This is a genomic window from Streptomyces sp. APSN-46.1 (assembly GCF_022815725.1).
Lineage (GTDB): Bacteria > Actinomycetota > Actinomycetes > Streptomycetales > Streptomycetaceae > Streptomyces.
On sequence record NZ_JALGRF010000005.1, the window covers coordinates 239,944 to 293,300 of the forward strand.

At 70.9% G+C, this 53,357-nt stretch carries 53 protein-coding genes and 1 tRNA gene (1 of these 54 running past the window's edge); 37 read left to right on the top strand and 17 right to left on the bottom strand.

What is annotated here, in order from left to right:
- Positions 1–1,018 carry the 5' portion of a DUF3344 domain-containing protein gene (locus tag MTF65_RS17335; RefSeq protein ID WP_243629603.1) on the bottom strand. Its footprint begins 101 nt before the window's first position, so the window shows 1,018 of its 1,119 coding nt (coding positions 1–1,018); the start codon lies at positions 1,016–1,018; its stop codon lies off the left edge, out of view.
- 176 nt (positions 1,019–1,194) lie between these two features.
- Between MTF65_RS17335 and MTF65_RS17340 the strand changes: the two genes are divergently transcribed.
- The 5 genes from MTF65_RS17340 (at position 1,195) to MTF65_RS17360 (ending at position 4,342) form a co-directional block, all read left to right on the top strand.
- The gene (locus MTF65_RS17340) at positions 1,195–1,449 is read left to right on the top strand and encodes a chaplin (protein ID WP_243629604.1); all 255 of its coding nucleotides are present in this window, start codon (positions 1,195–1,197) and stop codon (positions 1,447–1,449) included.
- Between the two features lie 130 nt (positions 1,450–1,579).
- Positions 1,580–1,990, top strand: coding sequence for a rodlin (locus MTF65_RS17345; protein ID WP_243629605.1), 411 nt, complete (start codon positions 1,580–1,582; stop codon positions 1,988–1,990).
- Positions 1,991–2,233: 243 nt separating this feature from the next.
- Complete coding sequence (locus MTF65_RS17350) at positions 2,234–2,467, top strand: chaplin (protein WP_243629606.1); 234 nt, start codon at positions 2,234–2,236, stop codon at positions 2,465–2,467.
- 131 nt (positions 2,468–2,598) lie between these two features.
- Entirely contained in the window at positions 2,599–3,789 is a 1,191-nt protein-coding gene (locus MTF65_RS17355; RefSeq protein ID WP_243629607.1) for a chaplin, read from the top strand.
- A gap of 205 nt (positions 3,790–3,994) precedes the next feature.
- Positions 3,995–4,342, top strand: coding sequence for a hypothetical protein (locus MTF65_RS17360; protein ID WP_243629608.1), 348 nt, complete (start codon positions 3,995–3,997; stop codon positions 4,340–4,342).
- Positions 4,343–4,420: 78 nt separating this feature from the next.
- Here MTF65_RS17360 and MTF65_RS17365 read toward each other — a convergent pair whose 3' ends face one another.
- Both MTF65_RS17365 and MTF65_RS17370 read right to left on the bottom strand, forming a co-directional pair.
- Positions 4,421–4,660, bottom strand: a complete 240-nt coding sequence (locus MTF65_RS17365) for a chaplin (protein WP_243629609.1) — start codon at positions 4,658–4,660, stop codon at positions 4,421–4,423.
- Between the two features lie 137 nt (positions 4,661–4,797).
- A complete protein-coding gene (locus MTF65_RS17370) occupies positions 4,798–5,235 on the bottom strand; it encodes a hypothetical protein (protein WP_243629610.1) in 438 nt (145 codons plus the stop codon).
- A 290-nt stretch (positions 5,236–5,525) separates the two neighbouring features.
- On the opposite strand from MTF65_RS17370, the gene MTF65_RS17375 reads away from it, so the two are divergent.
- Complete coding sequence (locus MTF65_RS17375) at positions 5,526–5,936, top strand: rodlin (RefSeq protein WP_243629611.1); 411 nt, start codon at positions 5,526–5,528, stop codon at positions 5,934–5,936.
- A gap of 109 nt (positions 5,937–6,045) precedes the next feature.
- Here MTF65_RS17375 and MTF65_RS17380 read toward each other — a convergent pair whose 3' ends face one another.
- Positions 6,046–6,687, bottom strand: coding sequence for a vitamin K epoxide reductase family protein (locus MTF65_RS17380; RefSeq protein WP_243629612.1), 642 nt, complete (start codon positions 6,685–6,687; stop codon positions 6,046–6,048).
- 192 nt (positions 6,688–6,879) lie between these two features.
- On the opposite strand from MTF65_RS17380, the gene MTF65_RS17385 reads away from it, so the two are divergent.
- Positions 6,880–7,662, top strand: coding sequence for a DUF6227 family protein (locus MTF65_RS17385; RefSeq protein ID WP_243629613.1), 783 nt, complete (start codon positions 6,880–6,882; stop codon positions 7,660–7,662).
- Between the two features lie 78 nt (positions 7,663–7,740).
- Here MTF65_RS17385 and MTF65_RS17390 read toward each other — a convergent pair whose 3' ends face one another.
- Entirely contained in the window at positions 7,741–9,282 is a 1,542-nt protein-coding gene (locus MTF65_RS17390; protein WP_243629614.1) for an MFS transporter, read from the bottom strand.
- Positions 9,283–9,344: 62 nt separating this feature from the next.
- Here MTF65_RS17390 and MTF65_RS17395 point away from each other — a divergent pair, with 62 nt between their 5' ends.
- On the top strand, positions 9,345–10,304 hold the full coding sequence (locus MTF65_RS17395; RefSeq protein WP_243629615.1) for a YafY family protein: 960 nt from the start codon (positions 9,345–9,347) through the stop codon (positions 10,302–10,304).
- 139 nt (positions 10,305–10,443) lie between these two features.
- Here the strand turns inward: MTF65_RS17395 and MTF65_RS17400 are convergent, their stop codons facing one another.
- Entirely contained in the window at positions 10,444–11,421 is a 978-nt protein-coding gene (locus MTF65_RS17400; protein WP_243629616.1) for an RNA polymerase sigma factor RpoD/SigA, read from the bottom strand.
- 503 nt (positions 11,422–11,924) lie between these two features.
- Between MTF65_RS17400 and MTF65_RS17405 the strand changes: the two genes are divergently transcribed.
- A complete protein-coding gene (locus tag MTF65_RS17405; protein ID WP_243629617.1) occupies positions 11,925–12,563 on the top strand; it encodes a Uma2 family endonuclease in 639 nt (212 codons plus the stop codon).
- Positions 12,564–12,733: 170 nt separating this feature from the next.
- Here MTF65_RS17405 and MTF65_RS17410 read toward each other — a convergent pair whose 3' ends face one another.
- On the bottom strand, positions 12,734–14,272 hold the full coding sequence (locus tag MTF65_RS17410) for an MFS transporter (protein WP_243629618.1): 1,539 nt from the start codon (positions 14,270–14,272) through the stop codon (positions 12,734–12,736).
- Positions 14,273–14,383: 111 nt separating this feature from the next.
- Entirely contained in the window at positions 14,384–15,124 is a 741-nt protein-coding gene (locus MTF65_RS17415; RefSeq protein WP_243629619.1) for a TetR/AcrR family transcriptional regulator, read from the bottom strand.
- A 272-nt stretch (positions 15,125–15,396) separates the two neighbouring features.
- On the opposite strand from MTF65_RS17415, the gene MTF65_RS17420 reads away from it, so the two are divergent.
- Positions 15,397–16,674: a M6 family metalloprotease domain-containing protein gene (locus MTF65_RS17420; RefSeq protein WP_243629620.1), complete on the top strand. Its 1,278-nt coding sequence runs from the start codon at positions 15,397–15,399 to the stop codon at positions 16,672–16,674.
- Positions 16,675–16,730: 56 nt separating this feature from the next.
- On the opposite strand, the gene MTF65_RS17425 is transcribed toward MTF65_RS17420, so the two are convergent.
- The gene (locus MTF65_RS17425; protein ID WP_243629621.1) at positions 16,731–17,669 is read right to left on the bottom strand and encodes an endonuclease/exonuclease/phosphatase family protein; all 939 of its coding nucleotides are present in this window, start codon (positions 17,667–17,669) and stop codon (positions 16,731–16,733) included.
- A 243-nt stretch (positions 17,670–17,912) separates the two neighbouring features.
- On the opposite strand from MTF65_RS17425, the gene MTF65_RS30285 reads away from it, so the two are divergent.
- From MTF65_RS30285 to MTF65_RS17455, 7 genes are all read left to right on the top strand, one after another.
- Positions 17,913–18,038 carry a hypothetical protein gene (locus tag MTF65_RS30285; protein ID WP_279399186.1) on the top strand — a complete coding sequence of 42 codons (126 nt, stop codon included), beginning with the start codon at positions 17,913–17,915 and terminating at the stop codon, positions 18,036–18,038.
- An 84-nt stretch (positions 18,039–18,122) separates the two neighbouring features.
- On the top strand, positions 18,123–21,443 hold the full coding sequence (locus MTF65_RS17430; protein WP_243629622.1) for a lantibiotic dehydratase: 3,321 nt from the start codon (positions 18,123–18,125) through the stop codon (positions 21,441–21,443).
- Positions 21,440–21,625 carry a hypothetical protein gene (locus MTF65_RS17435; RefSeq protein WP_243629623.1) on the top strand — a complete coding sequence of 62 codons (186 nt, stop codon included), beginning with the start codon at positions 21,440–21,442 and terminating at the stop codon, positions 21,623–21,625. The genes MTF65_RS17430 and MTF65_RS17435 overlap by 4 nt, the downstream gene beginning before the upstream one ends.
- On the top strand, positions 21,622–22,980 hold the full coding sequence (locus MTF65_RS17440; RefSeq protein ID WP_243629624.1) for a lanthionine synthetase C family protein: 1,359 nt from the start codon (positions 21,622–21,624) through the stop codon (positions 22,978–22,980). Before MTF65_RS17435 ends, MTF65_RS17440 begins: the two co-directional genes overlap by 4 nt.
- 296 nt (positions 22,981–23,276) lie before the next feature.
- Positions 23,277–24,233 carry a JmjC domain-containing protein gene (locus MTF65_RS17445; RefSeq protein ID WP_279399187.1) on the top strand — a complete coding sequence of 319 codons (957 nt, stop codon included), beginning with the start codon at positions 23,277–23,279 and terminating at the stop codon, positions 24,231–24,233.
- Between the two features lie 437 nt (positions 24,234–24,670).
- A complete protein-coding gene (locus tag MTF65_RS17450) occupies positions 24,671–26,368 on the top strand; it encodes an ABC transporter ATP-binding protein (RefSeq protein WP_279399228.1) in 1,698 nt (565 codons plus the stop codon).
- Between the two features lie 96 nt (positions 26,369–26,464).
- A complete protein-coding gene (locus tag MTF65_RS17455) occupies positions 26,465–26,668 on the top strand; it encodes a hypothetical protein (protein WP_243629626.1) in 204 nt (67 codons plus the stop codon).
- A 19-nt stretch (positions 26,669–26,687) separates the two neighbouring features.
- Here the strand turns inward: MTF65_RS17455 and MTF65_RS17460 are convergent, their stop codons facing one another.
- Positions 26,688–30,056 carry a BTAD domain-containing putative transcriptional regulator gene (locus MTF65_RS17460; protein ID WP_243629627.1) on the bottom strand — a complete coding sequence of 1,123 codons (3,369 nt, stop codon included), beginning with the start codon at positions 30,054–30,056 and terminating at the stop codon, positions 26,688–26,690.
- Between the two features lie 230 nt (positions 30,057–30,286).
- Here MTF65_RS17460 and MTF65_RS17465 point away from each other — a divergent pair, with 230 nt between their 5' ends.
- The 6 genes from MTF65_RS17465 to MTF65_RS17490 all read left to right on the top strand — a co-directional run bounded on the left by MTF65_RS17465 (position 30,287) and on the right by MTF65_RS17490 (position 33,818).
- The gene (locus tag MTF65_RS17465) at positions 30,287–30,697 is read left to right on the top strand and encodes a VOC family protein (RefSeq protein WP_243629628.1); all 411 of its coding nucleotides are present in this window, start codon (positions 30,287–30,289) and stop codon (positions 30,695–30,697) included.
- Positions 30,698–30,720: 23 nt separating this feature from the next.
- A complete protein-coding gene (locus tag MTF65_RS17470; protein ID WP_243629629.1) occupies positions 30,721–31,101 on the top strand; it encodes a helix-turn-helix transcriptional regulator in 381 nt (126 codons plus the stop codon).
- Positions 31,102–31,374: 273 nt separating this feature from the next.
- The gene (locus MTF65_RS17475; protein WP_243629630.1) at positions 31,375–31,785 is read left to right on the top strand and encodes a DUF6153 family protein; all 411 of its coding nucleotides are present in this window, start codon (positions 31,375–31,377) and stop codon (positions 31,783–31,785) included.
- 136 nt (positions 31,786–31,921) lie between these two features.
- On the top strand, positions 31,922–32,581 hold the full coding sequence (locus MTF65_RS17480) for a DUF305 domain-containing protein (RefSeq protein WP_243629631.1): 660 nt from the start codon (positions 31,922–31,924) through the stop codon (positions 32,579–32,581).
- Positions 32,582–32,741: 160 nt separating this feature from the next.
- Positions 32,742–33,266 (top strand): DUF4396 domain-containing protein, encoded by a 525-nt coding sequence (locus MTF65_RS17485; protein ID WP_243629632.1) that lies wholly within the window; start codon positions 32,742–32,744, stop codon positions 33,264–33,266.
- A gap of 141 nt (positions 33,267–33,407) precedes the next feature.
- Positions 33,408–33,818, top strand: coding sequence for a four-helix bundle copper-binding protein (locus MTF65_RS17490; RefSeq protein WP_243629633.1), 411 nt, complete (start codon positions 33,408–33,410; stop codon positions 33,816–33,818).
- 78 nt (positions 33,819–33,896) lie between these two features.
- On the opposite strand, the gene MTF65_RS17495 is transcribed toward MTF65_RS17490, so the two are convergent.
- A complete protein-coding gene (locus MTF65_RS17495; RefSeq protein WP_243629634.1) occupies positions 33,897–34,313 on the bottom strand; it encodes an arsenate reductase ArsC in 417 nt (138 codons plus the stop codon).
- A 137-nt stretch (positions 34,314–34,450) separates the two neighbouring features.
- Positions 34,451–34,798 (bottom strand): three-helix bundle dimerization domain-containing protein, encoded by a 348-nt coding sequence (locus tag MTF65_RS17500; protein ID WP_243629635.1) that lies wholly within the window; start codon positions 34,796–34,798, stop codon positions 34,451–34,453.
- Positions 34,799–34,879: 81 nt separating this feature from the next.
- Between MTF65_RS17500 and MTF65_RS17505 the strand changes: the two genes are divergently transcribed.
- The 3 genes from MTF65_RS17505 to MTF65_RS17515 all read left to right on the top strand — a co-directional run bounded on the left by MTF65_RS17505 (position 34,880) and on the right by MTF65_RS17515 (position 36,554).
- Entirely contained in the window at positions 34,880–35,194 is a 315-nt protein-coding gene (locus tag MTF65_RS17505; protein ID WP_243629636.1) for a helix-turn-helix transcriptional regulator, read from the top strand.
- A gap of 48 nt (positions 35,195–35,242) precedes the next feature.
- A complete protein-coding gene (locus tag MTF65_RS17510) occupies positions 35,243–36,088 on the top strand; it encodes an aquaporin (protein ID WP_243629637.1) in 846 nt (281 codons plus the stop codon).
- Between the two features lie 187 nt (positions 36,089–36,275).
- Positions 36,276–36,554, top strand: a complete 279-nt coding sequence (locus MTF65_RS17515; RefSeq protein ID WP_243629638.1) for a hypothetical protein — start codon at positions 36,276–36,278, stop codon at positions 36,552–36,554.
- 37 nt (positions 36,555–36,591) lie between these two features.
- Here the strand turns inward: MTF65_RS17515 and MTF65_RS17520 are convergent, their stop codons facing one another.
- Positions 36,592–37,086, bottom strand: a complete 495-nt coding sequence (locus MTF65_RS17520; RefSeq protein WP_243629639.1) for a GNAT family N-acetyltransferase — start codon at positions 37,084–37,086, stop codon at positions 36,592–36,594.
- Positions 37,083–37,445 (bottom strand): helix-turn-helix transcriptional regulator, encoded by a 363-nt coding sequence (locus MTF65_RS17525; protein ID WP_243629640.1) that lies wholly within the window; start codon positions 37,443–37,445, stop codon positions 37,083–37,085. The genes MTF65_RS17520 and MTF65_RS17525 overlap by 4 nt, the downstream gene beginning before the upstream one ends.
- Positions 37,446–37,599: 154 nt before the next feature.
- On the opposite strand from MTF65_RS17525, the gene MTF65_RS17530 reads away from it, so the two are divergent.
- The 11 genes from MTF65_RS17530 to MTF65_RS17580 all read left to right on the top strand — a co-directional run bounded on the left by MTF65_RS17530 (position 37,600) and on the right by MTF65_RS17580 (position 48,983).
- On the top strand, positions 37,600–39,066 hold the full coding sequence (locus tag MTF65_RS17530) for an NAD(P)-binding domain-containing protein (RefSeq protein WP_243629641.1): 1,467 nt from the start codon (positions 37,600–37,602) through the stop codon (positions 39,064–39,066).
- A gap of 26 nt (positions 39,067–39,092) precedes the next feature.
- Positions 39,093–40,334 carry an MFS transporter gene (locus MTF65_RS17535; protein WP_243629642.1) on the top strand — a complete coding sequence of 414 codons (1,242 nt, stop codon included), beginning with the start codon at positions 39,093–39,095 and terminating at the stop codon, positions 40,332–40,334.
- Between the two features lie 1,296 nt (positions 40,335–41,630).
- On the top strand, positions 41,631–41,993 hold the full coding sequence (locus tag MTF65_RS17540; protein WP_243629643.1) for a hypothetical protein: 363 nt from the start codon (positions 41,631–41,633) through the stop codon (positions 41,991–41,993).
- 87 nt (positions 41,994–42,080) lie between these two features.
- Positions 42,081–42,983 (top strand): hypothetical protein, encoded by a 903-nt coding sequence (locus MTF65_RS17545; RefSeq protein ID WP_243629644.1) that lies wholly within the window; start codon positions 42,081–42,083, stop codon positions 42,981–42,983.
- Between the two features lie 14 nt (positions 42,984–42,997).
- Positions 42,998–43,894, top strand: a complete 897-nt coding sequence (locus MTF65_RS17550) for an ABC transporter ATP-binding protein (protein ID WP_243629645.1) — start codon at positions 42,998–43,000, stop codon at positions 43,892–43,894.
- 77 nt (positions 43,895–43,971) lie between these two features.
- Positions 43,972–44,781: a hypothetical protein gene (locus tag MTF65_RS17555; RefSeq protein WP_243629646.1), complete on the top strand. Its 810-nt coding sequence runs from the start codon at positions 43,972–43,974 to the stop codon at positions 44,779–44,781.
- Between the two features lie 107 nt (positions 44,782–44,888).
- Positions 44,889–46,499 (top strand): peptidoglycan-binding protein, encoded by a 1,611-nt coding sequence (locus tag MTF65_RS17560; protein ID WP_243629647.1) that lies wholly within the window; start codon positions 44,889–44,891, stop codon positions 46,497–46,499.
- Positions 46,500–46,576: 77 nt separating this feature from the next.
- The gene (locus MTF65_RS17565; RefSeq protein WP_243629648.1) at positions 46,577–47,242 is read left to right on the top strand and encodes an ABC transporter ATP-binding protein; all 666 of its coding nucleotides are present in this window, start codon (positions 46,577–46,579) and stop codon (positions 47,240–47,242) included.
- Positions 47,239–48,495 carry an ABC transporter permease gene (locus MTF65_RS17570; RefSeq protein ID WP_243629649.1) on the top strand — a complete coding sequence of 419 codons (1,257 nt, stop codon included), beginning with the start codon at positions 47,239–47,241 and terminating at the stop codon, positions 48,493–48,495. Before MTF65_RS17565 ends, MTF65_RS17570 begins: the two co-directional genes overlap by 4 nt.
- 136 nt (positions 48,496–48,631) lie before the next feature.
- On the top strand, positions 48,632–48,787 hold the full coding sequence (locus MTF65_RS17575; protein ID WP_243629650.1) for a hypothetical protein: 156 nt from the start codon (positions 48,632–48,634) through the stop codon (positions 48,785–48,787).
- A gap of 123 nt (positions 48,788–48,910) precedes the next feature.
- Positions 48,911–48,983: transfer RNA gene (locus MTF65_RS17580), tRNA-Arg, on the top strand.
- Between the two features lie 332 nt (positions 48,984–49,315).
- Here MTF65_RS17580 and MTF65_RS17585 read toward each other — a convergent pair.
- The 3 genes from MTF65_RS17585 to MTF65_RS30290 form a co-directional block, all read right to left on the bottom strand.
- Complete coding sequence (locus MTF65_RS17585; RefSeq protein WP_243629651.1) at positions 49,316–49,522, bottom strand: hypothetical protein; 207 nt, start codon at positions 49,520–49,522, stop codon at positions 49,316–49,318.
- Between the two features lie 99 nt (positions 49,523–49,621).
- Complete coding sequence (locus MTF65_RS17590) at positions 49,622–51,445, bottom strand: MFS transporter (protein WP_243629744.1); 1,824 nt, start codon at positions 51,443–51,445, stop codon at positions 49,622–49,624.
- Positions 51,446–51,668: 223 nt separating this feature from the next.
- On the bottom strand, positions 51,669–53,357 hold a 1,689-nt coding region (locus MTF65_RS30290; protein WP_374207247.1), incomplete at its 5' end, for a D-alanyl-D-alanine carboxypeptidase family protein.

Sequence of the window (53,357 nt, forward strand, 5' to 3'; positions counted from 1 at the left end):
CGGGACTCAGGTCGAACACGTCCGCGTCATATCCGAGATTATTCACATGATCGGGCTGGCGCACGAAGGAGCCACGCCCGAACTCCGTGATGGTGGAATTCATAACATCATTGAAAGGATTTTCTCCGTCGCTGAGGCTCACCCGGCGACCGCTGTCGGCGGTCACCGTGAGTGAGTCCCCGAGGGTCCCCCGGTCCCCGTCGTACGCGACCACGCCGGCCTTCCCCGAGGACCCGGCCGGGGCGTCCAGGCCGGCGATCTCCACCGTCTCGCCCGCCGCCTCACCGGCGCCGGAGGCCAGCCCCTCGAAGCCGTCCCACAGCGAGACCCGGCGCAGCGGCTCCTTGGGGTGCTCGTACGCCACGACCAGCGTCCAGCCGCCCCAGGCGCCCACGTCGGAGTGGCCCATCGCGATGTTCAGCTGGGCCACCGTCCACATCCCGGTGCCGCCCTTGCGGACCAGCGGGGTCACGTCGGCCGAGGCCTGGTAGGCATCGCTGCCCGCGTCGGTCCTGTGGCCGATCACCGTGTCGGCCAGCACTTCCTTGTACGCGCCGCCCGGTTCGGCGACCAGCACCCGGCCGTTGTCCTGCGGCGGCTTCTGCTCGCCCACCCGCAGGTTCCCGCCCCAGTACAGCCGGGCGTACGAGACCTTCGCGCCCTGCGGGACCTTGAGCTCGGCCCGGGTGGAGTTGTAGGTGTCCGGGTCCTTGTCCACCTCGCTGTAGAACATCTCGAAGTCGCTGTTGACCCCGGCCGCGCCCTTCTTGACCTCGGCGCACGGCTCGGCCTGCGGGGACTCCTCCCGGCGGCAGCTGATGCCGGAGTTGGAGGCCCGTACCAGCCCGCCGTGCTGCACGGCCTGATAACGCTGGGTGAACTGGACACGCTCCGCTTCCCTCGGCGCGGGGGCGCTGACCCCGGCGGGGACCGCCGCCCCCGCCACGGGGACGTTCGCGGAAAGTGTGAGGCAGGACAGCAGACCGAGAGTGCCGAGGATTCTGCGGGAGGAACCCATGACCCTGTCTCCATTTCCGATCAAGGGGACAAAACAGGATGTGAACTTTGTCAGAAACCAGGGTGGAAATCACGTCGGACTCGCTCGTACGGCCTTTTGGGCGATAACACGCACCCTCAGAGTGGGCGGGTCGTTATGCCGTTGCACCATTGTTCGAACCGAAAGGAAAAACGGAGATGAAGAAGAGGCTGGTACGCGGCACCACCCTGGCGCTCGCGAGCGCCGCGATGCTGATGGGCGGCGCGGGCCTCGCCTCCGCGCACGGCGGCGACGGCGCGACGGCGGAGGGTGTCGCGGCCGAGTCCCCCGGTGTGGTGAGCGGCAACCTGGTCCAGGTCCCCATCCACATCCCGGTGAACGTGTGCGGCAACACGGTCAACGTGATCGCCCTGCTGAACCCGGCGTTCGGCAACACCTGCGTCAACGCCTGACCGTCAGCGCGAGCGTCAACCGCGCTGCCCGAAACGTCGGCATCCGAGTGAAAACACGCAACCCCAGCCGGGGGCGCGGCGTTGATCCGGGTGCTCCACTACCGGGCAATCCAGCTAAAAAGGGACGACAATGATCAAGAAGATGATGGCCTCGGCCGCGGTTGCCGCCTCGGTCGTGGGCATCGGCGCCGCCATGGCTCCGCAGGCGATGGCCATCGGCAACGACAACGGCATCAACACCGTGAACGGCAACGGCGCCTCGCAGATCTACGGCAACCAGGCCACCTACGGGAACATGAGCCCGCAGATGGCCCTGATCCAGGGCTCGTTCAACAAGCCCTGCATCGCCCTGCCCGCGAAGCTCAACGCGCAGTCGATCCTGGCGATCGTCAACGTCGGCGTTCAGGACATCCCGGTCCTGTCCAGCCCGCAGAACCAGCAGTGCACCGAGAACTCCACCCAGGCCAAGGGCGACGAGGCTCTCTCGCACATCCTCAGCAACATCCCGATCCTCTCCGGCAACGTCTCCGCCGGCAGCTGATCGCACCCCGCGCCAGCGAGGCCGCCGCACCCTTCGGTCGCGGCGGCCTCGCCGCGTGCAGAACGCGAACCCCCGAGCCCGTAATAGGACTCGAATAGCGACGTGAATTCGCTCCGAATTTCCGGCCCCACGGGTAGCGGAGTGAATTACGGAGCAGCCGCCGAAAATCATCGGTTTCTTTTACCCGAGCCACTCGTTGTCATTTCTGCAGTGGATACGCCTCTGCGGGAAGGATCGAAAGTAATGAAGCACAAGAAGGCAGTGGTGCTGGCCGCCGGCATTCTGATGGCCGCCGGTGCCGCCTCGCCCGCCATGGCCGACGCCGACGCCGCGGGCAAGGCCGTAGCCTCCCCCGGTGTCCTGTCCGGCAACCTCGTCCAGGTTCCGGTGCACGTCCCGGTCAACGTCTGCGGCAACACCGTCAACATCATCGCGCTGCTGAACCCCGCGTTCGGCAACACCTGCGTCAACAACTGACGCAGCGCCCGCGCCCGCGAGGGCAGGCCTCCGGACCCAGACCGGGGCAGGCCTCGGAGTGCACGGCGGTGCACTCCGAGGCCACCTTCGATTCCACACCGGCGGGAGTGCCGGTAGACAGGGAAGGACCCATGCGACAGGTACTGAGCCGACAGGTACTGGGCAAGGGGATGCTGACGGCGGCGGCCGCGTCGAGCCTGCTGTCGATCGCGACGGGCGCGGCGTACGCGCACGGCGGGGCGATGGCCGAGGCCTCGCATTCACCGGGCGTACTGTCCGGCAACAGCGTCTCGGTACCCATCACCTTCACGCCCAACGTCTGCGGCAACAGCGTGGACGGCGGCGCCGCCCTGAACCCCTCGATGGGGAACACCTGCGCCACCACCAGCGGCTCCGAGATCAGCCACCACGAGTACGAGCGCCATCTCAGCCCCGAGCACGCCGAGGCCTTCGAGCGCTACCTCGACGAACGCGCGGGACGGCACGCGATGCCGCGCCAGCGCGACGAGGAGCAGGGCGGGTACGGCGAGCGGGAGGGCGAGGAGGAGCAGCGCCACCAGGCACCGCGCCACGCGGCCCCGAAGCACGCGGCACCGAAGCACGCGGCGCCCCGGCACGAGGAGCGGCACGGCGAAGGCGGCTACGGAGAGCGGGGTGAGGAGGGCAACGGCGGCGAGGAGGAGTGCGACGATCACCCGCAGCCGCTGCCCGAGGCGGAGTACCCGGCCCCGGCTCCGGCGCCCCCCGCGCCCCCGCGGCCGAAGCCCGAGCCCGCCGCGGAGCACCCGGCCCCGCAGCCGCTTCCCGCACCGGCTCCGGCTCCCGCTCCCGCTCCCGAGACGCCGGCACCCGCGCCCGCCCCCGTACAGGAGGCGCCGCAGCCGCGGCCCGAGGCGCAGCCGGTCCCGCTCCCCGCACCGGAGCCCGTCCCGGCCCCGGTCCAGGAGGCGCCCCCGGTGACGCTCCCCGCGCCGATGCCGCCCGTGATGGAGGAGGAGCCCGAGCCCCGGCCGCCGCACGGCAGCCAGCCCGTACGGCCGGCCCCCGCCCCCGCCCCCGCCCCGGAGGTCGGCCGTCCCGCCGACCAGCCGCCGGCCGCCCCCGCCGGTGACACCCCGGTTCACCTGCCCCCGGCGGCGGCCCCGGCACCCGCGCCCGTCCCGGCGCCCGTCCCCGCTCCCGCGCAGGCCACGGCTGTCCCCGCCGCCGTCCCGCAACTGGCCGCGACCGGCACCGGTCAGCCCGCCGCCGCGGCGGTTCTCGCCTCGGCTCTGATCCTGGGCGGCGCCATTCTGTACCGGAGGTCCCGTATCGCCGCATGACGATTGCGGCAATACCGGTAATCGGAAGAAATATCGGCCGGAGAATCCTTTGTCGGATTCTCCGGCCGTCGCCGTGTCCGCCGCGGATCAGCCGCGCGGATCGCCCGGCGCGTTTCCGCAGCGGCGGGGAATCGTTACCCAGGTCGAAAGCGGCGCGACGGTCGCCGCGGACGCCCCCGCCGATGAAAAGAAGAGGATTTCGATAATGAAGCTCACGAAGGTCGCCGCTGTCGTCGCCGGCTCGGTCGCCGCCCTCGGCGCCTCCGCCCCCGCCTTCGCCGCCGACGCCCCGGCGCAGATGCCCCCGATGAGCCTGACGAGCGGGGCGACGGAGGTGGTGAACGCCGTCAACCCCGTCTCGGAGTCCCTCCCCGAGATCCTGGGGGACGCGCTGGCCGAGCAGGGTGAGGGCGTCAACAAGGTCGTGGGCACCGTGCAGAACGTCAACAAGGTCCGCAACAACGTGCCGGGCGAGGTGCTCAAGGTGGCGAACGGTGCCACCCAGGCGTCCCCGCTGCTCGGCGGTGTGAAGCTCAACGGCGGCGCCCACTGAACCGCCCCACCACCCCGCACATGACTGTGGGCGCCACCGGCGAGGCCGGGGCGCCCACAGTCATGTGTGCGACGTACGTCAGTCGTTGACGCAGACGTTGCCGAACGCGGGGTTCAGCGCGCCGATGATGCTGACGGAGTTGCCGCAGACGTTGATCGGGATGTGAAGCGGAACCTGGACCAGGTTGCCCGAGAGGACACCGGGGGATCCCACGGCCGCGCCCTCGGCCGACGAGTCGGCGATGGCGGAGCCGGCGGCAGCGCCCGCGGCGAGACCAGCGGTGGCCAGGACCAGGGCGGCCTTCTTGGCAGAGTTCATGGGAAGTGCACCTTCTGTTCGATGTTCTGCCCCGATCCCGGGGCTCACACCGAGCGAAACGCTCCACCCTGCCAGACCGACACGGCTTTGGACACGATCAGACCTGTTCAGCCCAATAGTCGTAACCATGCCTCCGGTTACGTCAGGGCGGGGATGTCCGGGATCTCCGGGACGTCCCCGATCTCGGGGATCTCGGGGATCTCCGGCACCAGCTCCGCCGGGGGCTGCAGCGTCGGCGGTTCGAGCCCCGGGATCTCGGGGATCTCCACCCCCGGAATCTCCGGGAGTTCCACGCCCGGGATCTCCGGCAGCTTGATCTCGGGGAGTTTGACCTCCGGGATCTTGATGTCCGGGATCTTGATGTCCGGAAGACTGATGCCCGGCGGCAGGAGGGCCGCGATGGAGTCGAGGATGCCCTTCACGAGGTCGTCGATGGGGCCGGCAGCGGCCCGTGGAGCCACCGCGCGGTCGCCGGAGTCGAGGGCGCTCGCCGGGGCGGCCGCGCCGGACAGTATGACGACCGCGAGGGCCGAAGGGACAAGGACGCGGACGCGGAACGGCTTCGTGCGCTGCATGGATGTTTCCTTTGGTGGTCGCGGGGACGCGCGGGCAGCGGACCGAGTGATCCGCTTCCTCACTCACCGTGCGAACACCTTCGACGGAGCGCAACAGGATCTTGAAGGGCTCCGGCCCGGCTGAGGGCTGCGTACGGGCTTCGCGCAGGCGTCCGGGGCGGCCTCACCCGCGCCGGGGAAAACCGCCGCCCGAACGGGCCGTTTGAGTGAAGCAGCGGAACCAACCCTCTGAAAGGGCAGTTGACCAGGGCGCTCCACTAGCGGGCACTCGTGCGACAAAAGGACCAATGATGCTCAAGAAGATCATGACTGCTGCCGCGGTCACCGCCGCCGTCGTCGGCGCGGGCGCTGCTGTCGCGGCCCCGGCCATGGCCATCGGCAACGACAACGGGATCAACACCGTCAACGGGAACGGTGCTCAGCAGATCTACGGCAACCAGAAGACCGGCGGCGACCTGAGCCCGCAGCTCAGCCTGGTCCAGGGCACCCTGAACAAGCCCTGCATCGGCCTGCCGGCGAAGCTCAACGCCCAGTCGATCCTGGCGATCGTCAACGTCGGCGTTCAGGACATCCCGGTCCTGTCCAACCCGCAGAACCAGCAGTGCACCGAGAACTCCACCCAGGCCAAGGGCGACGAGCCGCTCTCGCACATCCTGGACAACATCCCGGTCCTGTCGGGCAACGCCTCCCTCGGCAGCTGATCTCCGCTCCCCACTGCGGTACGGGCCGGGCTTCTAGCGCCCGTGGAGCGATGGACGTTCGAGGGCCCCGGCAGCCTCCAGCTGCCGGGGCCCTCGCGTGCGCCGCGCCTCAGGAGGTCCAGAACTCCCACCACCGGGTGAGGATCAGCATGCCGATCACCCCGAGGTGCAGGGCGGGCGGGGCCCAGCCGAAGTCGGTGAAGAAGGCCCGGACCGGCCCGGGCGCGGGGAGGACGCCCGTACGGATGGTGAAGGCGGTGACCGCCCAGAACATCAGCAGCGTCGCCGCCCAGGTCAGACAGCACCACAGGCAGAGCGCGTTGATCTCGTAGAGCGACTGGACCATCAGCCAGGAGCAGAAGCCGACGCCGAAGACCATGCCCGCGTTCAGACCGAGCCAGAACCAGTCGCGGTAGCGGGCGCCGGCCAGGAGGCCCGCGCCCACGCACACCACGGCGCCGAACGCGACCAGTCCGAGCATGGGGTTGGGGAAGCCGAAGACCGCCGCCTGCTCGCTCTTCATGACGCTGCCGCAGGAGACCACCGGGTTGAGGCTGCACGCCGGTTTGAAGTCCGGGTCCTCCAGCAGGAGGAACTTGTCGAGGGTGATCACCCACGAGGCCAGCACGCCGGCGGCCCCGGTGAGCAGCAGCAGCCAGGCCAACCCCCTCGGGGTCGCTTCCGGTTCGTCCTCGGGTCGTCTGGGGGGCCGCCCCTGTTGGCGGGGAACGCCCACCGTATTCGTTGCCATGTGGCCCATACTCCCGCGCTTGCGCCCAGAACGGCATTAACCATGGTTGTTCGTACGCAAGTTGACCTGAAGGTGTGGCGGGAACCCCTGATGTGTCCCGGACGTTTTACCGAACCCCGGACGTGATGTCAGAGCCAGGGGCTACGTTGTGCTTCCGCGAAGTGACAACCTGCGACGGCCTGGAGACCCACCTTGAGCGATCCGTACGAGACAACCGAGGCGCACCTCGATCGACTCCTGGGCCGCGCCCTCAACTCCTACGACCTGCCGGACCGGTTGGTCGAGCGCCTGGGTACGGCGCTCGCCCACAGTTCTTCGCTGTACACCACGCATCACAGTCCGGCGGCCGGGCTGTGGCGGGAGACCCACCGGCACACGTACCTGCTGTCCGACGGCGGGGCCGTGTCCCTGTGGGAGCTGGTGTACCGGCTGGAGGACGACCGGACGATGCGGCACGAGGTCTTCACCGGGAAGGCGGAGGCCTGCCTGGCGGTGGCCCGGCTGTTCGGCGAGACCCCCTCGGAGGTGGCGCGGGACCTGGCGCCGATACCGGCCGAGGAGGCGGCGCGGGGCGATGCGGCGTTATTGGGCGCGCTGTTCGCGGCGTCGGGGCCGGAGTCGGCCCGGCACCGGGACTACGCGGTGGACGAGTCGGCCGACCACGCCCGGCGGGTGCTGCGCCGCGCGGAGAACGCGGACCGTCCGGGCGAGGAGCCGGCGCGGCGGCTGCGGTCCGCGTACGCGCACCAGATCACCCAGGCGTTCGGCGGCCGGCACGGTGTGACGGGCGGCGGGCGGGACCGGTCGGCGGGGGTCAGCCTGTACGAGCACGCGTTCCTGCTGCTGGACGGGAGCGAGGTCAGCCTGTGGGAGGTCGAGCACACGGCGACGCCGGACGGGCGGCACATGTGCGAGGTGTACGAGAGCGAGGCGGCCGCGCGCGGGGCGATGGAGCTCCGCTCCCGCGTCCGGTGACCCCTCCGCCGGCCTGATCACGGCTCGACGGCCCCGAACGGGCATGCCCGTTCGGGGCCGTCGAGCCGGTTGAGGGGGTTACGCGACCGTCTCGGGGCCGCCCTCGCGCTGCTCCATCGGGACCGACTTGCGCGGCAGCATGAACATCACCGCGAAGATCAGGACCAGGACGGCCACGACCCACCACAGCGCGCCGCGGAAGGCGTCGACGTACTGCGGGCCGAAGGGGACGGCGTCGTCGATCGAGCCGAAGTAGACGACCGAGGTCAGGCCGAGGCCGAGCGCGTTGCCCATCTGGCCGGTGGTGTTGATCAGGCCGGAGGCCGAACCGGCGTGGCGGGGCGGCACCTCGGAGAGCACGGTGTCGGTGAGCGGGGCCACGATCAGGCCCATGCCGGCGCCCATGACGATCAGCGGGAGCGCCATCTGCCAGGAGGCGATCTCCATGCCGTAGCGGTCGGACTCCCAGATGTAGAGGAGCAGACCCGCGGCCATGGTCAGCGCGCCGCCCTGGAGCACCTTGCGGCCGAAGCGCGGTACGAGCTTCTGGACCGACATGCCGGCGGCGACCGAGACGGCGATCGAGAAGGGGATGCCGGTGGTGCCGGCCCGCAGGGCGCTCCAGCCGAGGCCCATCTGCATGTAGAGCGTCCAGACCAGGAAGAAGATGCCGGTCGCGATGCCGAAGGTCAGCTGGACGGCGATGCCGCCCGCGAAGCTCTTGACCTTGAAGAGGGAGAGCTCGACCAGCGGGGAGCCGTCCTTGCGGGTCTTGTACCTCTCGTACGCGATGAAGGCGGCGAAGACGAACGGCGCGGCGATCATCAGGACGAAGCCCCACAGCGGCCAGTCGTTCTCACGGCCCTGGGTGAGCGGGAAGATCAGCATGACCAGGGCGAGGGTGGCCAGGACGACGCCGACCAGGTCGAGGCGCAGGGCGTCGGGGGCCTTGGACTCGGTGATGAACTTGCGGCCCAGGATCGCGCCGGCGATGCCGACCGGCAGGTTGATCAGGAAGATCGGGCGCCATTCGAGACCGAGGATGTTCCACTCGGTGAGCAGTGCGCCGAGCATCGGGCCCGAGACGGCGCCGAGGCCGACGATCGCGCCGAAGAGGCCGAAGACCTTGCCGCGCTCGTGGGCCGGGAAGGTGACGTGGATGATCGCCAGCACCTGCGGGACCATCAAGGCCGCCATGCCGCCCTGGAGGAGGCGGGAGCCGACGAGGACGGTCGGGTTCGCGGCGATGCCGCAGAGCAGCGAGGCGGCGGTGAAGCCGGCGATACCGATGAGGAAGAGGCGCTTGCGACCGTAGATGTCACCGAGACGGCCGCCCGTGATCAGGCCGGCGGCGAACGCGAGGGCGTAGCCGGCGGTGATCCACTGGATCGCGCTGGTGGAGGCGCCGAGGTCCTGGCGCATGCTGGGTATCGCGATGTTGACGATCGTGACGTCGACCAGGTCCATGAAGGCCGCGGTCATCACGATGGCGAGCGCCAGCCAGCGGCGGCGGTCTGCGGCGGGTGAGCTGCTGCTCGTGTCGTTGAGGGTGTCGTTCCGCTCTTCTTGTACGGGCCCGTTCTCTCTTTCGGGCGATGTCTGGGCTGTCTCGGTGGTCATGGGGAGAAACCTAGACGGGATGTAGGTCAGGCAGTGTCCTATTTCGCTGGCAACCTGATGTCATGAACGACACTCCCGGCCGGCTGCTCACGCTGCTCTCCCTCCTCCAGACCCCGCGCGAGTGGCCCGGCAGCGAGCTGGCCGAGCGGCTGCGGGTGAGCGCCCGGACGATCCGGCGCGACATCGAACGGCTGCGGGAACTCGGGTATCCGGTGGAGGCCACGCTGGGCGCGGACGGCGGGTACCGGCTGGTCGCGGGCGCGGCGATGCCGCCGCTGGTGCTGGACGACGAGGAGGCCGTGGCGATCGCGGTGGGCCTGCGGGCGGGTGCCGGGCATGCGATCGAGGGGGTCGAGGAGGCGTCCGTACGCGCGCTCGCGAAGCTGGAGCAGGTCCTTCCGGGCCGGCTGCGGCACCGGGTGAGCGCGCTGCAGTCGGCGACGGTGGCGCTGACGCGGGGGGACGGGCCGAGCGTGGATCCGCGGACGCTGACGACGATGGCGGCGGCGGTGGCCGGGCCGGAGCGGCTGCGGTTCGCGTACCTGGCGCGGGACGGGGCCCGGTCGCAGCGGCTGGTGGAGCCGTACCGGCTGGTGAGCACCGGGAGCCGCTGGTACCTGGTCGCCTACGACCTGGAGCGCGAGGACTGGCGGACCTTCCGGGTGGACCGGGTGGGCGAGGCGTTCGCGACGGGGGCGCGGTTCGCGCCGCGGGAGCTGCCGATGGATGCGGAGGAGTTCGTACGCAGGGGGCGGCGGGGCGGGGAGAGGTACGCGGTCGAGGTCACCTTCGCGGTGGGCGCGGCGGAGTTGCCGGGGTGGCTGCGGGAGTCGGCGGTCGCGGGTGGGGGCGGGGGCGGTGGGGGGACTCGGGTCCGCTTCGAGAGCGGGGACGCGCCGGAGTGGCTGGCGGCCCGGCTGGCCCTGACCGGGGTGCCGTTCACGGTGCAGGCCCCGGCGGTCCTGTCGGCGGCAGCGCACGCGCTGGCCTCTCGTCTGACCGCCGCGGCGGGACCGCGGTAACCGGGGCTCCGCCCCGGCTGGGCTCCGCCCAGACCCGCGCCTCAAACGCCGGCGAGGCTGAAATTGCCCCGGGAATGGGGGGAGCCCCGGCACCTGGGGGGGATAGGTACCGGGGCTCGTCTGGGGGCTGCCGGCCGCGCTAGGCCACGGCGTCGAAGCCGGTGTCGCGGGCCATCTTCTTCAGTTCCAGCAGCGCGTGCTTCTCGATCTGGCGGATCCGCTCGCGGGTCAGGCCGTGCTGCTTGCCGACCTCCGTCAGCGTCCGCTCGCGGCCGTCGTCGATTCCGTACCGCATCTTGATGATCGAAGCCGTGCGCTGGTCCAGCTTGCCGAGCAGGTCCTCCAACTCCTCGCTGCGCAGCAGCGAGAGGACGGACTGCTCGGGGGAGATGGCCGAGGTGTCCTCCAGGAGGTCACCGAACTGGGTGTCACCGTCGTCGTCCACGGACATGTTGAGGCTGACCGGGTCGCGCGCCCAGTCCAGGACGTCGCCCACGCGCTTCTCCGTGGTGTCCAGCTCGGCGGCGATCTCCCCGTGCTCCGGTTCGCGGCCGTGCTCGCGGTTGAACTCGCGCTGCACCCGGCGGATCCGGCCGAGTTCCTCGACCAGGTGGACGGGGAGGCGGATCGTGCGGGACTGGTCGGCGATGGATCGGGTGATGGCCTGGCGGATCCACCAGGTGGCGTACGTGGAGAACTTGAAGCCCTTGGCGTAGTCGAACTTCTCGACCGCGCGCACCAGGCCGGCATTGCCCTCCTGGATCAGGTCGAGCAGGGGCAGACCGCTGCGCGGGTATCGGCGCGCGACCGCGACGACCAGGCGGAGGTTGGACCGGATGAAGATTTCCTTGGCGCGCTCGCCCTCGGCGGCGAGCGCGTCGAGCTCCCGGCGCGACGGAGTGTCACCCTCGCGCTCTATCGCACCGTCGAGGATCTGCTGGGCGTACACGCCCGCCTCGATGATCTGTGAGAGTTCTACTTCCTTGGCCGCGTCGAGCAGTGGAGTGCGCGCGATCTCGTCCAGGTACATGCCGACCAGGTCGCGGTCTGCGATCTCCCCGCCCACAGCGCGGGCGCTGCTCGTGGACTGACGACGGGCGACGGCGCGGGTTGCCATGCGTGCTCCCTTGCGAAGTGTTCGGTCGCGGTGCGGCTGCCGGACGGCCACCGTGGCGGGGTGGTACGTCCCCGGACACTCTCCCGAGTGCCCGCTTCCGATGGAAAGAACGACTGGAATCGGGACAGAATTCCCACACCGCTCGCTGTTTTCCGAGATCTTGCAGTACCCTGCCCCGCCGCCCCCCGCTCGCGGCGGAGGCGGAACCCCGCAGACCCCGAAGAGGTGCAGGTCAGACCCCTTGCGGAGGTGATCTTGGAGGCCCTCTCGGACCTTTACAACTTCCATAACGGTGAGACCGCCGTCACTCTTCCGGCGCAGCGGTCCTGGCTGCACGCCGACCCTGAAGACGGCCCTCACGGGCTTCCGGTTGCCTGCCCTCACCCGCGCGGGTGAGGTGGAGGCATATTCCTCCGGCATGGGACGGCCCCTCCCTACGGTCAGAGAGTCGCTTGTGCCGCCCGGCCGGCGACGCCCACACTTGAGGAGGAGGTGCTGCACCCATGACCGCTCTCGCCCACGAGGCCACAGAGACCGCCACACCCCATTCAGATCTGGACGAGGCCCTGTGGCTCGCATGGCAAGCCGCAGTCGAGAAACTCCCCGAGGGCTTCCATGCCGAGATCATCGAGGGGTCCATCGAAGTGTCGCCGACTGGTCGCTACTCGCACGGCGAGTCCGCCAACGAGCTGCGTGACAGCCTTGTGGTGTTCCTGGCAGGCAGCGGCTACGCCGCTCGACAGGACATGAACGTCATCCACGGCCGCAAGGTCTGGATTCCGGATCTGTTCATCGCGCCGAGGGACGCCAAGGAACACGTCACCGAGGACGGCATCGGCATCAAGGCCTCGGCCGTGGAGCTCGTCGTCGAGGTGGTCTCCCCGGGGCGCGACAGCATCTCCCGTGACCGGATCCGCAAGCGGCGGGCCTACGCCCGCGCCGGGATCCCCGTCTACATCCTGATCGACGACTACGACGAACGCGGCATCGTGACCGTGCTGACCGCCCCGGACCCGGACAAGGCCGTCTACGACGACGAGGTCCGGGCGCCCTACGGCACCGCGGTCACCGTCCCAGCCGGGCCCGCCAAGGGGTTCGTCATCGACGAGGAGATCACAGGCGCGCTGCGGGTCAAGGCCTAGCCGAGCCGGGCTGGATTGCCCGGAGGGCGATTTCAGCCCGGGCTATGGGGTCACGGGGGCCACGGGGGGCTCCTCGGTCGTCGGCGCGGGGCCGCCATGACAAGACCCCGCTTCGTTCAAATTTGAACGAAGCGGGGTCGTCCGTCATTCCCGCACCGGCGGCTCGGCCGTCAGTGGGCGACCACCGGGATCTTCATCTCGACCTCGGCCCCGGACCCGTCACCGGAGGCCACCGGGCTGCCCGCGCCCGGCCGGCCCGTGTTGATCAGGGTCAGGGCGATGACCGAGCTGGCGACGAGGATGCCGACGGCCCACCAGATGGCGGAGGCGTAGCCCTCGACCATGGCCTGCGCCTGGATCAGCTTCGCGGCCGGGCCGCCCGCCGCGGCCTGGGCCGCGTGGTCGGCCAGGTACGCGGTCGTCGCCGAGGCGGCGATCGTGTTCAGCAGGGCGGTGCCGATCGCGCCGCCCACCTGCTGGGAGGTGTTGACCATCGCGGAGGCCACACCGGCGTCGGCCGGGTCCACCCCGTGCGTGGCCAGGGACATGGCCGGCATGAACGCCGTACCCATGCCGAGGCCGAGCAGCAGCTGCGCCGGCAGGATCAGCGCCGGGTACGAGGAACCGACCTCCAGCTGGGTGAGCAGCAGCATGCCGGCGCCGGCGACCAGGAAGCCCGGGCCCATGAGCAGGCGCGGCGCGACCCGGGTCATCAGACGGGCGCCGATCTGGGTGGAGCCCACGATCATGCCCGCGATCATCGGGAGGAACGCGAAGCCGGTCTTGACGGGCGAGAAGCCCTTCACGACCTGGAGGTAGTAGGTGAGGAAGAGGAACAGGCCGAACATCGAGATGACGGCCAGGCCGAGCGAGAGGTAGACACCGCCGCGGTTGCGCTCCAGCAGGACGCGCAGCGGCAGCAGCGGGGACTTCACCCGGGACTCGACGAAGACGAAGGCCGCGAGCAGCACCACCGAGGCGACGAACATGGCCACGGTCACGACGTCCGACCAGCCGGCGGACTCGGCGCGGGTGAAGCCGTAGACCAGCGCGACGAGGCCGAGCGTGGACAGGACCACGCCGGGGATGTCGAGCGGCGCGCGGTTGCGGCCGTCCGCGGGCTCACGGATGACCAGCCAGGCACCCACGGCCGCGACGATCGCGAACGGGATGTTGACGAAGAAGGTCCAGCGCCAGTTCAGGTACTCGGTGAGGAAGCCGCCGAGGATCAGGCCGACGGCGCCACCGCCGCCGGCGATCGCCCCGTAGATGCCGAAGGCCTTGGCGCGCTCATTGGCGTCGGTGAACATGACGGCCAGCAGGGAGAGCGCGGCCGGCGCGAGCAGCGCGCCGAAGGCACCCTGGAGGGCGCGGGCGCCCAGCATCATCGCCTCGCCGTTGGCGGCGCCGCCGAGCGCGGAGGCCAGGGCGAAGCCGACGAGGCCGACGACGAAGGCGTTCTTGCGGCCCCACTTGTCGGCGATGCGGCCGCCGAAGAGGAGGAGTCCGCCGAAGGCCAGCGCGTACGCGGTGATGACCCACTGGCGGTTGCCGTCGGAGATGCCGAGGTCGGTCTGGGCGGACGGGAGGGCGATGTTCACGATGGTCGCGTCGAGTACGACCATCAACTGGGCCAGGGCTATGAAGACGAGGGCCTTCCAGCGGCTGGGGTCGGCAGCCAGCGGCGGTGTCGCGGCTGTTTTCGGCATGGGGATACCCACTCACTGTGCGGAATGACGGAAATGACAGGAATGACGGTAAGCAGAGAAAAACGGAGGTTTGGGCAAGGTTTTCGACGCTAGTGGGCGCGACCCGGGGCGTCACATGGTTTTCTGCCGCAGGACTTCGAGGGTGACCGCCGCGCCCGGCAGTTCCGAGCGGGCCGGAGCCGCCCGCAACCCGTCGAGGAGCAGCCCGAGATGACGGTGGACGAAGCGGTCCACGCCCCGGCACTCGGTGCCGGGCAGCGGGCGGCTGAGCTGCGACAGCGCCATCATCAGGTCGCCGACGCCGACGTCCGTGCGGACCAGTCCGGCGTCCTGGCCGGTGGCCAGCAGGGTCTCGACGGCCTCTTCCAAGGCGGCGCGGGACGCGAGGAGTTCGGGGTGTTCGTGGTCGAAGTCCTCGGAGAGCATGGGGCACAGGGCGCCGATCCGCTCGTCCGCGGCGGCGTGCGTGAAACGGCACAGCGCGGCGAAGGCGTCCGGCTCCTCGGCCAGGGCGTTCTCGGCGTGGGCGGCGACCCGGTCCATGACGAAGAGCACGACGTGGCGGACGAGCGCGGCCCGGTCGGGGAAGTGCCGGTAGAGGGTGGCGTTGCCGACCCCGGCCCGGCGGGCGATCTCGTCGAGCGGAGCCTCGACGCCGGACTCCACGAGCATCTCGCGGGCCGCGGCCAGGATCCGCTCGCGGTTGCGGACGGCGTCGGCGCGCGGCCGGGGAAGCCGGGACGGCTTCGCCGGGGCGGTCCCGCCACTCTCAACCGGCACTGCCCCGGCCGGGGCCACCGGCACGTCCGGGACCGCCGGGGCGGTCGCCGGCGTGGTGGTGGGGCTCTTCATGGCGGGGCCTCCCTGGCTGCGACTCTCGCTCTGGCTGTAAGTCGGGTCGGTTTCTGTGCCGTCCGAAACGGGGAGCGGCTCCCCGGTTAGTGCGACTCTCGTTCAAACGGGGATTCAGTCCCCGGTTATTTCACCCTCACGTGTGAGCCGGGTCACGTGACGTTTCCCGTTCGGACGCACCCGGCGCGCGGGCGTGTCGCAGCCGTTGGAGGGTGAGCGCAGAGAGCGCAGTCCGGGCCCGGCCGGCTGCCGCGGCCCCGAAGGCGATCTCCATGCAGCAGACCCGCCACCGGATACGCAGATCGCACCGCACCTGCGCGTACATCGGCCTCACCGCGCTGGCCCTCGGCGTCACGGCGACCGCGAGCACGGGGATATCCAGCCGCACCCACTCCGCGGCCGGGCCGGTGGCGACGACCGCCGAGTCCGCGCTCGCGCCCTGCCGGATCACCGGCACGATGGGCGTGCAGATGTCCGAGGGCCTGCCGACCCCGCCCGGGTACTCCCGCTCGACCGGCGAGGTCCGGGCGCTGAACCTGATGATCGACTTCCCGGACGCCAAGGGCGAGGGCACGGCCGCCGACCGACTGGCCGAATTCTTCCCGCAGACCTCCAACTGGTTCCGGACCAGCTCCTACGGGCGGCTGACCTACCGGGCCGAGGCCCCCATACGGGGCTGGCTGCGCATGCCGATGCCGTTCTCGGCGTACGCGATAGGGCGCGGGTCCCCGTACGAGCCGGGCTACCGGCAACTCGTCGAGCACCTGGTCAAGGCCGCCGACTCCGAGGTGGACTTCAGCCGGTACGACCTGGTCAACGTCCTGGTCACGCCGAACGCCGGGCCGTCCGCGCTGGACACCGTCCTGTCGGTGACCTTCTCGGGGAACGGCGAGGCGCCGAGGGCCGACGGGGTGCCGCTCTCCAACACGTCCTTCATCTACAGCCGGCAGGACGACGGCTCCGGCTCCTACCGGGAGACCGGCTACCGGGTACTCCCCCACGAGAACGGGCACGTCTTCGGGCTGCCGGACCTGTACACCTCCGACGGGGGCGGCGCGGTCGGGCACTGGGACATCATGAGCGAGGACTGGGGCGCCAACAACGATCTGCTGGGCTGGCACAAGTGGAAGCTGGGCTGGCTGGACAGCACGCAGATCAGCTGCGCCGCGAAGTCGGGCGTCAGCGACCACACCCTGTCGCCGCTGGCGGTGGAGGGCGGCATGAAACTGGCCTTCATACCGCTGTCGGAGAGCTCCGGGTACGCGGTGGAGGTACGGACGCGGGCCGGGAACGACGACGCCGTGTGCAAACCCGGCGTGCTGATCTACAAGGTGGACTCCGAGGTGGACACCGGGCGCGGCCCGGTCGTCGTGTCGGACAGCACGAGAGCGAGCAGCGGCTGTACGCGGCGGCCCAATGTGCACGCGGATCTGTCGGACGCGCCGTTCAGGCCGGGTGAGACGTTCACCGACAAGAAGGCGGGCATCAGCGTCTCGGTCGTCGGAGAGCTGCGGAACGGGAGCTACCAGGTCCGGGTCACCCGGACCTGACGACGGGCCTGATCACGGGCCTGACGACGGGCCATCGCCGTAACGACGGGCCCTCGTCAGAAGCGGAGCGAGGCGGCCACCGGGAGGTGGTCGCTGGCCGTGGGCGGCAGGGTCCAGGCGGACACCGGTGTCAGGCCCCGGACCAGGATCTGATCGATCCGGGCCACGGGGAACGCGGCCGGCCAGCTGAAACCGAAGCCGGCGCCCGCCGCCTCCTGTGCCGAGCGCAGGCCGTTGCCGCTCAGCAGCGGGGACACCGCGTCGTCGCGGGTGGTGCTGTTGAGGTCGCCGAGCAGCAGGGTGCGGCCGGGCGGGCCGACGCGCACCTCCTCGGCGAGGCGCAGCGCGGCCGCGTTGCGGCGGTCGGCGGTGAACCCCGAGGCGCGCACGCGTACGGAGGGCAGGTGGGCCACGTAGACGGTGACGGGGCCGTTGGGGGTCAGGGCGGTGGCGCGCAGGGCGCGGGGCAGTGGCATGACCGACAGCGGCCGGGTGTCGCTCAGCGGGTGGCGGCTCCACAGGCCGACGGTGCCGTGGACGTAGTGGTACGGGTAGCGCTCGGCGAGCACCCGCTCGTACGTGGCGACCGCGGGCTCCACGATCTCCTGGAGGGCGATGAGCTCGGCGCCCGAGGCGGCGAGGGCGCGGGCGGTGCCGGCCGGGTCGGGGTTCACGTCGTCGGCGTTGTGCGTGACGGCGGTGAGGTCGGCGGCGGCTCCGGTGGGCGCGCGGTGGTCGCCGACGAGGGTGGGGTCGAAGACGGCGGCCCAGGCGAGCGCGGGCAGCAGTACGGCGGTCAGTGCGATCCGGGACGGGCGCACCAGCGCGGCGGCGAGCAGCACCGGCACCGCCGCGCCGGTCCAGGGCAGCAGGGTCTGCGCGAGACTGCCGAGGTTCCCGGGCCGGTTGGGGATCCAGGCGTGCAGCAGCATCACCGCGGCCAGCCCCACGGCCACCGCGGCGGTGACGCGGCCGCGGCCCCCGTCGCGTATCACGTACCGGATCATGCCCTGCTAGACGCCGCTGACCGGGGGTTTCGGTTCCCGGTGCCCGCACCGGGTTTCCCGCACGGCGCGCGGCAGCCCCCGCCGGGGCGTTGATCCGGCGTCGTTGATCCGGCGTCGATCCCGCGTCGAACGCACGTTGTTCCGGGCTTCGTAAGTTGGTCACAAGCCGCCCGGGAGAAGCCCGGAGGCCGCCCCCGGCAACGGGGGCGCACCGCATCCGAAGGAGTCGTCATGACCAACGTCAACGAGCTGTTCGAGCTGGACATCATCGAGATCGCCGCCCCCGTCGAGGACGACCAGGCCGACGCCCAGGCCGCCACCGGCTCCTGGCCGTTCTACTGCCGGACCACCATCTGACGGTCGGTCTGACAGAACCACCAGTGAGGCGGCCCTCCCCCGGGCCGCCTCGCTTGTTCACCCGCACTCTCCTGGAGGATCCCCGTGGCGGCACCCGCTTCCCACCCGGGCGGTGACACCCCCGATACGTCGACCTTCCGCTGCGCGGACACCCTGCTGTTCCGCGCCGCGCCCCGGGCGCCGGAGCCGCCCGGGGCCCGCGACGAGCCGGGCGAGCCCGGCGAGCCCGGCGACCAGGAGTCGGACCTGCGGGCCCACCTCCGTACCGCGGCGTCCGACGCCCGGCTCAGGGAGGCGGTCTCGCTGGCGAGCCCCTCCCTGAGCCGGACCCTCGACGCGGTGCTCGCGGGGGAACCGGTCCGCATCAAGCAACTGCGTCGCGCGGTCAGGGCATTGGCCCGCTACCGGTTGCGGATGTCCGGCCGGGTCACCCCCTTCGGCACCATGGCCGGGGTCGCCGCGATCGGCTTCGCCGAGGCGCCCAAGGTCGTCTGGGGCGAACGCCACCGCAAGGCGGCGCGGCCCGACATGGGCTGGCTGACCGAGGTGGTGGCCCGGCTGGAGCGGGAGCCCGCCGTGCTGCGGCGGCTCCGCGTCACCGCCAACGACCTGTGCTTCCGGCGCGGCGGCCGGCTGGTCGTCCCGTACGTCCCGGCCCCCGGTGCGGGTGTCCGCCCGGCCGCCCAGGAGGTCTCCGTCCGGGCGGGCGAGGTGGTGCTGCGCGTCGTCGAACGCGCGGCGCCGCCCGTGCGGTTCGCCGATCTGCTCACCGAACTCGTCGCCGCCTACCCCGGAGTCGCCGCCGCCACCGTGGAGCGGCTGCTCATCGACCTCATCGGCTCGGAGGTACTGCTGACGGAGCTGCGCCCGCCGCTGGACGGCCCGGATCCGCTCGGCCACGTACTGGTGCTGCTGGCACCGCGCCCCACGGCGCGCCCCACGGCCGAACCGCTGCCCGCCCCCGTGGCCGAGGTCGTCACCGAACTCGCCTCGATCCACCGGGAGCTGGCCACGTACGCGGCGGCCCCGCTGGGTTCCGGCCTGGCGGCCCGGGACGCCGCGATTCGCCGGATGGCCGCGCTGCACCCGTCGGACCACCTCCTCCAGGTCGATCTGGGCCTCGACGTGGACGTCCGGCTGCCGCCCGCCGTGCGCGCCGAGGTGGAGCGGGCCGCCGAGGCGCTGTGGCGACTGGCCGCGGCCCGGCCGGGTCCGGCCCATCTGCGCCAGTACCACGAGGACTTCCTGGAACGCTACGGCGCCGGGCGCGCCGTACCGCTGAAGGAGGTCCTCGATCCGGACACCGGCCTCGGCGGTCCGGCCGGGTACCGGCTGCCCGCCACCGCGCGGACCCTGCGCGCGACGCCCGCGGACCCCAAGGGGCCGGGGCCGAAGGACCAGGACCGGCTGCTGACCGAGCTGGCCCAGGAGGCGTCCGTCAACGGTGAGCGGGAGATCGTCCTGGACGACGCCCTGCTGGAGCGGCTCGCGGCGGACGGCGGGGAGGCGCCACCGCCACCGTCCTTCGAGATCCTGGCGCAGCTGCTCGCCGACACCCCCGAGGCGCTGGCCGACGGTGACTTCCGGCTGGTCGTCACCGGCGGAGCGCGTACGGCCGGGGCGCACGCGGGGCGCTTCGGGTTCGTCCTGGGCGACGACGACGCACACGTCACCGAGCTGGTGCGGCAGGTGCCCGCGGCCGCGCCGGGTGCCGTCACCGCGCAGATGCGGTTCCCGCCGCCGCGCGGCGAGACCGCCAACGTGGCGCTGGTCCCGCGCCGCCTGGAGCACACGATCACGCTCGGCGCGTTCGCCGACCGCAGCGACGGCGCCGCCCGTACCGGCGGCACGGGCGGCACCGACCTCGGCGTGTCCGACCTGGCCGTCGTCGCCGACGTGCACCGGCTCGCGGTGGTCGCGCCCCGGCTCGGCCGCGAGGTCGTGCCGGTCGTCCCCAGCATGCTCGCGACGGTGTGGCACGCGCCGAACGCGGCCCGTTTCCTGCACGAGGTGAGCGAGAACGGCCTGCCGGCCTGGCCGCGCTGGCGCTGGGGGGCCGCGGACACCCTGCCGTACCTGCCCAGGGTCCGGCGCGGGCGCACCGTGCTCACCCTGGCGCGCTGGCGCCCGACGGATCCGGCGCTCCAGGACCGGGCCACCGCCCCGGACGACTGGGAGCGGCGCTTCGACGCCTGGCGCTCCCGCTGGCGGGTGCCCGACCTGGTGGAGAGCGTCAACGGGGACAACCGCATCGCCCTCGACCTGCGGCGCCCCTTCCACCGCGCGCTGCTGCGGGACGAATGGCTGCGCCGCCCGGGCGGCGTGGTCCAGGAGCTTCCGACGAGCTGCGGTCACGGTTCCGGCTGGCTGGCCGACGGTCCCTCGGAGCCGTCCGGCCGGGTCAACGAGATCGCCTTCCCGCTGATCCGGGCGGACCGGCAGACCGGCGGCCTGCCGTCGCCGGGCAGCCAGGTGCGGCCCATGTCCATGCCCAAGTCCATGCCGATGCCCACGCCCACGCCCACGCCCACGCCCATGCTCATGTCGATGCCCGTCCCCGAGCCACGCCGCGTGCGCACCGCCCACGGCCCCGGCTCGCAGTGGCTGTACGCCAAGGTGTACTGCTCGGCCGAGCGCCAGGACGAGATCCTCGCCCAGTGGCTGCCCCGGCTGCTGGCGGGTCTGCCCGGCGCCGTCGACCGCTGGTTCTACCTCCGCTATCGCGACCCGGACGCCCATCTGCGGCTGCGCTTCCACGGCGACCCCGCCGAGCTCTCCGGGTCCCTGTTGCCCCGGCTGGGCGCCTGGTCCGACCGGCTCGCCGCCGAAGGCCTCGGGGGCAGGCTCGTCCTGGACACCTACGAGCCCGAACTCGAACGCTACGGAGGACCCGCCGCTGCGACCGCCGCCGAACGGGCCTTCCAGGCGGACAGCATCGCCTGCCTCGCACAGGCCGAACTGCTTGACAAGGGCGAACTGGCGCTGGACCGGACCGTGTTGACGGCGCTCGGGCACGTCGATCTGGCCTGCCGCGTCGCCGGCACCCCGGAAGGCGTCCGGCACCTGATCGACCGTCCGGCGCACCCGGGGGCCGCCGAACCCTCCCGCGCCGCCAAAGACCTGGCACGGGAGCTGATCGACCCGCTCGGCGACTGGGAGCAGCTGCGCGGCCTGCCCGGCGGCCCGGCGCTGCTGGCCTGCTGGGAGCGGCGCGCCCCCGCCCTGTCCGCGTACGGGAGGCTGCTGCGCGAACTGGGGGCGGCCGGTTTCGGCCCGTTGGACGCGCTTCTGCACATGCATCACAACCGGCTCACCGGCATCGACCGTCCCGCGGAGGAACGCTCCTTCGCCCTGGCCGCGGTGGCCCTGCGCAGCCGCCTCGTCCGTGCGCGGGCGGGCCGGTGAGCCCTGTGAACCCGGTGCACCCGGTGCGGGCGCGGGAGAACGAGCTGCGCGAGCGGGCCGCCCACACCGTGGCGACCGTCGCGCGCCGCCTCGCCGACCCCGGGACCCACCAGACCCCGGCCCCGGCCACCGTCCCGCCCACAGCCTCCGCCCGCCTCGACCGTGCGCGGGAGGGCCGGTGAGCCCTGTGAACCCGGTGCACCCGGTGCGGGCGCGGGAGAACGAGCTGCGCGAGCGGGCCGCCCACACCGTGGCGACCGTCGCGCGCCGCCTCGCGGACCCCGGGGCCATGCCGGCCCCGGCCCCGGCCTCCGCCTCAGCGCGGGACGCGTCCGTCTTCCACGCCGCGAGCCTCAGTGACGGCGCGCCGGGCATCGCGCTGCTCCACGCCGAACTCGCGCACACCGATCCGGCGCACCGTGCCACCGCCCACCGCTGGATACGCCACGCCGCCTCGCTCGCCCGGCTGGCGACGGCCCCCGGACCGCAGGGGCTGTACGGCCCCCTGGCCGCGCTGTCGTTCGCCCTGCACCGGGCGGCGGACGGCCCGGACGGGCAGCGCGCGGCCCGGGCCCACCTCGGGGGCCTGGTCGCCGACGTGGCGGGCGCCCGGGCCGAGCGCGAGGAACAACGCCTCGACGGGAACCTCGGCTGCACCACCTTCACCGCGTACGACGTGATCAGCGGGCAGGCCGGACTCGGCGCGCACCTGCTGGAACTCGGCCGCCCCGCCGAAGCCGCCGTCACGCGGCTGCTGAGGGCGCTGACGTCGCTCACCCGGCCGGTGCGCGCGGACAACAGGGTGCTGCCCGGCTGGTGGGTGGCGCTCGACGGAGCCGCGTACCGACCGGTGGTCCCGTCGGCGGGCCACGCCAACCTGGGCATGGCCCACGGAGTGCCCGGCCCGCTCGCGCTGCTGGCCCTGGCGTGGAGCCAGGGGGTACGCGTGCCCGGCCAGCGGGCCGCGATCACCGAGCTCGCCGAGTGGCTCCTCGCGCAGCGCCAGACTGACTCCGAGGGCCCCTGGTGGCCCGGCCAGCTGTCCCTGGGCCCCTCGCGGCAGCGGCCCGGACGGCCCTCCTGGTGCTACGGCACCCCGGGCATCGCCCGCGCCCTCCAACTGGCGGGCCTGGCCCTGGGCGTGTCCCGCTGGCAGGAGGCCGCGGTCGTGGCGCTGCGCTCCGCGCTGACCCGCGCCGAGGCGGGCGAGGCGGGCGACGCGGGCGAGGCGGAGCCGCCGGCCGAGGCCGGGCTCTGCCACGGGCTGGCCGGGCTGCTCCAGATCACTTGGCGCGTGGCCCGCGACAGCGGCGATCCCCGACTCGCCGGGCACCTCCCGGGGCTGGCCGCCCGCCTGCTGGACCTCGCCGACGAGGACGCGCCGTTCGGCTTCGCCACCGCCCCGGGGGAACGCCCGCCCGAGGAGCACCCGGGCGGCTTCCTCACCGGCGCGGCCGGGGCCGCACTCGCCCTCCACACCTTCGCCTCGGACACCGCACCCGCCACCCGCTGGGACCGCGCGCTGCTACTGGCCTGAGCCGCGCCCGCGCCACCCGCCCTACTGGCCCGGCTGGCCCGGCTGGCCCGGCTGGCCCGCCCGGCTGACTCGCCCGGCTGGCTGGCTGGACCGGCTGGACCGGCTGGACCGGCTGGACCGGCTGGACCGGCTGGACCGGCTGGACCGGCTGGCTGGCCAGGCTGGCTGGCTGGCTGGCTGGCCCGGCCGACCCGCCCGGGCCGCCCGGCTGGCCCGCCCGCCCGGCCCGGCCGACACCGATCACGTACCCGACGTACCCCGACGTACCGACGTACCCGACAGAGAGAAGAGACCCCATGCACCGGGAGGAACTCACCCGCTGGGTGGGAGACACGGACGCCTTCCTCGACCGCCACTGGCGGACCGCGCCGGCCGTCTTCCGGCCCGGTCCCGGCGCCGGACCGGCCGCTCCGCTCAGCCTGGAGGAGATCGACACCGCCGTGGCGGGCGGGCTGCTGCGCGTGCCCCACCTCGAAATCGCGCGCGCGGGCGACCCGGTGCACTCCGCCCGCTACACCCGGGCCCGCACCGTCGCGGGGGTGACCACCCCCGGGTACGCCGACCCGGACCGCGTACGGGAGCTGCTCGCCGAGGGCGCCACCCTCGTGCTGCGCAACGTCGAGCACTGGCACCCGGCGACCCGGGCGCTGACCCACGCCCTGGAGGCCGAACTCGGGCGCCGCGTCGAGGCGTTCTTCTTCGTCACCCCGCCGGGGGCGCAGGGCCTCGACCTGCACCGCGACGACGCCGACGTGCTGCTGCTCCAGGGCACCGGCAGCAAGCGCTGGACGGTGCGCGGTGGTCCCGCCGGTCCCGACTGGGGGCCGGGCGAGGTCGCCGACGGCGGCCCGGCCCTGCTGGCGGACACCCTGTGTGCCGGGGAGGTGCTCTACATCCCCCGGGGCTTCGCCCACGAGGCGGTGGGCGGTGAGGGGCTCTCCTCCCACCTCTCGCTCACGATCCGGGAGGTGGGAGCCCAACAGCTGTTCGCCTCCCTGCAGCGCCTGCTGCTGGACTCGCTGCCGCTGCCGGCCCGCCCGCTGGACGACGCCGCCCTGCACGCGGCCGCCGAACTGCTGCTGGACCGGTTCCGGACCCGGCTTCCGGAACTGACCCCCGCGTCCCTGGTGGAGCACGCCCGCCTCGCGCAGCTCGCCGAGGGTACGGTCCCCGGACTCGGCGGGAACCCGGGCATCGCGGCGCTGGCCGCACGGCTCGGCACCCCGCGCGACCCGGCGGCGAGCGCCGCGTGAACGGCGCCGAGGCACTGATCGGCCCCCCGCCCGCCCACGGCGCGGCGCCCAAGCCCGCACCCGTACGAGCGCCCGCGCCCGCATCCGCCTCCGCACTCAACCCCGAACCCGCGCCAGCGCCAGCGCCCGCACCAGAACCCGGACCGGCACCGGCACCCGCGCCTGGACCGGCACCCGCACCCGCACCCGCACCCAACCCCGAACCCGAACCCGCACCCGGACCGGCGCCCGAACCCGTACCCGTACCGGCGCCCGCGTCCGGACCCAACCCCGAACCCGCGCCCGGACCGGCGCCCGCGTCCGGACCCAACCCCGAACCCGCGCCCGGACCGGCACCCGCGCCCGCACCCGAACCCGACCGCGAACCCGCGCCCGAACCGGCGACCGCGCCCGTACCCGGGTCGCCCTCCGGGCTGCGGCTCCTGCTGACGCGCCATCTGCGGCCCCATCGGGGCCGACTCGCGGTCGGCGCGGCGCTCGCCCTCCTCGGGGGGCTGGCCGGGCTCGCCGAGCCGATGGCTGCCAAGGCCCTCATCGACCGCCTGGTCGCCGGCGGTTCGCCCACCGCGTCCGCGATCGGCCTCGGCGCCCTCGTACTGGCCTCCGTACTGATCACGTCAGCGGGCTCGTACCTGCTGGAGCGCACGGCCGAGGGCGTGGTGCGCACCACGCGTGAGCGGCTGGCCGCCCGGGTGCTGCGGCTGCCGGTGCCCGACATGGACCGGCAGCGCCCCGGCGACCTCGTCGCCCGGCTCACCTCCGACACCGTCCAGCTGCGGGCCGCGGCCGGACAGGCCCTCGCGGTCTGCGCGACCTCGGCCCTGATGGTGTTCGGGGGCCTGACCGCGATGTTCCTCCTCGACCCGGTGCTCGCGGGCGCCACGGTCGGCGTGCTCGGCACCGTCTGCGGGCTGGGCACGCTCACCCTCCCCCGGATCGGCCGGGCCGCCCGGCGCTCCCAGCAGGTCACCGGCGAACTCGGGGCCACCCTGGAACGCTCCCTCGGCGCCTTCCGCACCGTCAAGGCGAACGGCCTGGAACGCCAGGAGACCGCGGCCGCCCGGGAGGCCGCCCGCCGCGCCTGGCGCAGCGGGGTGCGCGCCGTCGGCTGGGAGGCCGCCGTCGAGGTCGCCTCCGGGCTCTCCGTACGGCTGGCCTTCCTCACCGTGCTCGGGTTCGGCGGCACCCGGGTGGCCACCGGGCAGATGACCATGTCGGCGCTCGTCGCCTTCCTCTTCTACGTCCTGTTCATCGGCCCGCTGCTCACCCAGCTCGCCGGCAGCGCCGGTCTGGTGCAGCGCGGTTCGGCCGCCGCCCAGCGCATCCACGAAATCGAGTCCCTGGCCGTCGAACCGGTCACCGACCGGGCGCCGGAGCCTCCCGCCGGACGGACCGCGCCCCTCGCGCTGGAGTTGCGGCGCGTCTCCTTCGGCTACCCGGGCCGGGCCACCACCGTCCTCGACGAACTGTCGCTCGACGTCCCGGCCGGCGGGCTCACCGCGCTCGTCGGCCCGTCCGGCGCCGGCAAGAGCACCGTCTTCGCGCTGCTGGAGCGGTTCTACGAGCCCCGCGCGGGCCGGATCCTCCTCGACGGCCGCGACGTTCGGGACTGGCCGCTGACCGATCTGCGGGCCACCATCGGGTACGTGGAGCAGGACGCCCCCGTCCTGTCCGGCACGCTGCGGGAGAATCTGACGCAGTCCGCGCCTTGGGCCTCGGCCGAGGAGCTGCGCGCCGTCCTCGGGCTGACCCGGCTCGACGGGCTCGTCGAGCGGCTGCCCGCCGGCCTGGACACCGAACTCGGCTACCGGGGCACGGCCTTGTCGGGCGGCCAGCGCCAGCGCGTGGCCATCGCCCGCGCCCTGCTGCGCCGTCCGCGGCTGCTGCTGCTGGACGAGGCGACCTCGCAGCTGGACGCCGAGAACGAGCGGGCCCTGCGCGACGCCGTCGCCGACATCGCCCGGGAGACGACGGTCGTGGTGATCGCGCACCGGCTGTCCACCGTCACCGACGCCCGCCGGATCGTGGTCCTGGAATCGGGGCGGGCCCGCGCCACCGGCACCCACCGGGAGCTGCTGGCGGCGGACGAGCTCTACGCGCGGCTCGTCCGCACCCAGCTGCTGGACCGTTCCTGACCGGCATCTTCCGACGTTGATCCGACGTTGATCGGAAATAGAACGGTCCTTCACATAATGATCCCGACCACGCTCTTCCAGCGAAGGACTGACGCCATGACCGGTAAGCGCAAGCCCGCCACGCCCCTCGTCCGCCGGACCTCCGCCCTCCTGCTGGCGGGCGGGCTGGCCCTGGGCCTCGTCATCGGCACCGCCGCCACCGCGAGCGCGGACCTCCCCCCGGAGATCTTCGACCAGACCGTCACGACGGACCTGACGCCCGACCTCCAGGAGGGGAACTGGAACAGCACCGGCTCCTGAGGCCTCGCGCGGCAGCGGTTCAGCCCGTCGAGAGCCCGGCGAGGAGTTCCTCGACGTCGGCCACGTCGGGCAGGCCGAGCCGGGCGAACAGCGCCGAGGCGCTGAGCAGCCGGCTCCTGGCCTCCTCGGCGCGGCCGCGTTCGGCGAGGGTCCGGCCGAGCACCACCAGCGCGTGGCCGCTGTCCCGGTCGGATCCGAGGTCCTGGCAGAGCAGCAGCGCCGCTTCCGCCTGCGCCTGGGCCTCCTCGTGCCGGCCCACCGCGCGCAGCGTGTCGGCCATCCGGTACCGGGCGTGCGCCACCCGCTGCTGGATCCCCGCGGGCCCGGCGACGGCCAGGCACTCCCCGTACCGGACGATCGCCTCCTCGTACCGTCCCATGGCGTGCAGCGCGAGCCCCAGTACATACAGGGCGTAACAGATGCCGTGCCGGTCGTCCATCTCCCGCAGCCCGGGCAGTACGGCCTCACAGGCCGGGACGGCCTCGTGGGCGCGGCCGCTGCGCACCCGGGCGAGGGCCGCGTTGACCGTGGTGGCGTACTCGCCGGAGCGGTGGTCGAGTTCCCTGGCCAGCGCGATGGCCTCGTCGAAACAGTCGATCGCCTCGTCGAAGCGGCGCAGGAACTGCGCGACGAGGCCGAGGTCGTTGAGGGCCTGGCGCAGCACCACGGTGTCGCCCGCCTCGCGGCAGGCCAGGACGGCGAGCCGGGCCTCGGTCTCGGCCTCGGCGAGCCGGGTGTCCTTGAGCGCGATCGTCCCGCACAGGAACCGGGCCCGGCCCTCGGCCTTGCGGTCCCCGTGCCGGGCCGCCGCTTCGGCCAGCAGGCGTCCGGTGGGGGCCAGTTGGCTGTAGCGGGTGTCCTGGTGGAAGGGGCTCAGGGCGATCAGCAGGTCGATGGCGGCGCACAGCCCGGGCCGCGCGCCGTCGGCCTGGCCGGTACGCGCGTCGGCGTCCTGGCCGGTACGCGCGTCGGAACTCGCGCCGGAACTCGCGTCGCCGGAACATGTGCCGGCACCTGCGCCGGAACTCGCGTCGCCGGAACCTGCGCCGGAACCTGCGCCGCTGTCCGCCCGGGCCGCGATCTGCGCCGCCAGCGCGAGCGCGGTCTCCGACTCGGTCAGCGCCCAGGACCGGGCCGGCTGCAGTCCGTCGAAGGACAGCGGGTCCGTCCGCAGCGGGCCCAGCGCGCCCGCGACCGGATCACCCGGTACGGCGTGCCGGAACGCCGCGCACGCCGTGGCCAGCAGGTGGTCCAGGAGCCGGTCGAGCGCCTCGCGGACCTCGGCCCGGTCGGCGTCCGCGCACTGCCGGCCGAAGGCGCGCAGCAGGTCGTGGAAGCGGTAGCGGCCGGGCGTCGGCGACTCCAGCATGGCCACGTCCACCAGGGACTCCAGTACCTCCTCCACGAGGAACTCGTCGTCGCCCAGCGCCGCCGCGGCGGACGTGAGGCCGATGCCCGGGCCGTCCAGGCAGGCCAGCACCCGGAAGGCGCGGGCCTGTTCGGCGGAGAGCTGGCGGTAGCCGAGCTCGAAGACCGGGGCGATGGCCAGGTCCCCGACGCGCAGCTCGTTGAGCCGGCGCCGCTCGTCGGCCAGCCGGGTGGCGAGCAGCGCGACCGTCCAGCGGGGGCGGGCGGCCAGCCGGGCGGCCACGATCCGGACGGCCAGGGGCAGGAAGCCGCAGGTGGCGACGAGGTCGCGGGCGGTCTCGGGTTCGGCGGCCAGCCGTTCCGGGCCGATCACCCGCCCGAACAGGTCGAGTGCTTCGGGGAGGTCGAAGACGTCCAGGTCGGCCTGGTACCGGGCGGGCAGTCCGGCCAGCCGCGGCCGGCTGGTGACCAGTACGGCGCACTGGCCGGGGCCGGGCAGCAGCGGGCGTACCTGGGCGGCGTCGCGCGCGTTGTCGAGGACGATCAGCAGCCGCCGGCCGGCGGTCATCGAGCGGAACAGCGCGGCCCGGCCCTCGGCGTCCGCGGGCAGGGCCTCGGCGGTGACGCCGAGGGCGGCGAGGAAGCCGACCAGCACGTGGCCCGGGTCGCAGGGGTCGTGGGCGTCGGTGCCGCGCAGGTCCGCGTACAGCTGGCCGTCCGGGAAGGAGCACCGGACCCGTTCGGCCGTGTGGAGGGCGAGGGCGGTCTTGCCGACGCCGCCCATGCCGGAGATCAGGGCGACGTCCAGGCCGCCGTCGCCTGCGGGGGTCAGGGCGTCGGCGAGCCGCTGTACGAGGGCGGTGCGGCCGGTGAAGTCGACGGGCGCGCTGGGCGTCTGGGCCGGCACGGGCCGGGGCTCGGCGCCTGACGCTCCGGCCGCCCCGGGCTCCGCCGGCGCGGCCTGGCCGGCCGTGGCGGACCCGTCGGCGGCGGAGCCCGCAGGGGCCGCGAGGCCCCCCGGTCCCGCGGGGCCTCCCGGTCCCGCGGGGCCTCCCGGTCCCGCGGGGCCCGCAGAGGCCTCACGGCCCGCCGGGGCCGGGGTCGCTGAGGCCGGGGTCGCCTGGGCCGGGGTCGCCTGGGCGTACGGGGTCGCCCCCGGCGTCACCCCGGCCGTCGCCCCGCCCGTCGCCCCGGCCACCGTCCCCGCCACGGAGACGGGCCCGCGCCGCCCGCCGTCCCCGTGGACGACGGGGTCGGCGAGTTCCCGGTCGCCGTTCAGGATGCGCTGGTGCAACGAGACCAGTTCCGGTCCGGGCTCCAGCCCGATCTCGCTGATCAGCCCCTGTCGGGCGGTCCGGAACAGGTTCAGGGCGTCGGCCTGGCGGCCGGTCCGGCACAGGGCGCGCATCAGCAGCGCGACCGGCCGCTCCCGCAGCGGGTGTTCGGCGGTCAGCAGCCGCAGGTCGGGCACGGCCGCGGCCTCGCCGCCCGCCTCTATGTCCAGCTCCAGCCGGTCCTCCAGGAGGCGCAGGCGCAGCTCTTCCAGGCGGGACCGCTGACGTTCGGCGAAGGGCCCGGGCAGTGCGGCCAGCGGTTCCCCCTGCCACAGCGCGAGCGCCTCGCGCAGCAGCCGCGCGGCCGCCTCCCGCCGCCCCGCGACCCGCTCGGCGGCCGCCCGGGCCGCCAGTTCCTCGGCCTGCTGCACGTCGAGGGAGAGCTTCGGCAGGCAGAGCCGGTACCCGTCGCCCACCGAGACGAGCACACCCGGCGCCGCGGAGCCCCCCGGCTCCAGCACCTTGCGCCACCGCCAGGCATAGGTCCGCAGCGTGGTGACGGCCGCGTTCGGCGGCTCCTCGCCCCACAGCGCGTCGACGAGCTCCCCGAGCCCCGCGCCGTGCCCGGACCGCAGCAGCAGTACCGCCAGCATGGCCTGCTGCTGCGGTGTCCCGGTGCCGAGGCGTTCGTCCCCCCGGTACGCGCGCATCGGTCCCAGCAACGAGAACCGTGGTCCTGTCGTCATTCCGCCCCCCTGTGGTCGCCGTGGTCTCGGCGTAGGAACCGATCATGTCAAGCCCCCGACCGGGTACGTCCACCTCGCCGGAGCGGCTGGCCGATTCCCCGCTGGATGACGCAACGTCAGGCGGCGTACGCGAGACAGGCGGCAGGTGACAGCTGGGCCGGTGGGCCGGTGGCCGGACAGATCAGGATTCGAGAAGCGCCCGCCACGGAGCCACGGCTAGCGTGACGGCCATGGACATCACCATTCACACGGCCTCCCTCCCGCATGACGACCCGGACGCCGCCCTGGCCTTCTACCGCGACGCCCTCGGCTTCGAGGTCCGCAGCGACGTCGGACACGGCACGATGCGCTGGATCACGGTCGGCCCCGTCGATCAGCCCGGCACGTCCATCCTCCTGGCGCCGGCGGCCACCGACCCCGGGGTCACCGAGGACGAGCGCCGCACCATCGCCGAGATGATGGCCAAGGGCACCTACGGCTGGATCCTGCTGGCCACCCGGGACCTCGACGGCACCTTCGAGAAGGTGCAGGCCCGCGACGCCGAGGTCGTCCAGGAGCCGACCGATCAGCCGTACGGCGTTCGCGACTGCGCCTTCCGCGATCCCGCGGGCAACCTGATCCGCATCCAAGAGCTCCGCTGAGCCGGGACGGAGGGAGTCCTCTCATGTGTCATCCCGCATGGGGACGGGCACTGACCGCCGCGCAGCACCTGAAGGACCTCGCGCGACTGCGCCGCGTCCGCGACCGGATCGACCGGGAGTACGCGCGGCCGCTGAACGTCGAGGCGCTCGCCCGCGCCGCGAACATGCCGTCCGGGCACCTCAGCCGCCAGTTCCGGCTCGCCTACGGCGCGTCGCCGTACGCCTATCTGACGGCGCGTCGCATCGAGCGCGCGACGGCACTGCTGCGGCGCGGCGACCTCAGCGTCACCGAGGTCCGCCGCACGGTCGGCTGCCCATCGCCGGGCATCTTCACCACCCGCTTCACCGAGCTGGTCGGCATGCCACCCAGCGCCTATCGGCGCCGCGCGGCACCCGCGCCCTGATCCGGTTCGCCCCGCGCGAACTCGACGAGCTGCGTGCCGGGCCGTCACGGTCGGGCGGGGCCGCGGTCGGCGGGTGTGGGCACGCGCAGGAGCTTCGCGAGGCGGGGAACCTTCGTGAAGCGGCCGGTGTGATAGGTGCCGGCGACCGCGCCGGAGGGCGAGTGGCAGGGTGAGGCGGGCTGGGGCTGGCAGCGCGGGGAGGGGTGGCGCTCGGCGTCGGTGCCTGGTGGGTGGGGTGAGCCGCGCTCGGGGGGGGGATCGTACGATGACCGCATGAGCTCTGCCGTCCTGTCGCCTCGCCGTCGCCCTGTCGGGCGCGGTTTTGTGCTGCTGGTGCTGGCGGTGCTGGTCGGTGTGCTGGCGATGCATGGGCTGGGGCCGGGGCCGGGGCCCATGAAGGCGCGGGCGGCTGGCGGCGGTCACGGCATGGTGATGGCCCATGAGAAGGCCGTCCATCAGGTGGTGGGGGGCTGCTCGCACAACGATGGCGGAGCACGCCATGCGGATCATGCGGACGCGACGTGTGCGGCGACCGGTGTCGGCGCTCCGTACGTTCCGCCTGCGCTGGCATCTGCTCTCGGCGTCACGCCTGCCGTTGCGGCGCTGCCCAGTAGTGCCGCCGGGGTCCCGGAGAGCGGGCGGGCGCCACCTGATCTAGCCGAGCTGCAACTCCTGCGGATATAGAGCGGCCCGCACGGCACCCCCTTGCCCGGCGTTGCCCGGGTGAAGGTGAAGAGGTGCCGCGCTGAAGGCCATGCCCTCACTTCCGCCTCGGCCGCGCATGCCCGTATCGGGCTGCGCATCAAGGAGTCGCACCACCATGAACAAGCAATTCATCCGCCGTACCGCCATCGTCGTCGCCTCGGGCGCGGCCTCGCTCGTCCTGGCCGCGTGCGGGTCGAGCGACGACGCCTCCGCCGGGCACGACGGCCACCGTTCGACCCCGTCGGCAGCCTCGGCTGCCCCGTCCGCCTCGTCCGCTCCGGCCTCGCAGGGCCAGCGCGCTGCCGCCGACGTCGCCTTCGCGAAGGGGATGATTCCGCACCACCGTCAGGCCGTGGAGATGGCGGACCTCGCCGCGACCCGCGCGGAGTCCGCCGAGGTGAAGGCGCTCGCGGACGAGATCAAGAAGGCCCAGGACCCGGAGATCAAGACCCTTTCGGGCTGGCTGACCTCGTGGGGTGAGCAGGTGCCCGCCGAGGGCGCCATGGACCACTCCATGCACGGCGCGGGCGGCACGGGCGGCGCGGGCGGCATGATGACGCCCGAGGAGATGGACGAGCTGAAGAAGGCGTCCGGCAAGGCGTTCGACACCGCCTTCATGGAGATGATGATCAAGCATCACGAGGGCGCCGTGGCGATGGCGAAGACGGAGAAGGCCGACGGCGCCTTCCCCGACGCCAAGGCGATGGCGGACGCCATCATCACCTCGCAGACCGCCGAGATCACCAGGATGAACAGCCTGCTCGGCAAGAGCTGACCGACCCCGCGCCGGGGTGTGGGGGGCCTTGAGGCCCCCCACACCCCGGCGTTTTTTGTTGCCCTCGACCCCTCGCGGAATACCCCTGGGGGGTATACCGTTTTGTGGTGTGGGGCCGCGAGAGCGGGGTCACACTGGACGGGAATGGGGATGAGGGGTCATGGACCACCACAGCGCACACCACGCCGGCACCGCACACGACCACGACGCGCACCAGGCGCATGAGGGTCACGCCGGGCACGAGATGGGCACGGTGACCTGGGGAGCCGCCGCGAAGGCGACGCTGCACTGCCTGACCGGGTGCGCCATCGGCGAGATCCTCGGCATGGCGATCGGTACCGCCCTGCTGTGGGACAACGTGCCCACCATGGCCCTGGCGATCGTCCTGGCCTTCGTCTTCGGCTACTCCCTGACCATGTTCGCGATCCGCAAGGCCGGCCTGGACTTCAAGACCGCGATCAAGGTGGCACTGGCCGCCGACACCGTCTCCATCTTCGTCATGGAACTCGTCGACAACGGGATCATCGCCCTGGTCCCCGGCGCGATGGACGCCCACCTGACCGAGGCGCTGTTCTGGACGTCGCTGCTGGGCGGGTTCGTGGTCGCCTTCCTGCTCACGACCCCGATCAACAAGTGGATGATCGGCCGCGGCAAGGGCCACGCCGTCGTCCACGCCTACCACTGACCCCTGGACGCGAAGCCGCCCGGGCACCCCATCGCGGTGTGCCCGGGCAGCTTCGCGTCCAGGGGCGTTAGCTGGAAGTACCGGGGGCTTTGACGGCGGCCGCCCGGATCCGCCGGCCCCGCGGGGAACGGAGGCACCCTGATGTCCCACACCGTCAAGGACATGCTCGCCACCTACCCGGCCGACCTCGGCAACATCGACCAGGCCAAGCTCACCCGCTGCATCGAGGAGTGCATCGCCTGCGCGCAGGCGTGTACGGCGTGCGCGGACGCCTGCCTGTCCGAAGGCATGGTCGGTGACCTGACCAAGTGCATCCGCACCGACATGGACTGCGCCGACATCTGCACCGCCACCGCCGCCGTGCTCTCGCGGCACACCGGCTACGACGCCAACATCACGGCCGCGATGCTCCGGGCGTGCGCCATGGCCTGCAAGGCGTGCGGCGACGAGTGCGCCAAGCATGCCGACGTGCACGAGCACTGCCGCGTCTGCGCCGAAGCCTGCCGCTCCTGCGAGCAGGCGTGCAACGAACTCCTCGGAGCCCTCGGCTGACGGGGTCGAGGGCGGCGGCGCAGCCGGTGCCGTGGCGTTGCCTGTGCCGTCAGTCGCGGTCGTGTCGGTACCGCCGGTTCACGCCTTCTTGGCGTCGATCTCGGCGATCAGGCCCTCGATGAGGCCCTTGATCTCGTCGCGGATGGGGCGTACGGCCTCGACGCCCTGGCCCGCGGGGTCCTCAAGCTGCCAGTCGAGGTAGGTCTTGCCGGGGAAGTACGGGCAGGCGTCGCCGCAGCCCATGGTGATGATGTAGTCGGACGCCTGGGCGGCCTCCGGGGTGAGGATCTTCGGCTTCTGGTCGGAGATGTCGATGCCCAGCTCGGCCATGGCCGCGACGGCCGAAGGGTTGACCTGGTCACCGGGGACCGAGCCGGCGGAGCGGACCTCGACGCGGTCACCCGCGAGGTGGCGCAGGAACCCGGCCGCCATCTGGGAGCGGCCCGCGTTGTGGATGCAGACGAACAGGACGGAGGCGGCTGGAGCGGAGGACATCTGTTCTTCCTTGGGTTGAGGCGACTGCGGGGACTGCGGCGATTGCGGTGACCGCGGTGGGGAAGCGTGGGCTCTATGGCGCGAGTTGTGCGAGCTGCGCGAGCTGTACGAGCAGCTCGCTGACGTGGGCGTCGATTTCATCGCGAATGTCGCGGATGTCGCGAACGACGGCGGCCGGGCACGACGGGGCAGGCGTCCCCGCAGTCCATCGTCACCCGTGTCGGCCCGCTCACCCGCCCTTGGGTGTGGGCTCGCCGGTGTGCCAGAGCGTCCAGTCGCTCAGCGGTCAGCCGTTCCGCCGGCACGATCAGGTGCGTACGGATCCGGGCGTGCTCGGCGAGACGTGCGTACGAGTCGGTGAGCAGGCCGAGTACGGTCTCCGGCGCGAAGTGGCCGGCGTACCGGAAGGCGAGACGGGCGGCCCCTGCGGCCAGGCGTTCGTCCGGCAGGAGGGGCGATGGCGATGCGGACGTGGGCGTGGACATGGCGTTCCCGTTCAAAGGAGCCAATGAGGTCAGTTCAGCTCGGACTGGTGTCAGCCCCAGCTGATGTGACAGTATCAGCACATGATGACGTCAGTCGACACTGATCTGATTCGGGTTCTGGCCGACCCGCTCAGGCTCCAGATCGTGACCCTCCTCGCCAAGGAGACGCTCTGCACCACCCACCTCGTGGAGGAGACAGGTGCCAAGCAGACGAACCTGTCCAACCACCTGAAGGTGCTGCGCGAGGCCGGGGTGGTCGAGACGGAGCCCTGCGGACGGTTCACCTACTACCGCCTGCGCCCGGACGTCATCGAAGCCCTCGCCGGTCAGTTCGCCGACCTCGCTACGACTGCCCGCGCCACCGCCGAAGCGAACCTCAAGCGGTCCTGCCCCTAGCCTTCGCGGCTTGTCTGCCCCGCCTCACCAGCCCGAGGAGACCCTGCCTTGACCGCCACCGAGCCCGTCGGCGCCCCGATAGCGATGCCTGCCGACGGGCCGCAGTTGCCTGCCGACGCGCCGCCTGCCGACGGGCCGCAGCCCGCGCCCGGCGCGACCCCGCCCCGCACCGCGCCCCGCACCCAGCCCCGCACCCCGCTGATCGCCCGCGCCGCCGCCGAGACGGTCGGCACCGCCGCACTCGTGGCGATCGTCGTCGGCTCCGGCATCCAGGCCACGAAGCTCACCCAGGACGTGGCCCTGCAGCTACTCGCGAACTCCACGGCCACCGTCTTCGGCCTCGGCGTCCTCATCGCCCTCCTCGGCCCGGTCTCCGGCGCCCACTTCAACCCGGCCGTCACGCTGGCCGAGTGGTGGACCGCCCGTCGCGGCGGCGCCGGCGTCAACGGCCGCGAGCTGGCCGTCTACGTCCCCTCCCAGATCGCGGGCGCGATCGCGGGCGCGATCCTCGCCGACGCGATGTTCGGTGAGCCGCTGGTGAAGTGGTCCACCCACGACCGCTCCGCCGGGAACCTCCTCCTCGGCGAGGTCGTGGCCACGGCCGGCCTGATCCTGCTGATCTTCGGCCTGGCCCGTACCGACCGCCTCCGCTTCGCGCCTGTGGCCGTGGCCTCGTACATCGGCGCTGCCTACTGGTTCACCTCCTCGACCTCCTTCGCCAACCCGGCGGTGACCATCGGTCGTGCCTTCACGGACACCTTCGCGGGCATCGCCCCCGCCTCCGTGGCCGGCTTCATCGGCATGCAGCTGATCGGCGTCGTGGTGGGCCTGGCCCTGGTGGCGGTCATCTTCATGCGCGGCGAGAGCACGGCCGCCGAGGTACCCGCGGCCTGACGCCGCGCACGGAAGTGGGCCTGACGCAGCGCCGCCTTCGTCGGACGTGGTGGTGATCGGCGGCCCAGGTCGCCCAGGTCGCCCAGGTCGCCCAGGTCCACTCCGGGCTCGCGCCGCGCCGTGACCCGGCTGGCACGCCTACCCTGGAAGGGCAAGGCTGTCCGGGGGACTGCCGGAAGGCCGCACGATGCACATGCGCCACCACTTCCACATCGACCACGCAGGCCACTCGGTAAGCGTCACCATCGAGACTGGCCGCAAGCCCCTGGTGGAGATCCTCGTGGACGGCAAGGAGGTCGCCCACGAGCGGACTGCCCACGACCGGCCCGTCGTCCTCCCCATCGAACTGCCCACCGACCCGCCGACTCCGGCCGAGGTCAGGACGGCATCCGGGCCCGGCGTTCCGCGCTGCGTCCTGCACCTGCCCGACGGCGAGCAGCGCGTCATGTCCCCGCGCCCGTACTGACCGGCAGACGGGACGTCGTCACGGGAAACCTCGGTCGTCAGGTGACGGCGGGGCTGCGGCGCTCCAGCAGGACCACGTCGCGCCACACGCCGTGGTGACGGCCGATGCGCTCGCGGGTGCCGACGACCCGGAATCCGGCCCGCTGGTGGAGGGCGAGGCTCGCACGGTTCTCGGGAAAGATGCCGGACTGGATCGTCCAGATCCCCGCGGCCTCCGCCGAGCCGATCAGTGCCGTGAGGAGCCGCATGGCGACGCCGCGCCCACGGGCGGCGGGGTGAACGTAGACGGAGTGCTCGACCACGCCCGCGTACGCGCACCGGTCCGAGACCGCGCTCGCCGCCACCCACCCCAGAACCTCGCCGTCCTCGCCCACGGCGGCGAAGCAGTGCTCCGGCAGCTTGCCCGCCTCGAACACCTCCCAGGTGGGGGCGATGGTCTCGAAGGTGGCGTTGCCCTCGTCGATCCCCGCCTGGTAGATCGCCAGAACCTCGTCCGCGTGCGCGTCGGTCAGCGGCGCGATGGTGATGCTCATGCGGTGGCCGCGCGGGTCAGGAGCTGGCCCATGGCGGCGAGCACTGCGGGCTCGACCCGGTAGTACACCCAGGTGCCGCGCCGTTCGGCGGACAGCAGCCCCGCCTCCCGCAGCTTCTTCAAGTGGTGGGAGACCGTCGGTTGGGACACGCCGACATCCGAGATGTCGCACACGCACGCCTCACCGCCCTCGTGCGAGGCGACCAGCGAGAACAGCCGCAGGCGGACCGGGTCGCCCAGCGCCTTGAACATGACGGCCGTCCGCTCGGCCTCCTCGGCCGTCAGCGGGCGCTCTGACAGGGGCGGGCAGCACGCCGCCACGGCCGCCGGCTCCAGCAGCGGCAACACCTTCGTAGTCATGGCCCCATCATCCGTCGAATTTCGACAGATGTCTATGTTGACGAATGTCGATCCAGGGTCCACTCTTGAGTCGTCAGGACATCGACAGACGTCGAATCAAGACGCCGAATCAGCCGAAACAGCCGAATCAGCTGAATCAACTGGGGAGCCCGCCGTGAACGCCACCAACGCAACCACCGAAGCCCTGCCCGTCGTCGTGATCGGCGCCGGCCCGATCGGACTCGCGGCGGCTGCCCGCCTCATCGAGCGGGGCATCGAGCCCCTGGTCCTGGAGGCGGGCCCCGTCGCCGCGTCCGCCGTGCGCGACTGGGCGCACGTACGGCTCTTCTCCACCTGGTCCGAGGTCGTCGACCCGGCAGCCGAGAAGCTCCTCGCCCCCACCGGCTGGAGCGCGCCCGACGGTGCGACCTACCCGTCCGGCGGCGACTGGGCCGAGCTCTACCTCCAGCCCCTGGCCGACGTCCTCGGCGACCGCGACAGCGACAGCGGCCGCGACAGCGACAGCGACAGCGACAGCGACAGCGACAGCGGCCGCAACCGCGTCCGCTACAACGCGACCGTCGCCGGTGTCTCCCGCGCCGGCCGCGACCGCATCGTTGACGCGGACCGCGAGGACCAGCCCTTCGTCGTCCACCTCACCGGCCCCGGCGGCGGCGAGGAGCGGATCTTCGCCCGCGCCGTGATCGACGCCTCCGGCACCTGGTCCACCCCCAGCCCGGCCGGCGGCAGCGGCCTGCCCGCACTCGGTGAGCGGAGTGCCGCAGACCGGATCTCGTACCGCGTCCCCGACCTCAAGGACCCGGCCGTCCGGGCCCGGTACGCCGGCAAGCGCACCGCCGTCATCGGCTCCGGCGCCTCCGCCTTCACCGCGCTCGCCTACCTCGCCGACCTCGCCCAGGCGGACGACGGTACGGGGACGCACGGGCTGTGGATCCTGCGCCGCGGCATCTCCGGCTCCACCTTCGGCGGCGGCGAAGCCGACCAGCTGCCCGCCCGCGGCGCCCTCGGCCTCGCCGCCAAGGCCGCGGTCGACGGCGGATACGCCGACGCGGTCACCGGTTTCCGCACCGACGCCATCGAACGCGACGGGGCCGGCCGCCTGGTCCTGGTCGGCGAGGACGGCCGCCGCCTGGACCCGGTCGACGAGGTCATCGTCCTCACCGGCTTCCGCCCCGACCTCACCTTCCTCGACGAGCTGCGCCTCGGTCTCGACGAACGCCTCCAGGCCCCCACCGCCCTCGCCCCGCTGATCGACCCCAACCAGCACTCCTGCGGCACCGTCTACCCCCACGGCGCGGGCGAGCTCTCCCACCCGGAGAAGGACCTCTACCTCGTCGGCATGAAGTCCTACGGACGCGCCCCGACCTTCCTCGCCATGACCGGCTACGAGCAGGTCCGCTCCATCGCCGCCGCCCTGGCCGGCGACCACGAGTCGGCCGAGCGCGTCGAACTCACCCTCCCCGAGACCGGAGTCTGCGGCGGCGCGGGCCTCTTCGACCAGCCCGACGCGGCCGAGCAGGCCGGTGGCGGCTGCTGCACCGCCCCGGCCACCCTCACCATCGGCGCCCTCACCATCGGCGCCCCCGCCACGGCCTCCGCCACGGTCTCCGGCGGCTGCTGACCACCGTGCCCAACACCCGGGCCAGCATGGCCGCGACCGGAACGGGGGGCCGGTCGCGGCCACGCGCCGTACTGCCCGCCCTGTGCGCCACGCAGATCACGAGCTGGGGCATCGTCTACTACGCCTTCCCCGTCCTGCTTCCCCGCCTGACGGCGGACACCGGCTGGTCCCTCAACGCCTCGACTGCCGCCTTCTCCCTTGCCCTCCTCGTCTCGGCGGTCGCGGGCATCCCCATCGGCCGCGTACTCGACCGCCGGGGCCCGCGCGCCGTGATGACCGTCGGATCCGCCCTCGGCACCCTGGCCCTCCTCCTCATCGCAGCGGCCCCGAACCTGCCCGTCTTCACCTGCGGTTGGATCCTCGCGGGCGTGGCCATGGCCGCCACGTTCTACCCGCCGGCCTTCGCCGCCGTCACCCGCTGGTGGGGCCCTGACCGCGTCCGGGCCCTGACGATCGTGACCCTCGCCGGCGGACTGGCCTCAACCGTCTTCGCGCCGCTCACCGCCGCCCTTGCCGAACACCTCAGCTGGCGGGCCACCTACGCCGTACTCGCGGTCGTCCTCGCCGCCATCACCATCCCCGCTCACGCGATCGCCCTACGCGCCCCCTGGCCCCCGGCCCCGCCCGCCCCGCCCGCCTCGCCCGCCTCGCCTTCGGCCGACCGCACCCCGGTCGCCCGCAGCCGCCCCTTCCTCCTCCTGGCTGTCGCTTTCACCCTCTCCGGCTTCGCCATGTACGCCGTCGTCATGGGCCTGATCCCGCTCCTCACCGAACGCGGAGCCACCCCCACCGAAGCGGCCTGGGCACTCGGACTCGGAGGGGCGGGCCAGACCCTCGGCCGAACCCTCTACGCGGGCCTGTCCGCCCGCACATCCGTCACCACCCGCACGGCCACCCTCATCGCCCTCGGCGGCGTGACCACCGCGTCACTGTCCTTCGCCCCCGGCCCGGTACCCCTACTGATCGGCCTCGTCGTTACGGCCGGAGTAGTCCGCGGGAACCTCACCCTCCTCCAGGCCACGGCCGTAACGGACCGCTGGGGCACCACCGACTACGCCCGGCTCTCAGCCCTGCTCGGCGCACCGGCCCGGGTAGCCGCCGCCCTCGCCCCCTGGGCATGCGCCGCCCTCGCCGGCACACTCGGCGGGTACCCGCACCTCTTCGCCGCACTGGCCGCTCTCTCACTGATCGCAGCACTCCTCGCGACGATGACGCACCCCGGTCTCAGCCGACGCCCCCTCAGCAGGGCGGACCCACGGCAAGCGTGATCCACCATCCGGGATCCAGCCCTCCAGGTATCCCTGGAGGCTTCCCTGATGCCTCCACGATCCCGACCGAGGCCCCACGAACGCCGCATCATCGAAACCGCAGGTCACAGGGTCAAGATGGGTACGGCCGAATCACACTCCAATCGGGGCGACCGCGCGCAGCCTGATCCGCTAGGCCGTCAGCGGTCAGTCGGCTACCAGGCGTTTGCCCGGGAAAAGTGTCCGCAAGGGCGCCACCCCACCCGCATACGCACGCCCAGCTGACCAGGGCGTTTGTCAGGCCGGGAACGACTGGCCCCAATGGGGTTTCCGACACGGTTCGCGACAAGCCCCGCCTCGCCTTCGTGGGCCTTGCGGAAAACTACGAAAACCGCAGCTCAGAGCCCCGCCTCGCAAAGCCTCAGGAACCCCTCTCCCCCATTTCGGGAACGCATGAGGCTCCTTCCCACGTCGGCGCCACCGTCTCGATGCGCCAGCACCCGGCTGCGCTGGACGCTCCCTTGGGCCAGCCAGTACACGCTCGGGGACGGCTCCTGCCATGCCAGGCCGAAGCCGCCTGCCAGCCCGTCTCCTATATCCGTCATTCAGCGCGATACCGCCGCCTGCCCGGCGGCTGGTCTGGCTGTCGGGCAGCAGCACCGCGACGCCCTCGCCCACACACACCTCGGCAGCCTCGCCGCCCGGGCCCGCGCCGACGAGGCTGTCGCCGCATGGGCACAGGCCCTGGTCCTCTTCAGCCGGTTCGGCCACAGCCCCTTACGTTCGGCGCGCTGACGCTCCGCCGACAGCGCCTCCAGCCTGGTCGGCTGCGCATCGTTCTGGCACTCCTACCTCCGGCCCCCGCGGAAACCAACGCTTGACTCGGCGGGCCCGCCGGGTGCGACAGCGGATCGCAGACATCCACGTCACCCGCCTCCTGCGTTGTGACCGCCTGGGTAAACAACTCCGCTGCTCCGAAAGGGCATTGCACGTACTTTTCTACTCCGCGACGACCAGAACCACCCTGCGCGTGTGACATTCGCTCGGAATTACTGATTAGTAGTCAGCTGTGAGGGCGAGTGTCTTTATGTCTGGTAACGGAGCGATTTTCGGGAAATTGACCCTGCGCGACACGTGCAGCAGGAGCGATGAAACGTTAGAGAAGATCTCTTGTTCGGCTCGGGAGGGAACTGTAGTGTCCTCACGCAACACAAGATCGCTTGGGGGGCGGGGTCCATAAAACTCACGAAAAGGCCTTGCCTGCCTCGCGTGGGGCCCTCTCCCCTTCACCAACATTTTCAGTGAAGGGAACGAAAGATGCGTATCCGTAGATCAGTCACGGTTGCCGCGTTGGCGCTGTCCTCTGTGATAGGCATTTCTGCTACTCCCGCTTTTGCAGGATGTGCGGGATACACGTGCGTATACGACGGAACTTACATGTCGGGTGGCGGCGACTACTGGAACGTTGCGGACTCCAACTTCTCAGGCGACACCTTTGTTAACGGCGTCAACGAGAATGACGCAATTTCTTCAGTGGACAGCTACTACAGCGGCTCGACGTTTTGGTACGTCGACAGCTGGTGGGGTGGCAGCCGCCTGGAAGTCACGGCGTGGTCGACTCACAATACTCTCAGCAGCACATTCAACAACAGGTTCTCTTCCTACAAGTACGGAAGTTGATCTGACAGTAGCAGATTGAATAATTCTTGCGGCCGGACAGCCTCCGGCCGCAAGAGTCGTTTAAGGCCCGACACCTGGAGAGTTGAGATGGAACGCAGATGGATTGGAATAGTCGCGCTTCTGGGGGTAGCCACGTTGTCCGCATGCGGGGCAGGAGGTGGAACTGAGTCGGCAGAGGCGGGCGGAGAACCCGCAATATCGGAGAATCCAACGGAAGTTGACCCTGCGCAAATCACCCTGCCCCTCGACCATTACAGGCAATCTCCCGAGGATCAGAAGATTTTGAATCAGGCATTCAGTGCGGAGATGACGCACTGCATGGCGCGGTACGGATTCTCCTACCCAGCTACACAAAGCGCAGCCGTGGATGAGATTGGGAACAGCCGGCGCTATGGGATCCACGACCCAGAAGCAGCGCGAGAGCGCGGCTACCACCCACCGAAGGATCTGCTCGATAAACAGCGCGCGCTTGATGCGGGTCAAAATCAGAACAAGTTGAGTAACGAGGCACAAGCTGTGGCCTCCGGGAAAGGGCAGAGTGAACTGAATGGCAAAGAGATCCCAGTCGGTGGCTGTCAAGGTGAAGTTGCGCGGCATCTCCTGAGGGGCATCAAAAATATCCCGAAGACAAGTCTGGTGGATGAGCTTTCAGCGCAAAGCTACGACCGGTCACTCCAGCATAGCCGTGTGCGCGAGGCTTTTGGGCAGTGGAGCAAATGCATGAAGGAAAGCGGATTCAACTACCGATCCCCCATGGACGCAAACAATGATCGAGCCTTTTCCGCCGAGGAGCCGACACAGATCGAGATAGACACCGCTACTACGGATATCAGATGCAGGAACAGAACGCGCCTGGTTGCCGTATGGGCCGCAGTTGACAGCGCCTACCAGAAGAAGGCAATCGAAGGGAATGCAATTCAGCTTACCCAAATTCGTGAGGCGCAGGTCACGCAAGTAAAGAACGCGACCTCCTCTATCGGACAGCACTGAAAGGGAGACGGGTCTTGAATAGCGACACGGGAATTGCCGTCCATGGATTGAGCAAACACTACGGTCGAGTAGTTGCAGTAAATGACGTCACATTTAGCGCGGAACCGGGCCGAGTCACTGGGCTACTGGGACTCAACGGCGCAGGGAAAACCACCGTACTGCGCATGCTGCTGGGTCTTGTCAGACCGGGTTCAGGTCGGTCGACCTTCGGTGAGGTCACCTACCAGGAGATGCCTGATCCTGCCAAGCAAGTTGGAGCTGTCTTCGCTGCCGGGCAAGGCTGTCCACCTGGGACGGGCAGGGATTATGTTCAGATGATTTCACGCGCTATCGGGGTGCCTGAATCGCGCGGCTCGGAACTATTGGAGTACGTCGGACTTGCAGAAGATGCCCGCCGTCAAATATCCGGCTACTCGCTGGGCATGCGTCAACGGCTCGGTATAGCTGTGGCCCTGCTGGGTAAACCAAAGTATCTGGTATTGGATGAGCCTGGGAATGGCCTTGACCCTTCCGGGATTCTATGGATGAGGAACCTGCTACGCGATTTTGCCGATCAAGGAAACGTAGTTCTGGTGTCAAGCCACCAACTTTCGGAAATGGAACGAATGGCGGATGATCTCGTCATTCTAGACCGAGGCTCAGTCGTTGCTTCAGGTCCCATGCTGCAAATCCTCGGCTCGGCAAGAGAACCGCACGTGCGCGTTCGCGGCGCACGTCTTGATGAGTTGCTCTCTTTGCTTCCTGAGGCACACGGAATCCTCGGCGCGGATGGCGCGCTGAGAATCTTCAGCGTAACCCCTGCCCTCGTCGGGAAGGTGGCTATGGATGCTGGCATTAGCCTCGAAGAATTGGTGACCGTGGCGCCTGACCTGGAAGATGCATTTCACGCAATTCTCGGATCGGAGTCGTGATGTCTGAGGAATCGTCGAGAAGGCCGCTGGCTCGACTGCTCGGAGCCGAAATATTCCGACTTCGAGTATCGAAAGGGATGCGTCTGATCTTTGCGGTATTCCTGCTCGCCGTGATTATGATATCCATCGGCAACTCGGTGCAAGTCCAAAATTATTTGGACATGTTGAGTGACATGTCGCCGGCTGGAGGGGGTAACCTCTCGCTCGATCAGCTGGATGACCTGGCCGACGGAAAGATCGAGGCCGGACTGGCGGACCAGGCTGCCCAACTCTATACGTCTGGACAGTCTGTGAGTTGGTTGATCGCCGGCCTGGTAGGCATTGGACTGATAGGTGGCGAAATATCGCGTGGGACGTCGTCGATCACCTATTTGATCACGCCTCGACGCAACTCGGTTGTATTCTCGAGGGTTGTTACTTCCGTCCTCATCAGTCTCGCTATGTTCTTGGTTGCCACCAGTCTGGCCTTGGTAGTTGGAATGTGGACAATGGATTCGCAGGGTAAGGCGTACTACCTAACTTCTGGGGTAGTACTGTCTGCAATCCTGTCCAACCTCGTAGGATACCTATCGTGGGGAGTTTTCGGAGTTGGGCTGGGAGCCTTGCTCTATCGGCAAAGGATTGCTGTGGCGGCATTCCTTCTGTTGTACCTGACAGGTAGGCCGTTGCGGGATGCGGTATTCGCGATGGTGGGCGATGCGTCGAGCGCCAGCTGGATCCGTGAAGCCATTGTACTTTTCCCATCGATCGCCGCTGATCAGATGTCGTCTGGCTATGCAAACCCAGGGGAGCCGATGATTTGGACCGGTGCGCTCGTCATGGCGGGATATGCCTTCATTTTCACCTTGCTTGGACTTTGGGTTGTGACGCGACGCGATATCGCCTAATTGCTCTGAGCAGGTAAAGAATCTTCCCTTATTGGTGACGCCTGGAAGTCGAATCAGGCATTCCGTCGCCGCGGGAATTTAAGGTGAATTAGAAGGAGCGACGAGCAGTGTCCGAGGGCGATGAGCGCATCGTATCCGGTGAAGGTGAGACTTCGGCGGTGGGGAGACCTCTTGATGAGCACGAGAGGGCAGGAGTGACCGAGCGCCCAGACAAGTCGGCTACCGCACACCACGTGGCCCAGCGAAAGAAATGGGTGGTCTTGGTTGCGGCGAATGCCGTGCTCTTGGCAGGCCTCGGGATGGGGGCTTCGTTCGTGATCAAGTCCCCGGCTCAGGCAGCTGCAGACGCGAAGGCGCCACAGGCGGATGTGCTGACTGCTCCGGTGGAACGCCGAGTACTCAAAGAGACAGTCGTACTGCGGGGGCTGGTATCGGCAGGCCAGTCAGTAGAAGTGACACCATCGGTGGCGGTTGGTGAGGGGGCTGGTTCGCCAGTGGTCACCAAGCTGCGGACGAAGGCGGGCAGCCCGGTGACCGAGGGGCAAGTACTACTGGAGGTCTCCGGACGACCGGTGTTCGTCCTCAAGGGCGTGCTGCCGGCGTACCGAGACCTCAAGCCGGGTGCAAGGGGCGAAGACGTCGTCCAGTTGCAGAAAGCCCTGCAGAACCTGGGGCATCGCACTGGTTGGGATGCCTCGGGGACGTTTGGAGCCGGAACGAAGGCTGCGCTGTCAGCGTTCTATGGCTCGATCGGCTATGAGCCTATGCCCGCTCAGGACGACCCTGGGGCGGTGAAGGCCGCCAAGGATGCGTTGACTGGCGCGGAGCGCGCCCTGGAGGATGCCCGCCACGCATTGGCGATGGAGCAGAGCCGTCGTAGCACTGCGGCCAGCGAGCCGAGTCCCGAGCCAACGGGTAACGACACGAAGCCGGAAGAGTCGCAGGCGCCCGTTGATAAAGACTACGCCTCGACAGCTGCTCTACAGAAGGTCGCGCAGAGAGCTGAAGAGGATCTCGCTGAAGCTCGCAAGACGCTCAGCGCGGTGGAGGCCGCCTCGGGACCGATGCTGCCGTCCGGCGAAGTGGTCTTTTTGAAAGGCTTTCCGGCCAGGGTCGACTCCGTGACAACCAGGGTCGGTGCACAGATTTCAGGCAAGGCGCTGACTGTGTCGGCTGGCGAGGTAGTCGTGCACGCTTATCTCCAGGAACATCAGAAGGGTCTGGTGCAAACCGGGCAGCAGGTCGAGGTTCTCTCGGAATCGCTGGGAACCACAGTGAAGGCGACCGTGCGGTCCGTCGCGGACACGAAGGAAACCGGGCAGTCACCGGTTGCCGCCGGCGATAAGAATTCGCATGCTGAGGCGACGGGCAGAGAGGGGTATCTCCTCGTCGTAGAACCGAGCGGGCATCTGGATGCGCAGATGGTTGGGCAGGACGTACGGCTCACTATTCAAGCTGCCTCGACCAACGGGACGGCATTGGTGGTGCCCGTCACTGCGATCACTTCCGGGGTCGACGGCAAGATCGCGGTCACTGTCCTTGAGAAGGCTGGCGCGCAGCGCCGGGTGCCCGTGCGGATGGGCACACAAGGCGACGGTTACGTGGAGGTAGTACCGCTATCCGGGATGCAACTAGCGGCGGGTGATGAGGTCGTCACCGGCGTACGGCCGAGTGGGAGAGACGCGGCGGACTACGGGGCGTCGGGAAGCACACAGTGAGGCTCCGACGCCAACAAGGGAGCCGGCTGACGGCAGAGTGGGCGCCAGGGCGGGTCGCATGGGAAGACCAGCCGGTGATGGAGTTCCGGCAGGTGGGGCTCACATATCCTGGGCCGCCACCGGTACCTGCGTTCAGGCCATGCAATCTGACGGTCAGGCGTGGGGACTTCGTTACGGTGGTCGGCCCCTCCGGTTCCGGCAAGTCGACCTTCTTGAATATCGCTGGTTTGCTGGATGCCCCCACCCACGGCACTTATCTACTGGACGGGATCGACACCGGAGCCTTGAAGGACGCCGACCGCACGGCGTTGCGCGGTCGCCGGATCGGCTTCGTCTTCCAGTCATTTCATCTTCTGCCGCATCGCAGCGCGTTGGAGAACGTGCTGTTGGCCATGGTCTACAACGGGGTACCGCGTAACGAGCGTGCCCGTCGGGCACGTGCAGCTCTGGTCCGGGTCGGTCTCGGCCACCGGATCGACGCGCTGCCCACCCGATTGTCGGGCGGTGAACGGCAGCGGGTGGCAATCGCCCGCGCGCTGGTCGCCCGCCCCTCCCTGCTGTTGTGCGACGAGCCCACTGGAAACTTGGATACGAAGAACGCTGAGACGGTTCTCGCGCTGCTGGCCGAACTCCATACGGAGGGGATGACCGTCGTCGTCATTACCCACGATCCGGTGGTAGCCGCCAGAGCTGCCCGTAGAGTCACGATCCGTGACGGTGTACTGCGCGAGGTCACTCCATGAAACCATTCCGGATCCGGTACTGGTTCCGCCGCCAACGTGGATTTGAGCCCTCGACGTTCGCGATCCGCGACCTGCTATCGGAGTCTCTGGCAGGGACGCTGCAACGACCCGCCCGCTCGGCGTTGACCGGGTTGGGCACGGTCCTGGGGGTGGGCACATTTGTAGCGATTCTCGGCCTGACCGCCACCACATCCTCGCAGATCGACTCCCGCTTCAATCTGCTCACCGCAACCGAGGTGACCATCGAAGATATCGCCAGCGAGCAGAACCAGTTTGCAGGAATGGCCTTCCCCATTGATGCCGATGCCCGCATCGAGCATCTCAACGGCGTCGTGAATGCAGGCGTCTACTGGAACGTACGCCTCGGAACCGGGACTACTGTGCGGTCCATCCCAACCGTGGAGGGGGGTGGCGGGGAGCAAGTCGAGATCGTCGCAGCCTCTCCCGGTTTGCTGCGGGCCGCGGTCCCCACCATGGCCCAGGGGCGTATTTTTGACGACTATCACTCGGAGTCTGCCCAGCCTGTCACCGTCATTGGCGCTAGCCTGGCCGCCCGGTTGGGCATCACCACCTTGGAGACTCACCCTGCGATCTTCATCGGCGAGCAGCCCTTCATCGTCGCAGGCATAGTCCAGGACGTTGAACGCAAGCCCGACTTGCTGCTGTCCGTCATCGTGCCCCGCACCACCGCCGAGAGGATCTGGGGACCGCCGACGGAGTCCGGCACCAGGATGCTGATCTCGACCAGGGTCGGCGCGGCCATCCAAATCGCGAACGAGGTTCCCACCGCGCTACGCCCTGACCACCCTGAATACTTCAAGGCTGTCCCGCCCCCGGACCCCAAGACGCTGCGTGGCAACGTCACCTCCGACCTCAATCAGCTCTTCCTCCTTCTCGCCGCGATCTGTCTGGTCATCGGTGCGGTGGGCATCGCGAACACCACCCTTGTCGCTGTCCTGGAGCGGACCGGCGAGATCGGCTTGCGCCGTGCGCTGGGCGCCAGGGGCCGCCACATCACCATCCAGTTCCTCGCCGAATCGGGTGTCCTCGGCGCCCTCGGCGGCCTGGTCGGCACCAGTCTTGGCACTGTCACCGTCGTTACGGTCGCAGTGATTCGAGACTGGACCCCCGTCATCCACACTGGAACGGTTGCTGCCGCCCCCGCCATTGGCCTTCTCACGGGTGTCTTCGCAGGGCTCTATCCGGCCTGGCGGGCCGCCCGCATCCAACCTGCAGAGGCCCTGCGTCGCTGAATGCGGGACGCGTCGTGCGTACAGACGGCGCCCTCTGCCGCCTCCCTGGAACCGTTGTGGCTTATGAAGGCGCATCCGCGGAGCACGATCCGCTGGGGGCTTCTCCCGGCTCGACCGCTCCCTCTGGAACCGCCGCATGATCGCCTTCGGCGCCGATGCCCAGAGCCTGGTCATCCTCGGATTCCTCCTCGCCCAGAACGCCACCAGCGCCGCCCGCTACCAGGAAGACCCCACCTACAGCGACGCGGACGCCGAGTCCGCGGAAGACGGCGCCCGGCCCCCCAAGAACTGAGCCGCGGAGCCCCGCTCTGATCCGCTACCCTGTCCCTGGGCTGCCCTCGTGGTAGCCCAGGACCTTGCCCAGGCGAGCCGGAGACTCACGCAGAGTATTCAGCCACGTTTCACGCAAGGCCCCGCCTTCGTAGCTCAGGGGATAGAGCACCGCTCTCCTAAAGCGGGTGTCGCAGGTTCGAATCCTGCCGGGGGCACATGGGCAAGGGCCGGGTCAGAGGGGTGATCCTCTCGACCTGGCCCTTTTGCGTGACCACGGCCGGGATCAGGTGACTTCGGTCCACGGGCCGGTGGTCTCGGTGCCAGCCGTAGTCCGCGACGCTCTGTGCGATCCGGCCGTCTCTTCCGCCGACGCGGGGCCGCCCCGTTCGGTCGGGGCTCAGAGGCCGACGAGGATGAGCGCCCCTCCCTCCTGGACGCTCCCGCGCGAAGCCGATAACGCGAAGCCGATGACGCGAAGTCGTAAAAGGCCCTCCCGGCCGGGGCCGGAAGGGCTGTGCCGTACACAGGAGGGCAGAGGGCAGGTAGGTCAGCTCAGGCCTCTGCTGCGCTCACCGATACGGTCGCCCTGCGGGGCTCCCGAGCGCTTCAGCTCCGCCTTCGTGTGCGCACCACCCTTGACCTTGCTCCGCACCGGCCCCTCGAAGCCGTGCGCCTGCGTGCCGCGTCGCGCGTGGTTCGACTCCAGCGCCTTCGCGATGGCCGCCCGGAAATCCTGCTTCTGCTCTTTGCCCATCCCGTCGTCAACTCCCTCAAGAAGCACCCAATCGGACTACTGGGATCGTATGCAGATATACGGACCAACGCACCCGGACCGGACGCAAAGAATGATGGATCAAGGCCGGGGCGGAGCGGGCCGCTCCGCCGGGCCCAGGGTTTCCCCGATCAGCTCCTCCGGGCAGGGCGTACCCCGCGGGAGCTGGTACTTCGCCGCCACCCGGTACTCCCCCGGGGCCGGTACCAGCAGCTCCGTCCACACGTCGCCGGCGGCGTCCGGGGCCGCCTTGAACAGGCACCCGGCCGTGTTCTCGTACCGCTTCCCGGACGGGCTCGGGGTGCCGGGGGCGCTCGGCGCCGCACCGGGCGCCGCCGGCTTCCCGGGCTTCTCCTGCGGCGGCGCCACCGGCTTCCCCGCGCCGTCCACCAGCCCCAGCCACGGCGAGTGCGGGATCCGCACCAGCACCCGCCCGGCCTGTTTCACGTCGATGACCAGCTGATCGGCGCTCGCCCGCACCACGGTCGCGGGCCCGGCCACCAGGTCCGTCGGCTCGTGCACCTTGAACAGCTGCCAGTTCTTGTCACCCCACACCTGCTGGAGGTACGGCAGCCCCCCGCGCACCAGCTTCGCCTCGTCCTCCCCGCCCGAGTCGGGTTTGTCCGCGGGCAGCACCACGTAGTGCACGGCCCAGCGCTCCAGCCACGCCCGGTAGTTCTCGGCGCTTAGGGTGTCGTCGTAGAAGAGCGGGTTCCGCTCCAGGTCGGCCTGCCGGTTCCAGCCCCGCGCGAGGTTCACGTACGAGGGGAAGGCCGAGGACTCCCGGTGACTGCTGGCCGGGACCACCTCGACCCGGCCGCGGTCGGCGCCCGCCTTCTGGAGCTGGTCGACGAGCGGGGCCAGCTCCCGGTTCCACGCCGCCACCGGGGTGGTGCGGACGATGTCGGTGATGCTGTTGGCGGTGATCCAGATGTTCAGCCCGGCGAAGGCCAGCACCAGCCCGTACCAGCGCCGCGAGCGCGGGACCGCGTACGGGACGGCCGCGAGCACCACCGCCCCGCCGAACAGCATGATCATCCGGGTGACGTTCGAGCCGACCTGGGAGTCGATCAGCCAGGTCAGCAGTACCCCGAAGGCGTACACGCCCGAGGCGATCCGGACCGTCTTCCACCGTTTCGGCACCAGGAACAGGATCGCCAGGGCGAAAGCGAACGGCGGCGCGGCCGAGCCCAGCTTCATGGGCTGCGTGCCGGAGAAGGGGAACAGCCAGGCCGACAGCCCGACCACCGCCACCGGCGCCAGCCCCAGCGCGTACGCCCCCGGGCGCCGCCCGCTCAGGAACAGCGCGGCCGCGATCACCCCCAGGAACAGCCCGGCCACCGGACTGGCGGCGGTCGCGAGGGCCGCCAGCGGGGCCGTCGCGGCGGCCTTGGCCCAGCGCCGCTCGGCCCACTTCCGGGGCCAGCAGAAGACGGTCGCGACCGCCCCGAGCGCGAACACCACACCGAGTCCGAAGGTGACCCGGCCGGACAGCGCGTTGCAGAGCAGCCCGTACACCCCAGCCAGGGCGGGCCACAGCGGCTGCCGGACGACACCGCGGCAGCGGGTCAGGATCAGCGCGAACAGCCCCGCCGAAAGGGTGCCGGCGATCATCATCGTGGTGCGGACGCCGATCATGTACATCACGTACGGCGAGACCACGCTGTACGAGACCGGGTGCATGCCGCCGTACCAGGCGAGGTTGTACGCGGAGTCCGGGTGGCGGCCGACGAACTCGGCCCAGGCGTCCTGCGCGGCGAGGTCGCCGCCGCTGTTGGCGAAGCTGAAGAACCAGGCGATGTGCAGGGCCGCGGCGACGGCGGAGGCGACGGCCACCGGGTGCCGGTGGGCCCAGCCGAGGGCGCGGCCGAGGGTGCGGCGCGCGCGGCGCGCGCGGCCCCGTATGCCGGTGGTGGCGTCGGGCCCGGCGGGCTCGGCCGACTGACCGGCTCCCTGCCCCTGCCTCTGCCCCTGCTGCTCAGCGGTGGTCACTGCCGACGCACACTCCCCAACACCTGACGACGTACGACTCTCGGTCTCCGGTCCCCGGTCCGTAGACGCGCCCCGGCGCCCCGGGGTTGCCCGGGGCGCCGGATCACGCACTCACCGACACCGGCCGCACCGGCCCCTAGCCGACGCGAGTCAGCTTGCTGCCGATGCCCGGCGCGGCGAGATCGCCCTGCAGCGCCACCGGCACCTTCACCTGACTGGCGCCTTCACCGACAGTCAGCACACCGACCTCGGTACCGGCCCCGGCGGTCTGCGGGAGCTTGTTGCCGCCGCTGCCCAGCTTGACGTCGACGGTGAGGGTCGGCCAGCCGACCGCCTCCACGTCGGCGGTGGCGATGACCGGGGTGTGGCCGCCGAGGCCGTCGTCCACGTACCCGACGACATCGCCCTTCTTCACCACGGGCCCGTTCGTCAGCGCCTTCTGGGTGGCCAGCATGATGTCCTTGCTGGCCGAGATGGCCGTCCCCAGGATCGGCACGCCGTGCTGCCCGAGCACCGCGCCGACGATCAGCTGATTGGTCTTGCCGACCTTCTTCTCCGCCGCGAAGAGCAGGTTTCCGCCGGCCTTCGTGGTGGAGCCGGTCTTGATGCCGAGCGAACCGTTGAACGGGATGAGGTCGTTGTAGTTCCGCCACGACTTGCCCGACTGGTCGGTCCAGCTCGGCAGCCGGGTGATCGCGATCAGCTCCGGCATCTCGACGATCTTGAGACCGAGCTTGACCTGGTCCTCGGCGGTGCTGACCGTCGTCGCGTCCAGACCCGAGGGGTCCGTGTACGTGGTGTTGGTCATGCCGAGTTCCTTGGCGGTGTCGTTCATCTTCTTGACGAACGCCTCCTGGTCACCGCCGCTGTCCCAGCGCGCGAGGAGCCGCGCCACGTTGTTGGCGGAGGGGATCATGATCGCGGCGAGGGCGTCGTACTCGGAGATCTGCTCGCCCTGCTTGAGCGTGTTGACCGTCGACTCGCCCTCGGACTCCTTCTTGCCGTCCTCGACCGCGGTCTTGTCGATGTCGATCATCGCGCCCTTTTCCCCCTTCTTGAGGGGGTGGCCCTTGAGGATCACGTACGCCGTCATCGCCTTGGCGACACTGCCGATCGCGACGGGCTTCTGCTCGCCGAAGGTGCCGACGGTGCCGAGGCCGGCCGCGGCCATGAAGGCCTGGCCCTCCTTCGGCCACGGCAGGGCCGGGGCGCCGCCGTCGAAGGTGTACGAGTCCTTCGCGGTCATGGCGAGCGTCGGCTCGGGCAGCGGGCGGACCAGCTGTACGACGGAGAGGATGACGGCCAGGAGGACGACGATCGGGGCGTAGATCTTGAAACGCCGGACGGCGGTCCGCAGGGGGCTCGGCGGCGGGGGCGGGTTGTTCGTCAGGTCCGCGAGCATGTCGAGCGGCGGCATCGGCGGCATCGGCTGCTGCGTGGTCCGCTCGCTGGGCTCCAGCGACACCCGGGGCTTCGCCTCCGGAGTCGGCCTGGGCGCCGCCGGGACGGGGGGCTTCGGCCCGGCCGCGCCCTCGCCGCGCAGCGGCACGAAGGTGCTGCCGTTCCCTGCGGGGCCGGTCCCTGCGGGGCGGGAACCGGGGCGCTTGTCGGCGTCAGCCGGCTTGGCGGGGGCAGGCTTGGCCGCGGCGGGCTTGGCGGGGGCCGGCTTCACGACACCGAAGGCGGTGGTCCGCTGATCGGCGTCCGGCTTGGCGGCGGTGCCCGGCTTGGCGGATTCCGGCGGGTTTGTCTCGCCCGGCTTGGCGGCCGGCTTCACCGCACGGAACACCGCCGTACGCTCACTGTCCGACGGCTCATCAGCAGA

Bases quoted from the DNA above. Each gene is read 5' to 3' on its own strand.
- MTF65_RS17340 (WP_243629604.1), top strand. From the start codon at position 1,195: ATGAAGAAGAGGCTGGTACGCGGCACCACCCTGGCGCTCGCGAGCGCC.
- MTF65_RS17345 (WP_243629605.1), top strand. From the start codon at position 1,580: ATGATCAAGAAGATGATGGCCTCGGCCGCGGTTGCCGCCTCGGTCGTG.
- MTF65_RS17350 (WP_243629606.1), top strand. From the start codon at position 2,234: ATGAAGCACAAGAAGGCAGTGGTGCTGGCCGCCGGCATTCTGATGGCC.
- MTF65_RS17355 (WP_243629607.1), top strand. From the start codon at position 2,599: ATGCGACAGGTACTGAGCCGACAGGTACTGGGCAAGGGGATGCTGACG.
- MTF65_RS17360 (WP_243629608.1), top strand. From the start codon at position 3,995: ATGAAGCTCACGAAGGTCGCCGCTGTCGTCGCCGGCTCGGTCGCCGCC.
- MTF65_RS17365 (WP_243629609.1), bottom strand. From the start codon at position 4,660: ATGAACTCTGCCAAGAAGGCCGCCCTGGTCCTGGCCACCGCTGGTCTC.
- MTF65_RS17370 (WP_243629610.1), bottom strand. From the start codon at position 5,235: ATGCAGCGCACGAAGCCGTTCCGCGTCCGCGTCCTTGTCCCTTCGGCC.
- MTF65_RS17375 (WP_243629611.1), top strand. From the start codon at position 5,526: ATGCTCAAGAAGATCATGACTGCTGCCGCGGTCACCGCCGCCGTCGTC.
- MTF65_RS17380 (WP_243629612.1), bottom strand. From the start codon at position 6,687: ATGGCAACGAATACGGTGGGCGTTCCCCGCCAACAGGGGCGGCCCCCC.
- MTF65_RS17390 (WP_243629614.1), bottom strand. From the start codon at position 9,282: ATGACCACCGAGACAGCCCAGACATCGCCCGAAAGAGAGAACGGGCCC.
- MTF65_RS17395 (WP_243629615.1), top strand. From the start codon at position 9,345: ATGAACGACACTCCCGGCCGGCTGCTCACGCTGCTCTCCCTCCTCCAG.
- MTF65_RS17400 (WP_243629616.1), bottom strand. From the start codon at position 11,421: ATGGCAACCCGCGCCGTCGCCCGTCGTCAGTCCACGAGCAGCGCCCGC.
- MTF65_RS17405 (WP_243629617.1), top strand. From the start codon at position 11,925: ATGACCGCTCTCGCCCACGAGGCCACAGAGACCGCCACACCCCATTCA.
- MTF65_RS17410 (WP_243629618.1), bottom strand. From the start codon at position 14,272: ATGCCGAAAACAGCCGCGACACCGCCGCTGGCTGCCGACCCCAGCCGC.
- MTF65_RS17415 (WP_243629619.1), bottom strand. From the start codon at position 15,124: ATGAAGAGCCCCACCACCACGCCGGCGACCGCCCCGGCGGTCCCGGAC.
- MTF65_RS17420 (WP_243629620.1), top strand. From the start codon at position 15,397: ATGCAGCAGACCCGCCACCGGATACGCAGATCGCACCGCACCTGCGCG.
- MTF65_RS30285 (WP_279399186.1), top strand. From the start codon at position 17,913: ATGACCAACGTCAACGAGCTGTTCGAGCTGGACATCATCGAGATCGCC.
- MTF65_RS17445 (WP_279399187.1), top strand. From the start codon at position 23,277: ATGCACCGGGAGGAACTCACCCGCTGGGTGGGAGACACGGACGCCTTC.
- MTF65_RS17455 (WP_243629626.1), top strand. From the start codon at position 26,465: ATGACCGGTAAGCGCAAGCCCGCCACGCCCCTCGTCCGCCGGACCTCC.
- MTF65_RS17460 (WP_243629627.1), bottom strand. From the start codon at position 30,056: ATGACGACAGGACCACGGTTCTCGTTGCTGGGACCGATGCGCGCGTAC.
- MTF65_RS17465 (WP_243629628.1), top strand. From the start codon at position 30,287: ATGGACATCACCATTCACACGGCCTCCCTCCCGCATGACGACCCGGAC.
- MTF65_RS17470 (WP_243629629.1), top strand. From the start codon at position 30,721: ATGTGTCATCCCGCATGGGGACGGGCACTGACCGCCGCGCAGCACCTG.
- MTF65_RS17475 (WP_243629630.1), top strand. From the start codon at position 31,375: ATGAGCTCTGCCGTCCTGTCGCCTCGCCGTCGCCCTGTCGGGCGCGGT.
- MTF65_RS17480 (WP_243629631.1), top strand. From the start codon at position 31,922: ATGAACAAGCAATTCATCCGCCGTACCGCCATCGTCGTCGCCTCGGGC.
- MTF65_RS17485 (WP_243629632.1), top strand. From the start codon at position 32,742: ATGGACCACCACAGCGCACACCACGCCGGCACCGCACACGACCACGAC.
- MTF65_RS17490 (WP_243629633.1), top strand. From the start codon at position 33,408: ATGTCCCACACCGTCAAGGACATGCTCGCCACCTACCCGGCCGACCTC.
- MTF65_RS17495 (WP_243629634.1), bottom strand. From the start codon at position 34,313: ATGTCCTCCGCTCCAGCCGCCTCCGTCCTGTTCGTCTGCATCCACAAC.
- MTF65_RS17500 (WP_243629635.1), bottom strand. From the start codon at position 34,798: ATGTCCACGCCCACGTCCGCATCGCCATCGCCCCTCCTGCCGGACGAA.
- MTF65_RS17505 (WP_243629636.1), top strand. From the start codon at position 34,880: ATGATGACGTCAGTCGACACTGATCTGATTCGGGTTCTGGCCGACCCG.
- MTF65_RS17515 (WP_243629638.1), top strand. From the start codon at position 36,276: ATGCACATGCGCCACCACTTCCACATCGACCACGCAGGCCACTCGGTA.
- MTF65_RS17520 (WP_243629639.1), bottom strand. From the start codon at position 37,086: ATGAGCATCACCATCGCGCCGCTGACCGACGCGCACGCGGACGAGGTT.
- MTF65_RS17525 (WP_243629640.1), bottom strand. From the start codon at position 37,445: ATGACTACGAAGGTGTTGCCGCTGCTGGAGCCGGCGGCCGTGGCGGCG.
- MTF65_RS17535 (WP_243629642.1), top strand. From the start codon at position 39,093: ATGGCCGCGACCGGAACGGGGGGCCGGTCGCGGCCACGCGCCGTACTG.
- MTF65_RS17540 (WP_243629643.1), top strand. From the start codon at position 41,631: ATGCGTATCCGTAGATCAGTCACGGTTGCCGCGTTGGCGCTGTCCTCT.
- MTF65_RS17545 (WP_243629644.1), top strand. From the start codon at position 42,081: ATGGAACGCAGATGGATTGGAATAGTCGCGCTTCTGGGGGTAGCCACG.
- MTF65_RS17555 (WP_243629646.1), top strand. From the start codon at position 43,972: ATGCGTCTGATCTTTGCGGTATTCCTGCTCGCCGTGATTATGATATCC.
- MTF65_RS17565 (WP_243629648.1), top strand. From the start codon at position 46,577: ATGGAGTTCCGGCAGGTGGGGCTCACATATCCTGGGCCGCCACCGGTA.
- MTF65_RS17570 (WP_243629649.1), top strand. From the start codon at position 47,239: ATGAAACCATTCCGGATCCGGTACTGGTTCCGCCGCCAACGTGGATTT.
- MTF65_RS17575 (WP_243629650.1), top strand. From the start codon at position 48,632: ATGATCGCCTTCGGCGCCGATGCCCAGAGCCTGGTCATCCTCGGATTC.
- MTF65_RS17585 (WP_243629651.1), bottom strand. From the start codon at position 49,522: ATGGGCAAAGAGCAGAAGCAGGATTTCCGGGCGGCCATCGCGAAGGCG.